This is a genomic window from Streptomyces sp. NPDC057854 (assembly GCF_042797055.1).
Lineage (GTDB): Bacteria > Actinomycetota > Actinomycetes > Streptomycetales > Streptomycetaceae > Streptomyces.
The window spans coordinates 1-56581 of record NZ_JBHVMF010000035.1 but is presented as its reverse complement, the minus strand read 5'-3'; the positions used below and the strand labels follow the sequence as shown (position 1 = coordinate 56581).

Here is a 56581-nt window from a genome sequence, read left to right as displayed (position 1 = left end):
CGCTGCCGCGCAGGGCCAGGTGGAGCGCGGCCGTGCCGGAGGCGACGGCCACGCAGTGCCGGGTGCCGGTGGCCTCCGCCCACGCCCGCTCCAGCCGGCCGACCTCGCGCTCGCCCGGCGAGGCGGCGTTCAGCGGCCCGTCGCGCAGCACCCGGAGCACGGCCGCCTCGTCGTCGGGGGTGACGAGCGGCCAGACGCCGCCGGCGGTGCCCCGGGGGACGGCGCGGTCGCCGCCGAGCATGGCGAGGCCGGTGCCGGAGGCGCTCCGGGTGCGGGTGGTCTCGGACATGGGTGGGCCCCTCCGGTTGTACGGCTACGGGTTCCGCACGGGAAGGGCGCCGTGCCCGGCGCCCGCGCCCCTCGGCGCACCCCGTGATGCAGAGTCTTCGTACTCGCCACGCCTTGTTGCCGGGATGCATTGTTGCCGGATCATGGAGGCGATGTCGACAGTCTGCATGCCCGGGCTTGCCGAAATCCGGCGTGCGACCCCGGGATCCGGTCCGTCAGGACGGCTTCCGCGAGAAGATCGATCTCCGGGGGGTGTGTCCTCAGTGCAGTCTGTGTTAGCTTCTGCAGCGTTCTCGAAGGACAGTAGTCACACAATCTGCAGGAGGCAACACATGGCTACTGCGCTGAGCGTGCAGTGTCCCGAGTGCATGGGCGAGCTCGCGGTGCGTCCCGACGTGCTCCCGGCGGAGATCGTGGTCTGCCAGAGCTGTTCGAGCGAGCTCGAAGTGGTGGCTACCGACCCGGTGGTTCTGGCCCTCGCCCCCGAGGTCGAAGAGGACTGGGGGGAGTAGACCGGCCGGACCGTGCCGCCCTCCCCGGCGGACGGCACGGTCCGGACCCGGACGACGCGCTCCGGACCCGGACGACGCGCTCCGGACCCGTACGACGCGACCCGTACGACGCGCTCGGGACCCCTACGAAGCGGCCTCGGCCCGTACGACGCGTCCGGCCCCGATCCGTACGACGCGGCCCCCGACCGTACGACGCGGGCCCGCGTCCGTCCCCCGGACCCGACGGAGACCACGAACCGAGGAGGAGTGGCCAGTGAAGGTGAGCGTTGTGGGCGCGGCCGGCTACACCGGCGGTGAGCTGCTGCGCCTGGTGCATGCCCATCCCGGGCTGGAGCTGGTGCAGGCGTTCTCGCGGCGGCACGCGGGCCGCCCGGTGGCGGAGGTGCATCCCAACCTCCACCACCTCGCGCTGGCCTTCCGCGCCCCGGAGGAGATGGAGCCGGTCGACGCCGCCTTCCTCGCCCTGCCCTCCGGCGTCTCCGCCGAGGTGGAGGCGGAGATCGGGAAGCAGGCGGCGACCGTCGTGGACCTGAGCCCGGACTTCCGCTTCGGCGGCGTGTCCGCGGACGGGACCCCCTACCGCACCGGCCTGCCCGAGCTGTTCGCGGACGAACTGACCGGCGCCACGCGGATCAGCGTCCCCGGCTGCATGGCCACCGCGGCCGTCCTGGCCCTAACCCCCGTGCAGCGGGCGGGACTGGTGGCCGGCGACGTGGTGGTGGACGCCCGCGCGGGTTCCTCCGGCGCCGGCGCGGAGGCCGGACCGGCCTCGCACCACTCGGAGCGCGGGAACGCCTTCCGGGTGTACAAGCCCGCCGGGCACCGGCACGAGAAGGAGATCGCGGCCCTGGCCGGCGTACGGGCGCGGATGACCGTGACCGCCGTCCCGACGGTGCGCGGGGCGCAGGTGCTCTGCCATGTGACGCCCCCGCGTCCGGTCACCCGGCGGGAGGTGCTGCAGGTGCTGCAACGCGCCTACCGGGACCACCCGTTCGTCCGGATCGTGGCCCGCGGCCGTGGCGTCCACCGGCTGCCCGACCCGCAGTTCCTGGCCGGCACCAACTTCGTGGACCTCGGCTGCGCCGTCGACGAGGACGGCGGCCGGATCGTGCTGGTGGCGGCCCTCGACAACCTGGTGAAGGGCGCGGCCGGCGGCGGGGTGCAGAGCCTGAACGCGGCCCGCGGCCTGCCGCAGACGGCCGGACTGGAGTTCCCGGGGCTGCACCCGGCGTGACCCGGCCCGGACGAGCGGCACACGACAGCGGAGCGGAGACCGAGCGGCATGCGACGACGGGGGGTGAGCGGGACATGGCACAGGAGCTGACCGAGGACCCGGCGGGGGACGCGCCGAACGCGCTGATCGGCGACCTGGCCCCCGGAGAGGTCGTCGTCGTCAAGATCGGCGGCGGCAGCGATCCCGAGCGGGTGCTGGACGAGGTGGCCGAACTGGCCGCCGCCGGCCGGCCGCCGGTGCTGGTGCACGGCGGTGGAGCCGTCGCCGACCGGCTCTCCGCACAGCTCGGCGTGGAGCGCGGGGTGATCAGGTCCCCGGACGGCACGCACAGCCGACGGACGGACGACGCCATGCTCGACGTCATCACCCTCGCCCTGCTCGGGCGGGTGAAACCGCGGCTGGTCGCGGGGCTCCGGGCCCGCGGCACGCGGGCGGTGGGGCTGAGCGGCGCGGACGGCGCCCTGCTCACGGCCACCCGCAAGCCGGCCCTGCGGTCCGTGCAGGACGGCCGGACCGTCCTCATCCGCGACGACCGGTCCGGCCGGATCGAGCACGTCGACCCCGCGCCGGTGCGCGCGGTGCTGGAACGCGGCGACGTCCCCGTCGTCTCCCCGCCGGCCAGCGACACCGCCGGCAACCTCCTCAACGTCGACGCCGACGAGGCCGCCGCCCGGCTCGCCGCCGCCCTCGGCGCGTCGGCGCTCGTCCTGCTCACCGACGTACCCGGCGTCCTCGCCGACCCCGCCGATCCGTCCACCCTGCTCCCGGAGGTGGGCCCGGACCAGCTGACCGGGGACGTCGTCCGCGGACGGATGCGGCACAAGGTGCGGGCCGGGCTGCGCGCCGGCCGGACCGTGGACCGGGTGGCGATCGGCGCCGCGCACGCGTACCGGCCCATCCAGCATGCCCTCTCCGGGGCGGGCACCTGGCTGCGCGACGGGGACCGGGAGGAGCGGCATGGCTGACTTCCGGCGGACCGCCGAGCGGATCCGGCCCCCCGTGCTCCACGCGGACTACCCGGCGTGGCTGCTGCGGACCGCCCTCGGCATCCCCTCCGTCTCCGGCCGGGAACTCCCGGTCGCCCACTTCCTCGCCGACCAGATGACCGCGCTCGGCTTCGACGCGTACGTCGACGAGGTCGGCAACGCGCACGGGATCACCGGCCCGCCCGGCGGCCCCACCGTCATGCTGCTCGGACACATCGACACCGTCCCCGGCCACGTGCCCGTCTGCCAGGTCGGCGACCTGCTGTACGGCCGGGGCGCGGTGGACGCCAAGGGCTCCATCGTCGCCATGATCTGCGCCGCGGCCCGCACCCGGGGGGTGCGCGTCCACGTGGTCGGCGCGGTCGGCGAGGAGGTGGCCGGCTCGGTGGGCGCCCGGCACGTGCTGGAGACCGTGCCGCGCCCGGCCGCGGTGGTGATCGGCGAGCCGAGCGGCTGGGACGGGGTCTGCCTCGGCTACAAGGGCCGTACGGGCATCGGCTACGAGATCAGCCAGCCGCCGCTGCACACCAGCAGCCCCGAACCGACCGCCGTGGAGCGGGCCGCCCGCTTCGCCCACGAGGTGCAGGCGTACCTGCGCGGCCTGACGCCGGACCAGGACGACCCGATCGCGTTCGGCGTCGCCGCCGGGACGCTCGTCCGGCTCCGGGGCGACCTGGCGAGGGCCGAGGCGTTCCTGACCTGCCGGGTGCCGCCCGGCTTCGACTTCGCGGCGCTGGAACGTTTCGCCCGCGCCCTGCCGCACAGCCGGATCTGGGTGGACGAGCGGGTGCCCGGAGTGACCCGGCCGCGCGCCGACCCCGTCGTCAGCCAGCTGCGCGCCGCGATCCTCGCGCACGGCGCCCGCCCCACGCTGAAACGCAAGGCGGGCACCTCGGACATGAACACCCTCGACCCGTGGGGCGTCCCCATGGCCGCCTACGGACCGGGCGACGCCCACCTCGACCACACCACCGACGAACACCTCCCGCTCCCCGACCTGTACCGGGCGATCGACGTCCTGGCCCTCGCCCTGCCCCGGCTCGCGAGCCAGCTCGCGGCGGCTCCGCCGCACGCCCTGGCCTCGCCCGACCTCCTGGAGGCATGATGCAGCTCGACGGGAACGTGGCCCTGATCACCGGCGCCGCCCGCGCCCTGGGCCGCTCGCACGCGCTGGCCTTCGCCCGCGAGGGCGCCGACCTCGTCCTGCTCGACCGCTGCGACCCGGACGGCGGCCCCTACCCGCTGGCCGGCCGGCGCGACCTGGAGGAGACCGCGGACGCCTGCCGCAGGCTCGGCAGCCGGGTGCTCACCGGGGTGGCCGACGTCCGCCACCAGGCGGAGGTGGACAAGGTGGTGGCCGCCGGCCTCGACGAGTTCGGCCGGATCGACGTGCTCCTCAACAACGCGGGCGTGCTCGGGCCGGGCGGCGTACGGACCCACGAACTCACCGAGGAGCAGTGGCAGCTCGCCCTCGACGTCAACCTGGGCGGCACCTGGCGGTGCTGCCGGGCGGTCCTGCCGCACATGGTGGCGCAGGGCGGCGGGACCATCGTCAACACCGCCTCCACCGGCGGGCTCGTCGCCTTCGAGCGGTACGCCAACTACGTCGCCTCCAAGCACGGCGTGATCGGCCTGACCAAGTCCATCGCGCTGGAGTACGGCCGCCACGGCGTGCGGGCCAACGCCGTCTGCCCGACCACCGTCGCCGACGACCCGGCCCTGCGCACCGGCAGCACCCGCGCGGTCGCCGCCTCCCTGGGCGCCGGTCTCGACGACTACGAGACCACCTCGGCGTCCCTGCATCCCCTCGGCCGGCTGGTCACCGCGGCCGAGGTGTCGGCGGCCTGCCTCTGGCTGGCGGGCCCGCACTCCGGCGGCGTCACCGGCACCGAGCTGGTGGTCGACGGCGGCTTCACGGCCCACTGAACCGCCCGTCACCGATCTGCCCGGTACGGAACCGCCCGCCCCCGAACCGCGCACCACTGAACCGCTCATCGCTGTACCGCCCCGCCCCGTCGTACCGCCGCGTGCGCCCCGCGCACGTGCCCCGCCGCGCCCCGAACGGCCCCACCCACCCGACGAGGAGTGCTCTGCCATGGACCTGCCCACCGAGCAGCCGCGGAACCGGCCGGACACGCCGGTGGCCGACGCGGCGGCACCCGACCTCGCCTCCCTGCGCTCCCGGCTCGCCGGACTGAGCCCGGAGCGGCGCCGGCTGGTGGAACGGCTGCTGGCCCGCCAGGGCTCGAACCTCGGCATCACCCGCCGCGCGGGCGGGACGGCGGAAGCCCCCTGCTCCTTCGAGCAGGAGCGCCTGTGGTTCATGTACGAACTGCTGACCCGGCGTGAGATCTTCCACGTCCCCGTCGCCCTCCGGCTCGACGGCGCCCTCGACCCCGACGCGCTGGAGCGGGCCCTCCAGCACCTCGTCCAGCGGCACGAGGCCCTGCGGACCGTCTTCCGGCAGCGCGACGGCCGGCCCCAGCAGGTCGTCCTCGACCGGATGGCGATCACGCTCGACCGGGTCGACTGCCGCGCCGCATCCGACCCGGCCGCCGACGCGAGGCGCCAGGCGTCCGCGCTGGTCACCGAGGACTTCGACCTCGCCGAAGGCCCCCTGCTGCGCTGCACCCTGTACCGGACGGGGGAGCGCGGGCACCTGCTGGCCCTGGTGCAGCACCACATCGTGTCCGACACCTGGTCGCTGGGCATCCTGCTCGACGACCTCGGCAAGCTGTACGCCCGCGAGCTCGGCGAACCGGTGGACCTGCCCCCGCTCGACCTGCACTACCCCGACTTCGCCGCATGGCAGCGCGCCACGGTCGACGGCGAGACCATGCGGCGCACCCTCGACCACTGGCGGGAGCGGCTGGACGGCGCCCCGGACGCCCTCGACCTGCCCACCGACCGGCCACGGCCGGCGATCCGCGGCAGCCAGGGGGAGTTCCACCACGTGCGCTTCGGCGCCGACCTGGTCGCCGGACTGCGCGAGCTGGCCCGGCAGCACGACACGACCCTGCTGGGCGCCTTCCTCGCCGGCTACATCGCCCTGCTGTCCCGGCTGGTGCGCGCGGACTCGGTGGTCGTCGGCGTCCCGGTGGCCGGCCGGCCGCGCCCCGAACTCCAGCGGATGATCGGGTACTTCCTGAACTGGCTGCCGATCCACGTCCAGGTCGGCGACCGGCCCGACCTGCACACCCTGGTGCGCCGCACCGGAGCCGCCCTGGCCGACGCGATGACCCACCAGGACGTGCCGTTCGACATGCTGGTGCGCGAGCTCAGGACCGCGCGCCGGCCGGGCGAGACCCCGGTCTTCCAGACCTCGTTCTCGCTGCGCGACGGCGCCCCCACCCCGCCCGCCATGCCCGGCCTGGACATCTCCCTCGCCGAACTCGACGGCGGCGCCACCCACTACGACCTGATGGCCGAGCTGTGGTGCGAGGGCGACGAGGTCGTCGGCTACCTGCCCTACGACGACGAACTGCTCGACGCCCGGACGGTGGCCCGCTGGGCCCGCTGGCTGGAGACCCTGCTGCGCGCCGGACTCGCCGCCCCCGGCACCCCCGTCGCCGACCTGGAGATCCTCGCGCCCGACGAGCGGACCGTGCTCCCCGCCCGCGGCCTCGCCCGCACCGGGGACCCCCGCCCGGCGGAGCCGACCCTGCACGCCGCGTTCGCCGCCCAGGCCGCGCTGCGCCCGGACGCCCCCGCCGTCAGCGACGAACGGCAGCGGCTCACGTACGCCGAACTGTCCGCCCGCGCCGACCGGATCGCCGCGGCCCTGCAGGCGCGCGGCGCGGGCCCCGGCGGCATCGTCGGCCTGGTCCTCGACCGCACCGCCGACCTCCCCGCCGCCGTCCTCGGCGTGCTCCGGACGGGGGCCGCCTATCTGCCGGTGGACCCGGAGAACCCCGCCGACCGCACCGCCGACCAGTTCGCCGAGTGCGGGGTGCGCACCGTGCTCGTCACCCCGGACACCGCGTCGGCGCCCGCGCTCGGCACCCCCGGCGAGGGCCCGGACACCGTCGTGCTGGACTGGACGGACCCCGCGTGGACGGACGGACCGGCCGTGCCCGCCGCCGTCGACGTCCCCCCGGACGCGCCCGCGTACGTCATCTACACCTCCGGCTCCACCGGTCGCCCCAAGGGCGTGCTGGTCACCCACCGCAACGTGACCCGGCTGCTGGCCGCCTGCGGCGAGCACCTGCGGCTCGGCCCGGACGACGTGTGGACGCTGTTCCACTCGTACGCCTTCGACTTCTCCGTCTGGGAGATCTGGGGCGCGCTGCTGCACGGCGGCCGGCTGGTCGTCGTCCCGCAGTGGGCCACCCGCGCCCCCGACGTGTTCGCCGGCCTGGTGCGCGACGAGGGCGTCACCGTCCTCAGCCAGACCCCCTCCGCGTTCGGCCAGGTCAGCGAGACGCTGCTGAAGGACCCCGCACCGACGGCGCTGCGGTACGTCGTGTTCGGCGGCGAGGCCCTCGACCACACCGCGCTCCGCCCGTGGACGGCGGTCCACGGCGACCGGCGGCCCGAACTGGTCAACATGTACGGGATCACCGAGACCACCGTGCACGTCACCGTGCGGCCGGTGCGCGAGAAGGACCTGGACGAGCCCGCCTCCCTGATCGGCCCGCCGCTCCCCGACCTGTCGCTCTACCTGCTCGACGCGTCGCTGCGCCCGGTCGGCCCCGGCGTGCCCGGCGAGATCTTCGTCGGCGGGGACGGCGTCGCCCTGGGGTACGTCGGCAACCCCGCGCTCACCGCGGACCGCATGCTGCCCGACCCGTTCGCCGGCCGCCCCGGCGCCCGCATGTACCGCAGCGGCGACCTGGCGGTCCTCCGCGACGACGGCGAACTGGTCTACCTGGGACGCGGCGACGACCAGGTGAAGGTCCGCGGCCACCGCGTCGAGCCGGGCGAGGTGCGGGCCGCCCTCGACGCCCTCGACACCGTCGCCCGCGCCGCCGTGGTGCTGGAGCGGGACCGGGTCGGGGCGGCCGTCCTCGCCGGCTACGTCGTGCCCGCCGACGGCGCCCGGACCACCGGCACCGCCATCCGCCGGGCGCTGCTCCGCACACTGCCGGAGTGGATGGTGCCCGCCTCGGTCACCGTCCTCGACGAGCTGCCGCTGACCCGCAACGGCAAGCTGGACCGCCAGGCCCTCGCCGACCATCGGACCCGCGCGGAGTCCGCCGGGCCGCGCGGCGAGGCCCCGCGCGGCGAGACGGCACGGCAGCTGGCCGCCCTCTGGTGCGACCTGCTCGGCGTCCCCGCCGTGGGCGGCGAGGACAGCTTCTTCGAGCTCGGCGGGCACTCCCTGATGGTCATGCACCTGGTCGCCCGGATCCGCACCGCGCTCGGCGTCGAGCTGCCGATGGAGACCCTGTTCCGCTGCCCCCGGCTGCAGATGCTGGCCGACGCCGTGGACGAGGCGCGCGCCGCCGCCGCGCCCGCCCCCGCCCCCGAGCCGACGGCGGACGCCTCGGCCGAACTCGCCGCGGTCCGCGCGGAGCTGGCCGCCCGCTGCGCGGCGATCCCCCGCCCCGGGCCGCGTGCCGAGGCGGACCGGAACACCGTCCTGCTCACCGGCGCCACCGGCTTCGTCGGACGGTTCGTGCTCGCCGCCCTGCTGGCCGACGGCGCCCGGGTGGTCTGCCTGGTCCGCGGCGGCGCCGGCGCCCGCGCCAGGCTGGTGGCGGGCATGACGGACCTCGGCCTGTGGGACGAGGGGCACGCCGGCCGGCTGGAACTCGTGGACGGCGACATCGCCGCACCCGGCCTCGGCCTCTCCCGCGCGGACCGCGACCGGCTGGCCCAGGAGGCCGGCCGTCTCATCCACGCCGCCGCCTGGGTCAACCACGTCTACCCGTACGAGGAGCTGGCCGCCGCCAACACCCACTGCGTGGCCGGCCTGCTGGAACTGGCCGCCCTCGGCCGCCGCGCCACCCTCACCCTGGTGTCCACCAGTTCGGTGGCCGACTCCGCCGCCCACCCGCCCGGCTCCACCGTGCCCCCCGGGCCGCTGCGCGCCCTGCCGTCCGCCGCCAACGGCTACGTACGGTCCAAGGCGATGGCCGAGCAGTACCTCCACCTGGCGGCCGAACTCGACGTGCCCGCCGTGGTGATCCGCATCCCCAGCGTCTTCGGCGACCTGCGGCGCCGCCAGATCAACCCCGCCGACGCGGTGTGGAGCTGGACCCGCGCCATGATCGACACCGGCCGCTTCCCGGAGAGCTTCGCGCAGGACGGCAACGAACTCTTCCAGGCGCTGCCCGCCGACGCCGTCGCCCGCGCCGTGCTGCTGGCCGACCAGGACCACACCGAGGCCGGCACCCGCTACCTGGACGCCGTCCCGTCCGCCGCCGGCACCACCCGCGACCTGGTGGACGCGATCCGCGCCGCCGGCCACGAGCTGACCCCCTGCCCCGACCGGGAGTGGTACGCCGCGGTCAGCGGCCTCGACCCCGACCGGGTCTGGGTGGCCGGCATCGCCGGCCGGGCCGCCGCCGCCCTCGCCGCGGACCCCGCCGCCGCGGCCCCCCGCACGCTGCGCCGCTTCACCGCCCCCCGCGCACCGGGCGGGCTGGCCGAACTGCTGCGCACGCGGGCCCTGAACGCCCCGGCCGACCTGGCCGGGTACGTCCGGACGCTCGAAGCGTCCTCTCCGGCGGCCCGGACCGGCCGGGAGCACGTCCGGCCATCGCACGACTGACCAGCAGAACAGCACATCACCGCGTCATCGATGGGAGTGGGAGTGAGTACGGACGAGCGTACGTACCTCGTGGTGCGCAACCACGAGGACCAGTACTCGATCTGGCCCGCCGGGCAGGACATCCCGGACGGCTGGACCGCGGAGGGCTTCGACGGACCCAAGAGCAACTGCCTGGCGCACATCGCCGAGGTATGGACCGATCTGCGGCCGCTGAGCCTGCGCGGCGCCGGTGTCGACAAGGGAGCGGAACGAGTTGGCTGAGAACGTGCAGAACCTGTCCGTGGCTCCGGACGCGTCCGCGGAGCCCCTCGCCGTGATCGGCATGAGCTGCCGGTTCGCCCCCGACCTCGACACCCCCGGCCGGCTCTGGGACTTCCTGCGGGCCGGACGCAGCGCCGTGGGCGAGATGCCCGACCGCCGCTGGAACCCGTACGAGATCGACAGCCGCACCCGCGACATCCTGCGCAGGACCACCCGCAAGGGGTCGTTCATGCAGGACATCGAAGGCTTCGACGCCGAGTTCTTCCAGATCACCCCCCGCGAGGCCGAGTACATCGACCCGCAGCAGCGGATCATGCTCGAAATGGCCTGGGAGGCGCTCTGCGACGCCGGCATCCCGCCGACGTCGCTGGCGGGCACCGACGCCGGCGTCTACGTGGCGGCGAACTCCAACGACTACGGCCGCCGCCTGCTGGAGGACCTGGACCGCACCGGCGCCTGGGCCGTCAACGGCACCACCTTCTACGGCATCGCCAACCGCATCTCGTACTTCCTCGACACCCACGGCCCCAGCATGGCCGTGGACACCGCCTGCGCCGGCTCGCTCACCGCCCTGCACGTGGCCGGCCAGGCCCTGCACAGCGGCGACACCGACCTGGCCATCGTCGGCGGCATCAACGTCATGGCCTCGCCGGCCCTCGTCGTCGCCCTGGACGCCGCCTCCGCCACGTCCCCCGACGGGCGCAGCAAGTCCTTCGACAAGGCCGCCGACGGCTACGGCCGCGGCGAGGGCGGCGGCGTCGTCGTCCTCAAGCGCCTCTCCGACGCGCTGCGCGACGGCGACCCGGTGCACGGCCTCGTCATCGGCAGCGGCGTCTTCCAGGACGGCCGCTCCGACGGGATGATGGCACCCGACGGCGCCGCCCAGCAGCGCATGCTGGAGGAGATCTACCGGCGGGCCGGCGTCGACCCGGGCACCGTGCAGTACGTCGAGGCGCACGGCACCGGCACCCGGCTCGGCGACGCCGCGGAGGCCCAGGCCATCGGCAACGTCTTCGGCCCCGGCCGCGACGGCGACAACCCGCTGCTGATCGGCACCCTCAAGCCGAACGTCGGCCACGTCGAGGCCGCCTCCGGCATCGCCGGCGTCATCAAGGTCCTGCTCGGCATGCGCCACGGCGAGCTGCCGCCCAGCCCGCACGAGGAGCCCGACCCCGAACTCGGCCTGGAGGCCGCCGGACTGCGCCTGGTCGCCGAACCCACCCCGTGGCCGCGCGGCGAGCACGGCATGCGCGCCGGCGTCTCCAGCTATGGCGTCGGCGGCTCGATCGCCCACGCCATCCTCCAGCAGGCCCCGGAGCGCCCGGCCGCCCCGGAGCGCCCCGCCGCCGCGCGCCCCGCCCGGCCCTGGGTGCTCCCCGTCTCCGCCGCCTCCGAGCAGGGCGTACGCGGCCTGGCGGGCGCGGTCGCCGACTGGGTACGGGCCCACCCGGAGACCCGGCTGGACGACCTCGCCCACACCCTGACCGCCCGCCGCGCCCACCTGGCGCACCGCGCCGCGGTCGTCGCCGACAGCACCGGCGAACTGCTCGCCGGGCTGGACGCGCTGGCCGGCGGCGAGACGACGCCGTCCGCCGCCCTCGGAGCCGCGTCCGCGTTCGGCGACGGCGGCGCGGCCGGACCGGCCTGGGTGTTCTCCGGCCACGGCGCCCAGTGGGCCGGCATGGGGCAGGAACTGCTCACCACCGAGCCGGTGTTCGCCGAGGTCATCGACAGTCTCGCCGCCGTCTTCGCCGAGGAGCTCGGCTGGACCCCGCGCGAGGCGATCGAGGCCGGCGGCCCCTGGACGGTCACCCGCACCCAGGCGATGACCTTCGCCATGCAGGTCGCCCTCGCGGAGGTGTGGACGGACCTCGGGCTGCGCCCCGGCGCGGTCATCGGCCACTCGGTCGGCGAGATCGCCGCCGCCGTGGTCGCGGGCACCCTGGACCGGACCGAGGCGGCGCGCTTCGCCTGCCGCCGCGCGCGGGCCCTGGAACAGGTCGCCGGCCGCGGCGCCATGGCGATGGTGCCGCTGTCCTTCGCCGACGCCGAGCGGCGGGTCGCCGGCCGGGACGGCGTGGTCGCGGCGATCGCCGCCAGCCCGCTGTCCACCGTGGTGTCCGGCGACACCGACGCCGTCGATGCCCTGCTGGCCGAACTGGCCGCCGAGGGCGTCCAGGCCCGCCGGGTGAACACCGACGTCGCCTTCCACAGCCCGCACGTGCACGACGTGCTCGACGAGGTCCGGCGGGCCGCCGGCGAGCTGCGCGCCGCCACCCCCCGGGTGACGCTCTACAGCACCGCCCTCCAGGACCCGCGCTCGGACGCGCGCCGCGAGGGCGAGTACTGGGCCGCCAACCTGGCCGAGCCGGTCCGCTTCCACCAGGCCGTGCGCGCCGCGCTCGACGACGGCACCCGGGTCTTCCTGGAGGTCTCCTCGCACCCGGTGGTGGCCCACTCCATCACCGAGACCGCGCTGGACGCCGGCGTCACCGACGCCCAGGTGGCGATCACCCTGCGCCGGGACCAGCCGGAGCAGCGCACCGTGCTCGCGAACCTGGCCCGGCTGCACAGCCTCGGCAGCCCGGTCGCCTGGTCGTACGACGGCGAGCTGGTCGACGTCCCGGCGGTGCGCTGGCGGCACCGGCCCTACTGGATCTTCCCGGACCACGCGCCGGAGCGGGGCGCCGGCTTCGGCCACGACCCGGAGACCCACACCCTCATCGGTTCGCGCACCACGGTCGCCAGCGCCCCCGTCCAGCGGGTCTGGCAGACCGAGCTGCACATGGAGAACCGCCCCTACGCGCAGTCGCACAAGGTCGTCGGCGTGGAGACCGTGCCCGCGTCGGTGGTGCTCAACTCGTTCATCCGGGCCGCCACCGCCGAGGGCGAACCGCCGTGCGGCCTGCGGGACATCGTCTTCCGCATCCCGCTGGCCGCGCACCCGACCCGGGTGGTGCAGGTGGTGATGGAGCAGGACAAGGTCCGCATCGCCAGCCGCATCAAGCGCGACCAGGACGGCGGCGACGTCCGGGACGACGAGTGGCTGACCCACACCACCGCCACCGTGGTGCACGAGCCGGAGGTCGGCGCCACCCCGATGGAGGACCTGGACGCCATCCGGTCCCGCTGCCCGGTGTCGTGGACCTGGGCGAAGGTCGACGGGATCTTCCGGACCATGGGCGTGGACGGCTACACCTTCCCCTGGGTCGTGGAGGAGCTGCTGCGCGGCGACGGCGAGCAGCTGTCCACCATCACCGTGGACCACACGCCGAAGCTGCACCCGTCCAGCTGGACGGCGGTCATCGACGCCGCGCTGACCGCCAGCGGCGTCCTGGTGATGGACGAGGACTCCAACGTCCTGCGGACCTGCTCGCACCTGGAGTCGCTGGCCTTCGTCGGCCCCCCGCCGCCCCGGATCCACGTGCACACCGTCCGTGACCCGCGCACCCCGGACACCATCAGCATGACGGTGTCCGACGAGAGCGGCACGGTGGTCTGCGAGGCCCGCGGGCTGCGCTACGTCAAGGTCCAGGACATCGGCTCCGGGGCGGTCGGCCCGCGCGACCTGGTGCACGAGCTGGTCTGGGAGCCGGTCGAGGTGCCGGCCGACGCCCGGGTGCCCGGCAGGGCCCTGCTGGTCGGCGCGTCCGCCGGCGGTGCCGAGCTGGCCGAGGCGCTGGTCGCGCGCGGCGTGGAGACCCGGACGGCGGACGACGCGACCTCGCTCGGCGACGGCTCGCTGACCTCCGACGACGTGGTCGTCGTGGCCCCCGAGGCGCTGCTGCCCGGGGAGGCTCCCGAGCAGGCCGCCCGCCGCTGCGCGCAGGCGCTGGTCGACGCGGTGCAGCAGGTGGCGGCGATCCCGGACGAGCGCCGCCGCCCGAAGGTGTGGGCGCTCACCCGCGAGGTCCGCACGGGCCGCACCGAGGCCGCGCTCGCCCACGCCCCGCTGTGGGGCGCCGGGCGCATCGTCGCCGGTGAGCGCCCCGACCTGTGGGGCGGGACGATCGATGTCTCCGAGGGCGTCGAGCCGCAGCAGGTGGCCTGGCTGATCGGCGCCCTGCCGCCCGCCGAGGACGTGCTGTCCCTCGCCCCCTCGGGCGTCTCGGCGGCCCGGCTGCGGCAGGTCGAGCGGCCCGCGGAGCGCGAGCCGGTGGACTGCCGTCCCGACGGCACGTACCTGGTCACCGGCGGTCTGGGCGCGCTCGGCCTGGAGGCCGCGCGGCACCTGGTCGAGCAGGGCGCCAGGCGGCTGGTGCTCATCGGCCGCCGGGGCCTGCCGTCCCGGTCGGAGTGGGACCGGGTGGAGGACCCCGCGGTGGCGGCGCAGATCGCGGAGGTGGTCGCCCTGGAGGCGGCCGGTGCCACCGTGCGCGTGCTGCGGCTGGACATCTCCGACGCCGAGGCGACGGCCCGCGCCCTCGACCCGGGCGCCCTGGACATGCCGCCCGTGCGCGGCATCGTGCACTGCGCCGGCGTGGTGTCCGACGCGCTGGTGGAGAAGACCGGCATGGCGAACCTGGACACCACCATGGGGCCGAAGGCCGACGGCGCGATGGTCCTGCACCGGCTGTTCCCGGCCGGCACGCTGGACTTCTTCACCATGTTCTCCTCGTGCGGCCAGCTGGCCCGGCTCACCGGCCAGGTCAGCTACGCCTCCGCGAACTCCTTCCTGGACGCGCTCGCCGCGCTGCGGCGCTCCCAGGGCGAGCCGGGCACGACCAGCTTCGCCTGGGCGCAGTGGATCGGCCGCGGCATGGGCGAGACGACCGGCAGGGCGACGATCCTGGAGGCCGAGTCCCGCGGCCTCGGCGGCATCACGGTCTCCGAGGCGCTGCGCAGCTGGGCGTACGCGGACCGGTTCGGGCTGCCGTACGTCGCGGTGATGCGGGTCATGCCGGACCACACGCTGCCGGTGTTCTCGCACCTCTCGGTGACCGACGCCGGCGCGGAGAGCACCGGCGGGGGCGGCGTCGACTGGGCCACGGTGCCGGCGGAGGAGCTGCCGGAGCTGGTGCTGAAGGAGACGCACGAGCAGGTGGCGGCCGAGCTGAACCTGGCGGTGGACGACATCGCGATCGACCGGCCGCTGCTGGAACTCGGTGTCGACTCCGTCCTCACGGTGGCGCTCCGGGTGCGGTTGCACCGGTGCTTCGCGGTGGACCTGCCGCCGACGATCCTGTGGAGCAACCCGACGGTCCGCGCGCTGGCCGAGTTCCTCGCCACCGAGGTCGGCGGCGGGGACGGTGGCGGGGACGGCGGTGACGACGCCGGACTCCCGGCTCCCGAGGCCGGGTCGGCGGGCACGGAGCGGCGGGAGGCGGTCGCGGTGAGCGCCGGCTGACCCTCCGGACGACCGGGGTGGCGACGACCTCGCCACCCCGGGCACGGCCGGGCCCCGGGGGCGGCGCACCCCGCCGTCCCCGGGCCCCGGGCCGATGTAGTTTCTTCGAAAAGTCGACAGCCGTGCGATGTAGTGTTCGTAGTATGATGACCCGAACGATCGAGGGTGCTGTGTTCATGTCGAACCGCCAGGGGAGCCGAGCATGCCGGATCAGGACATGGTGCTGATCGATACGTCGACGCCCAGGGGCCTGCGGGCCGATCACTTCGCCCGGCACGGCTGGGAACACGGCCGGCTGCGCGTGCCGGCGGAGGGCACCGACTGGAAGCGGTTCGCCTCCGCGTGGGACGAACTGGTCCCCGACGCGTACCTCGGCGGGGAACGGTGCCGCAGGAACCGCAGGTTCGGGCGGGTGCTCGCCCACCGCGACGGCACGCTGGAGCCGCTGCGCGGCACCGAGTTCTTCCAGAGCAAGGAGATCAACCGCACCTTCGGCGACCAGCTGCGCGTCTTCGAGCCGCTGACCGACACCGTGCTGGCCGACCGGCTCTTCCCCCGGATCCTGCGGGAGACCCTCGGCCTGGTCAACGAGGTGGCCGGCCGGCAGGACTGGGAGCTCGGCATCCACCTCATCCGCGTCCTCGCGGACGCCGGCCAGGGCTCCGAACCCGCCCCGGAGGGACGCCACTCGGACGGCCACTCGTACGTGGCCATCCACCTGATCGACCGCCACCGCTGCGTCGGAGGCCGCAACCAGGTGTTCCGCAACGGCGAACCCGACGCCTGCCACACGGTCACCATGACCGAGCCGCTGGAGACGCTGATCCTGTCCGACACGACGATGCAGCACGACGTCAGCGAGATCCGGCCCGACGGGACCGCCGGATCGGCCTGGCGCGACACCATGATCGTCGACTTCAACACCGTGCCCGATCCGGCCGGAGTCCCGGGCCGCACCCACGGCTCGCTCCGGTGACTGGGGGAGTGATGACGAGCCACCTGGCAACCGCCACCGCACCGGCCGGCCCCGCGCCCGGCCCCCGCGTCCACGTCCTGCCCGCCACGGCGCCGGCCCCGGAGTTCCGGCTGATCGGCCTCGACGACCTGCTCAACAACCGTGCCGTCACCGGCACCCACGACCTCGACTCCGGCCGGCTCAACGCCTGGGGGAACTCCTTCCCGGCCGGCGAGCTCCCGGCCCCCGGCACCGTGACCGAGGTGGCCGGCGTCCCCTTCCTCTGGCCCCGCGCCCACGCCGGCGGGGACAACGTGCGCTGCGAGGGCCAGGTCGTCGACGTCCCGCCGGGCCGGTACGACTGGATCCACCTGCTCGCCGCCTCCGAACGGCGCAGCGAGGACACCCTCTGGGCGCACTACGACGACGGGCACGCCGACCCGCTCCGGGTGGGGATCTCCGACTTCCTCGACGGCACCCCCGCGTTCGGCGAGCTCCCCGCCTTCCGCACCGCGCGGATGCACTACCCGCACCACGTCCAGGAGCGGCTGCCCACCACCATGTGGCTGACCCGGGTGGGGCTGCCGCGCCGTGGCACCCTCCGCTCCCTCCGGCTGCCCCGGTCGGTCGCGATGCACGTCTTCGCGCTCACCCTGCTGACGGCGACCGACGTACGACGCGCGGAGGAGGACCCGGCATGACCACCACCGACACCACCGGTACCCCTGACACCACCGGCACCGCCGGCCCGACCGGAACCACCTGCACCGCCGACCCGACCGGAACCGCCGGCCCCGACGGCGCCGCGGGCCCCGGCGCCCGGCCCGTACGGCTCTGGACGCGCGACCTCGGCAGCTGCCTGCACGGCACCCTGGCGACGGCGCTGATCCACGACGGGCACGACCCGGTCACCGTCCTGGGCGCCCCGTGGGAGTTCCGCCGCCGGCCCGGCGCGTGGAGCTCCGAGGAGTACTTCTTCCTCGCGGAACCCGACTCGCTGGCCCGGCGGCTCGCCCTCCACCACCCCTTCGAGTCGTCCTGGCACCGCGGCGAGGGCCTGGACGACCTGCGCGAGGCACTGGCCGCCGGCGTGCTGCCCATCGCGGCGGTTGACAACTTCCACCTGCCGTTCCGCCCCGCCTTCCACGACGTGCACGCCGCGCACCTGCTGGTCGTCTACCGGATCACCGACACCGAGGTGTACGTCTCCGACGCCCAGCCGCCCGCCTTCCAGGGACCCATCCCCGTCGCCGACTTCCTGGCGAGCTGGGGCTCGCTCAACCCGCCGGACGACGCGGACGTGTTCTTCAGCGCCAGCCCCAGCGGCCGGCGCTGGCTGAGCACCCGCATGGCGGGCCCCGTCCCGAAGCCGGACGCCGCATGGGTCGGCCACGTCATCCGGGAGAACACCGCCCGCTACCGGCAGGGGACCACCGAACCGGTCCAGACGGGCCTTGCGGGCCTGCGGCACTACCTCGACCAGCTGTGCGCCGTCCCGCCGGGCGGCGCCGCCGCGGCCGAGGCCCTGAGCGAGCTGTACGTCATCAGCTGGAACATCCAGGCCCAGAGCGGACTGCACGCGGAGTTCCTGCGCGCCCGCGCGGTGGAGTGGCAGCTCCCCGAACTCGCCGAGGCCGCGGCCGGGGTGGACGCCGTCGCGCACGGCTGGACGGGGGTGCGCATGACCGGAGCGCACGCCCGGGTCTGGGACCGGCAGCGGCCCGGCGAGCTGCGCCGGCACGCCACCGTCCTCGTCCGCCGCCTCGAAGCCGCCCTCGACCTGCTCGACCTCGCGGCCGACGCGCTGTCCCGGCGCGGCTGACCCCCACCGGCCGACGCCCCCCACCGCCGACGGCCCGCACCCCCGAACGCCGACGGCCCGCACCGCCGACGGTCCGCACCCGAGACCGATCCGTACGCCGACGATCCGCACCCGAGACCGATCCGCACGCCGACGATCCGCACGCCGACGATCCGCACGCCGACGATCCGCACCGAGAGCGATCCGCGCCGCCGCGAGCACGGCACGGATCGGAAAGGGCCCCCGTGGACACAACCGCCATGCCGATAGCCGTGGTCGCCTCCCGGATCCGCCGCGAGGAGCGCCTGATCCTGGAGGCGTTCGAGCGGCGCGGCCTGCGCTGCGAGCACGTCGACCCCCGCAGGCTGCGGCTCCACCTCGCCGACGGCCGGCCGCCCTACCGCGCCGCCCTCATGCGCGAGGTCAGCCACAGCCGGTCCGCGTCCGTCGCGGCCACCCTGGAGGCGCTCGGCGTCCCCGTGCACAACCGCCCGGCGGTCCTGGAGACCTGCGGCGACAAGCTCCGCACGGCGCTCGCCTTCCGCACCGCCGGGCTGCGGATGCCGCGGGCCGCCGTCGCCTGGGGCACCGGCTCCGCGCTGGAAGCGCTGCCCGAGCTCGGCTACCCCGTGGTGATCAAGCCCGTCACCGGTTCGTGGGGACACCTGACCGCCCGCGTCCACGACCGGGAGCAGGGCCGGACCGTCCTGGAACACCGCGCCGCGCTGCCCAACCCGCAGCAGCACGTCTACTACCTCCAGGAGCACATCGACAAGCCCGGCCGGGACATCAAGGCGTACGTCGCCGGCGACCGCGTCGTCTGCGCCATCTACAAGAACGCCGTCGACGACTGGCGGACCAACACCGCCATCGGCGGCGCCGCCACCCCCTGCCCGATCACCCCCGAACTGACCAAGCTCGCGGTGGCGGCGGCGCACGCGGTCGGCGGCGGGTTCCTCGGCGTCGACCTGCTCGTCGACCGGCAGGAGGGGCTGTACGCGAACGAGGTCAACCACACCCCCGAGTTCCACGGCGCCGTCGACGCGACCGGCATGGACGTCGCGGGCGAGATCGCCGACTGGTTCGCCGCCGAGGTCGAGGCGGCCGAGGGCGCGGCGGCATGAGCGCCGCCGGCGACCGCCCCCCGCTGCTCGCCCTGTGGAGCGCGCCCCGCTCCCGCTCCACCGCCTTCTTCCGGATGATGGTGGAGCGCCAGGACCTCGTCACGCTGCACGAACCGCACTGCAACATCGCCAACGACGGCGGCACCGAGGTCGACGGCCGCACCGTGCGCTCCACGGACGACCTCACCGACGCGCTGCTCGCGCTCTCCGCCCGGCGGCCGGTGTTCTTCAAGGACACCACCGACTGCGTCTACGACTCGATCCTCGCGCGCCCCGACTTCCTCAAGGGCGCCCGGCACGCCTTCCTGCTCCGCCACCCGCGGGAGATCATCCCGTCGTTCGCGGCGCTCAAGCCGGACATGGCCCGCCACGAGGTGGGCGTCGAGTACCTGGACCGGATCCACCGCGCGGTGCTCGACGCCGGCGGCGACCCGGTGGTCCTGGACTCCGACGACTTCGTCGACCGCCCCGAGGCCACCGTACGGGCGTACTGCGCCGCGGTCGGCCTGCCCTTCCGCGCCGACGCGCTGCGCTGGCAGCCGGGGGAGCGGCCGGAGTGGAGCCAGTCCGCCCGCTGGCACACCGACGTCAGCGCCAGCTCCACGGTGCGGCGCCGGGAGCGGACGTACGCCAGGACGATCGACGACGACCCGCTGCTGCGGAGCTACCACGACCACCACCTGCCGTTCTACACCCGGTTGTGGGAGCGGCGGCTCCGGATCTCCTGACCACCCGCCGACGCGCACCCGACCGCCGCGCGCAGGCCGACCGAAACCGAAAGGCACCGTAGATGATCATCTCGAAGCCGCCGTTCTGTCCGGTGCGGTTCCACGACTCCGACCTGCTCGACTCGGGTTTCCACGCCGCGACGGACATGCACGCCCTCTGGGCCGACCTGCGGGAGAACCAGCCGCTCTACCGGGCGGAACCAGGCGGCGGCCGGGAGCCGTTCTGGGTCGTGACCCGCCACGAGGACGTCAGCCGCGTCCTGCGCAACCACGGGGAGTTCTCCTCCCGGCGCGGCACCATCCTGTGCGTCCTCGACCTCGACACCCCGGACATCGCGACCGACAACATGATGGCCGACACCGACCCGCCGCGGCACCGCGAGTTCCGCGAGCCGCTGAACAAGGCGTTCGCCCCCTCCGTGGTCGCCACCCAGGAGAAGCTGCTCCGGGACCTGTCCCGGGACCTGATCCTGACGACCCTCGACGCCGGCGTGTACGACATCGCGCACAAGACGATGATGTTCCCGATGGCCGTCACCGGCACCCTCATGGGCCTGCCCCCCGAGTCCTGGGAACGGCTCGCCGAACTGGTCATGATGACGATCGCCTACGACGACCCGGACTACTCCGCCGGCGGCGCCCAGGCCACCGTGCGCCAGGCCCGGCACGAACTCTTCGAGTACTTCCAGAAGGAGTACGCCCGCCGAAGCCGCGACGACGTCGACCCCGACGTCATCGGCGCCATGGTGGCGATGGACCTGTCCGAGGGCCCGATGACCCAGGAACAGGTCCTCCTCAACGCCTTCGTGCTGCTCATCGGCGCCAACGTCACCACCCCGCACGCCCTGTGCACCCTGATGACGGTCATGGCCGAGCACCCGGAGCAGTTCGAGGCGGTGCGGCGGGACCCCGGGCTCCGCGCCTCCTGCCTGCAGGAGCTGCTGCGCTGGTCGTCCCCGGTGACCGCCCTCATGCGGTACGCCGTCAAGGATGTGGAGATGCACGGGAGGACCATCCGGGCCGGCGAGCCCGTCAGCGCCTGGATCGGCTCCGCCAACCGCGACGAGCGCGTCTTCCCCGACCCGTACCGCTTCGACGTCGCCCGCCGCCCCAACAAGCACCTCGCGTTCGGCCTCGGCCCGCACTACTGCATCGGCGCCGGCCTCGCCAAGGTCGGACTGGAGATCTTCCTCGACGAACTCCTCGACCTGGTCGACACCGTGGAGATCGCCGGCGAGGTGCGCCACGTCGCCTCCCACTTCGTCCCCGGCTACAAGAGCATGCCGGTCCGCTTCACCCCCCGGACCTCCGCGCGGTGACCGGGCACCCCGTCCAGCACTCCGGCGCACGGCTCTGGTTCGACCGCCGCTTCCGCTCCGCCGCCGCGACGCACAGCCTGTACTGCTTCCCCTTCGCGGGCGGCTCCGCGACCTACTACGCCGACTGGGCGGAGCACTGCGCCGGCCCCGTCCAGCTGGTCCCGGTCCTCCTGCCCGGCCGCGGCGCCAGGATGACCGAGCCGTCCGCGAAGGACATGATCGAGCTCGCCGACGAGATCGCCGGGACCATCGCCGGCGAACCCGGCCGGGTGCTGCTCTACGGCCACAGCATGGGCGCCATCCTCGCCTTCGAGGTCGCCAGGCGACTGCGCGACCTCGGCCGGGAGGTCGAGCACCTGTTCGTGAGCGGCCGGCCCGCGCCGACGATCGTCCGGCCGAAGGAACCCGTCAGCGACCTGCCCCGGGCCGCCTTCGTCCAGATGCTGCGCGACTACGGCGCCGCGGACCCGACGATCCTCGAACACGACGAACTCCTCGACCTGCTCATGCCCATGATCAGAGCCGACTTCGCGATGATCGAGGGCTACCGCTGCCGGCCGCTGCCGCTGCTGACCTGCCCGGTCTCCGCCTGGTGCGGGGACGCCGACGCCGAGGTCCCGCCGGACACGATGCGCGGCTGGGGCGACCGGACCACCGGGGAGTTCACCCTCTCCGTGCTGCGGGGCGGCCACTTCTTCCTCACCGAGCACCGCGCGGAGATCATGCGCGCCGTGCACGCCGCCGTCCGCCGAGAGCGATGACCACCGACAAGGAGTGAGAGCGTGGACTTCGAAGTGCCACAGGAGAGCGCCGACTTCGCCAGAGAGGTCGAGGAGGTGCTGGCGGCGCCGGAGACGGAGCGGCTGCTGCAGGAGATCGGCGCCCGGCGGGACGGCATGGACGGCAACCCCCGCGCGCTGTACCGGCACCTGGGCGACGCGGGCATCCTCGCGCCCTCCTGGCCGGTCGAGTACGGCGGCCGGGGAGCCGACTTCACCGCGACGGTGGCGCTCCTGGAGCAGCTCGTCGCGCACCGGATCCCGCAGAACCTGTACTGCATCTCCGTGCAGAACGTCGGCTCGCTGATCCTGGCCGCCGGATCCGAGCACCAGCGCAGGACGCTCCTGCCGGCGATGGCCAGCACCGAGATCACGTCCTGCATCCTCTTCACGGAACCGGGCAACGGGTCCGACCTGGCCGGCATCACCACCGGCGCGGTGCGCGACGGCACGGACTGGGTCATCAACGGCCGCAAGACCTACAACCTCAAGAGCGTCTACGCCGACATCGCGCTGATCGCCGTCCGCACCGACCCGCAGGCCAGCCAGTACGAGGGCCTCACCCTCTTCCTCGTCCCGCTGGACACGCCCGGCGTCGTGGTGCGGCCCCTGCCCAGCCTGGCCGACGAGCAGTTCCACGACATCTGGTTCACCGACGTCCGCGTCCCCGAGGACGCGCTCTTCGGCCGGGTCGGCGAGGGCTGGTCGCTGATCACCCAGATGTTCGCCGCCGAACGCACCGGACTCGACTACTACGCGCGCGGGCGCCACTGGCTGGACCTGGTCGGGGCGCGCCTCGACGAGAGCGGCCGGCGCCCCTCCGAGACCGCCCGGGTCCAACGGGCCCGGCACGAGGCGCGGATCACCGCCAGCAAGCTGCTCAGCTGCCAGGTCATGCAGAACCTCCAGGACGGCACGCCCGACATCGCCGAGTCCTCGTTCGCCAAGTGGCACTGCAGCGAGGCGGCCCAGCGCATCGCCTGGTGGGCCCTGGACACCCTCGGCCCCGACCTGCTGGAACCCGGCCCGGACGCCCGGGAGCGCACGCTGGAGGCGGCCTTCCGCGAAGCACCGGGCATGACCATCTCCGGCGGCGCCTCGGAGGTCATGCTGGACATCCTGAGCAGCGCCCGGGTATTCGACCACGCCCCGAGGGGGGACTGAGCCATGGACCTGCGACCCGACCCGCTGCAGCTGCGCCTGCGGGACGCCGTGGACACGGTGCTCACCCGCACCGGCGAACCCTCCGCGCACCTGGCCGCCGTCGGCGTGCCCGCCCTGAACGCCCCCGAACGCCTGGGCGGCCTCGCGCTGGGCCTCGGCGCCGACATCGTCGTGAACGAACGCCTGGGGTACGGGCTGGAGCCGTTCGGCGGCCACCGGCAGACCGCGTTCGCGCTCGACCTGCTCGACGGCGACGACACGCCCGCCGACGACCTGGAGGCGGTCCTCGCCGACCTGTACGCCGGCACCCGGCACGCGGCCGTGGTGGGTGCGCGCGGCCCCGCCGACGTACGGCCCAAGCCGGGGGGCCGGCTGTGGGGCGAGTCGGAGACGCTGCCCCGAGGCGACATCGGACTCTGCGTGGTGCGGACCGCCGACGGAGAGTGGCGCCTGGTGGTCCCGGAAGACGACACCTGCGTCCGCGAGGACGTCGACCACTTCGGCACGCCCGCCACGCGGCTGCGGTTCGACGGCGCCGCCTCGCGGCCGCTCGCGTGCGGCCCCGACCGCTGGGAGCGCGCCCTCGCGGCGGCGAGGATCCGCCAGGCCGCCCTGCTCCTGGGCATCGCAAACCGGATCACCGGCGCGGCCCGCGCCCACGTCAACTCCCGTACGCAGTCCGGGAAGGCGCTCGTCGAGCGGCAGACGGTCGCGCACCGGCTGGCGCTGCTGGTCGGCGAGGGGGAGGGCTGGCGGCTGCTGCTGCACAAGGCCGCCTGGGAGTACGACCGCGGCGAACTGCCCGACGCCGCCGCCGTCCTGGCGGTCGCCGCCGAGCACGCCCAGCTCGCCTCCCGGACGGCGCTCCAACTCCACGGCGTGCGCGGCATGCTGGCGCACTCGACGGCGGCGCGGGTCTACCGGCTGGTCGCCGTGGAGTCGGTACGCATGGGCACACCCACCGACCTGTGGCGGGAGGCGGCGTCCGACACCTGACCCCCGGCACCCGGGATTCCGCCGGCATGCGGCCCCCGCCGGTGTAGGTTGACGTACAGATTCCGGTGCAGTGTGTGGAACGTTGACTGAGGGGAACGGCGTGAAGGTCAGCTGGAGGCAGGTTTTTGCGTGGCGGATGCGGCGGCAGTTCCTGGAGCCGCTGGGGGAGCCGGGTGCGAGCGAGGTCGTCAGCAGACTGTGCGGAGTGCAGGCGCAGGTCTGGAGCGTCGCCGAGCTGAACGTCGCGATCCGGCAGGCGAAGCCCGACCCGGACAGCGTCGACCGGGCGGTCGCCGACCTCTCGCTGATGAAGACCTGGGCGGTGCGCGGCACCCTCCACCTGCTGCCGCCCGGCGAGGCGGGTGCCTACCTGTCGCTCATGGCGAACACGAAGACCTGGCAGAAGCCGTCCTGGACGCGGGCCTCCGGCGTCACGCCCGAGCAGATCGACGCGCTGACCGACGAGGTCGCGAGCGTCCTCGACGGGGCGGTGCTCACCCGGGACGAACTGGTGACCCGGCTCGTGGCGCAGAAGCGGTTCGCGCACATGGAGGAGCGCCTGCGGTCGGGGTGGGGCTCCGTGCTCAAGCCGCTGGCCTGGCGCGGCGTCCTGTGCCACGGGCCGAACCAGGGCAACAAGATCACCTTCACCGGTCCGGCCGGCCGGTTCGGCGCGGCCTGGGGGACGATGCCGGAGCCCGACGAGGCCGCGCCCACGGTGATCGCGGCGTACCTGGGCGCGTACGGCCCCGCCACGCCGGAGTCCTTCGACCGCTGGCTGTCGCTCAACAGCACCAGCAAGCCGCAGCTGCGCCGCTGGTTCGCGGACATGGGCGACCGTCTGACCGAGGTCGACGTCGAGGGCCGCAAGGCGCTGATCCTGACGGAGCACGCGGACGAACTCGCCGGCACGGCCCCGTGCGAGGGGATCAAACTGCTCGGCGGCTTCGACCAGTACGTCCTCGGTCCCGGCACCAAGGACGACGCGATGCTGGCGCCGGAGCACCGCTCCGCGGTGAGCCGCGCCGCCGGCTGGATCTCCCCGGTCGTCGTGCGCGAGGGCCGGGTCGTCGGCGTGTGGGAGATCGTCGACCAGGAGCTGGTGGTGACGCCGTTCGCGGACACCGGCCGGCTCCCGGTGAAGGCGCTGGAGAAGGAGGCGGCGCACGTGGCGGCGGCGAGCGGGACCGGCCGGCTGCCGGTCCGCGTCGCCTGACGCCGCTCCTCCGCCGCGCTCACCCGAAGTGGGCGCGGTGGAGGTCGCGCAGCAGCGCGATCTCCGCACCGTGATGCATGACCTCGCGGTTGACGTGCAGCACCAGGGTGGCCATGGGGCGCTCGCTCCACTGGCCCTCGGCGTCTCCTATCGGGCGTGCCAGTGCTTCGTCGTCGAGCGACAGCACCCCCTTCCGCCAGGTGTGGTACTGCTCCTCCAGGACCGCGACGCCCTCCTCCGCGGTGACCGGTGGCTCCATGGTGTCCAGAGTCAGCGACCCGTCGCCGAAGTGTGTGCTGGCCCGGATGCCCAGCACGTGGAAGGCGACATGGCACAGGCGCCAGGCGATCGTCGTCACCGGCGGCGGGTCCGGTGTCGGATCCGCCAGGTCGAGCCGGGTCCTGCCGTCCTCGCCGGTGCGGACCGACCAGCAGTCCGGCACCGGTTCCCACAGGTATTCGTCGTCTCCGAGACCTTGCAGACGGGGCGCCAAGTGGTAGTCCCAGTACAGGTCGAGCTGGTCGAGCACTTCGGTACGCCAGATCATCCGGCACTCCTGTCGAGCGGTTGCACAGCGTCCGACGATAGTCGAAGCGCACCGAGCGTGCCCGTCCGGCGACACGCCGTGAGCGGGATTCCGGCCGGAGCGGGCGCCGCCCGCGGGTTGTCATCTGTAGACTGTGTCGATAATGTTGCCTTGATGAGAAAAGGCAACAAAGGCAACACGACGAGCGAGGGGGACGACGCGTGACCGCCGAGAGCGCCACCCACCCCGACCTCCACGACGCCGGCACCGCCGTCTGCGTCCCGGAGGACGGACTGCGGGGTCTGATCAGCCCGCTCGACGAGAAGCGGTTCCTCGCCTCGCACCTCGGCGTGCGGCCCCTGCTCTGCCGCGGCACCCCGGACCGGTTCGCGGACGTCTTCGGCTGGGACGCCCTGAACGCCCTCCTCGCGTCCACCCGCGTCGACCCGTCCCGCATGCACCTCGTCCGCGCCGCGCGAGGCATCGGCCTCGCCTCCTGCGCCGAACCCGTCCCCCAGCTCGCCCCCCGGGGACGCCCCACGCGATTACGCCCCGACGCGCTCACCGCCGCCCTCGCCGACGGCGCCACGCTCGCCGTCGACGGCGCCGAGGAACTGCACCCCCCGCTGCGCACCCTCGTCCGCGGCGTCGAGGACAGCCTGCGCAACCTCGTCCAGGCCAACCTGTACGCCAACCTCGGCGGCGCCCCCCAGGGCTTCGACACCCACTGGGACGACCACGACGTGATCATCCTGCAGGTGGCCGGCAGCAAGAACTGGGACCTGCGCCCCCCGACCCTGTCCCACCCCGTCGGCGAGCTCACCCGCCCGCCGAAGCCGCTGCCCTCGGACCCCGGCTGGTCCGGCACCCTCACCGCCGGCGACGTCCTCTACCTCCCGCGCGGCTGGTGGCACACCGTCCGGGCGGCGGACGGCCCGTCCCTCCACCTGACCCTCAGCAGCCGGCTGCCCTCCGCCGCCGACCTGCTGCGGCGCCTGCTGCGCCGGCTGGCCACCGAACAACCGGTGGTCCGGCAGGACCTGCCCCGCTTCGCGGACCCGGAGACCGCCGACCGGTGGTACGCGGACCTGCGGACGGCGCTCGTCGACGCCGTCCGGGAACCCGGCCTGCTGGAGCGGCTCGCCGAGGAGGCCGGCGAACGAGCCCCGGCCCGCCCGGAGTTCACCCTGCCCGAGTGTCCCCGGTGACCGGGGCGGGGACCCGCCGGCTGCTGCCGGCGTCGGCGCGGGACCTGCCCGCCACGTTCTGGTGGATCTGGTTCAGCATCCTGGTCAACTGGACGGGAGGCTTCGTCGGCCCCCTGCTCACCCTCTACATGACCGGGCAGCGCGGCTACTCGGCGGCGCAGGCCGGCGCCGTCATCTCGCTCATCGGACTCGGCGGCGTCCTCGGCACGATCGGCGGCGGCGCGGCGGCCGACCGCTTCGGCCGCAGGACCACTCTGTTCGCCGCGCACGGCTGGACGGCGCTGTGCATGGCCGCCCTCGGCCTTGTCCAGACCGGAGCGGCCACCGCCGTCGCCGCCTTCGCCATGGGCGCCGGCGCCGCCGCCGCCCGTCCGGCCATGCAGGCGGCGCTCGCCGACGTCGTCGCCCCCGAGGACCGGCAGCGCGCCTTCGCCCTCAACTACTGGGCGCTGAACCTCGGCGTCGCGGTGTCGTCCGTGCTCGCCGGAGTCCTGGTCACCCAGGGCTACACCCTGGTCTTCCTCGCGGACGCCGCCGCCACCGCGCTGTGCGCCGTCCTGGTCCTGGCGAAGGTGCCCGAGACCCGGCCGGCCGCCGCCCGCCGGCCCGGCCCGGACACCCGCGCCCCCGGGAAGGGCGAGCCCGGCGCCTCGGTGTGGCGGGACCGCCGGTTCCTGGCGTTCTGCCTCGCCGCCCTGCTCTTCGCCTCCGTCTTCCAGCAGGGCAGCACGATGCTGCCGATCGCGGTGGCGCGCGACGGCCACGACCCGACGGTCTTCACCTGGCTGCACGCCCTGAACGGCGCGCTCATCGTCACCCTGCAGGTCGTCCTCACCCGGCTCGTCCGCGACCGCTCCCGGTCCGCCACCCTCGTCGTCGCCGCGCTCCTGCTCGCCGCCGGCTTCGGCCTGACGGCCTTCGCGGACGGCGTGGCCGCGTACGCCCTCTGCGTGGTGGTCTGGACGTTCGGCGAGATGCTGCAGGCCCCCGCCGGCAGCTCGGAGGCCGCCGACCGCGCGCCGGAACACCTGCGCGGCCGCTACCAGGGGACGTACGGGACCGCTTGGACCGCCGCCGCCTTCCTGGCGCCGGCGGGCGGCGGACTGCTGCTCGACGCCGGCGGCCCGGCGGTCCTGTGGGGCGTGTGCGCCGCCCTGGCCGTCGCCGCCGGCCTCATCTGGGCCCTGATCACGGGCCCGGCCCACGAACGCGCGCCCGCCGGGCCCCGCCCGGGGGCGCGTACCGGGGACGGTCCCCCGTCCCCGGCCGGCCCTCCCGCCCGGGAGAGCCGTACCGATGTCGATCTGAGAGGACAGCCGTCATGAACGCTTTCGAGCTGGATGAGCAGGACGAGCAGTTCGTGCTGAACAACTGCGTCTCCGCGTACCTCACCGACGAGGCCGAGGAGTTCGTCGTCGACAACTGTGTCGCGGCGTACCTGTCCTGATGACCCGAGCACCCCTCCGGGACACCGGCCGGGACGCCCTCGCGGCGCCCCGGCCGGGCCCGGCCCCCGAGCCCGGCACCGGCGGCGCCGTCACCCGGCTGCGCGTCCTGCGCGGCCCGGGCGCGACACCGCCCACCCTCCGGCTGGCCGTCGCCGACCTCGCGGACCGCACCCGGACCCTGCCCTGGCAGGCGGACCGGCAGGCGTTCGGCACGTCGTGGACCAGCGACGATCACGCCACCCGCGCCGCCCTCGGCGAAGCCGTCGAACGCCTCTGCGGCACCTGCCCGCCCGACCCCGCCGCGCTGGTCCACGGCAGCCACCGGGACCTGCTCCGCCGCGGCCTCGACGCCCTCGACCCGGCGCGCCTCACGCTCTACTCCGCGGCCCAGTACGCCCGCCCGGACTTCCCCTTCGCGCCGTTCCTGCCGGACACCCCCGTCCACTGGGTCCCCGCCCGGTCGCTGACCCGGGACACCGACGTGTACGTCCCCGCCTTCGCCGCGTACACCCTGTGGCGCCGCATGCCCCGCCCGCACGAGGAGGCCCGGCACGCCTTCCCGGTGATCGGCGGCACGGCCGCCGGCCCGGACCTGGACGGCGCCGTCGCCTCCGGTCTTGAGGAGGTCGTCGAGCGGGACACGGCCGCCGTGTGGTGGGCGAACGCGGTGCCGCGGCCCCTGCTCCCCGTCACGGACGCCCTGCGCGCCCTCGTGGGTCCCGCCCTGGACGACGTCGACGTACGGCTGACCGCCCTCGACAACCGCTTCGGGCTGCCCACGATCGGCGCGTTCGTCCGCGACCGGACCGAGGGATGGCTCACCCTGGGCCTCGCCACCCGGGCGGACGGCGCGCACGACGCGGCGGCCAAGGCCCTGGCGGAGGCGTTCGCCCTCCGGCTCACCTGCCGCACCCTCGCCGACCCCGCGGCCCTGGCCCGCCTCCGCGCCGGCTGCCGCGGCCGGGAGAGCCCGCTGAAGCCGTGGCGCCCCGACGCCTCCTACCTGGACGCCTACCGCGAGGATGGCCGGGACGCCGTCGAACTCCTCTGCCACCAGCAGCTCCACCTGGACCCGCGCGCCGCGCGGCGCTCCCTCGCCTGGGCCGCCGCCGGCCCGCCCGGCCGCTGGGACGACCTCCCCGCCGCGCCGGGCGGCCCCCGGGAGCGGATCGAGGCGGCCGGCCACGAGGTGCTGTACGTCGACCTGACGACCCCCGAGGCGGAGGCCCTGGGCATGAAGGTCGTACGGGTGATCGTCCCCGGCACGGTCGGCAACGCGCCCGCCGCCTACCTCGCCCTCGGCGGCCGGCGCGTGCAGGACGCCGCCGTGGAACGGGGCTGGCGCCGCACCGCCCTTCCCGAGGACCGCCTGAACACCTTCCCGATGCCGCACTCCTGACGCCGGCGCCCGGCCTGCCCACGAGGGGGACCGCCGGGCGCCGCGCGCCGTCACGCCTCCGGGGCCCCCGTGGTCCGCAGCGTGCCGTCCTCCAGCCGCAGCCAGCGGTCCACGCCGATCGCGGCGAGGAAGCGCTCGTCGTGGCTGACCACCAGGAAGGCGCCCCGGTACGAGTCGAGGGCGCTCTCCAGCTGCGCGACGCTGACCAGGTCGAGGTTGTTGGTCGGCTCGTCGAGGAGCAGCAGCTGCGGCGCCGGCTCCGCGCACAGCACGCAGGCGAGGGTGGCCCGGAGGCGTTCGCCGCCGGACAGGACGCCGACCGGCAGGTGGGCGCGGGCGCCCCGGAACAGGAAGCGCGCCAGCAGGTTCATCCGCTCCGCGTCCGTCCGACCGGGCGCGAACGCGGCGAAGTTCTCCGCCACCGTCCGGTCCGGGTCCAGCAGGTCGAGCCGCTGCGACAGATAGGCGACGCGGCCGTCGAACCGCTTGATCCGCCCCTCGTCCGGGGCGAGTTCGCCGGTGACGAGCCGCATCAGGGTCGTCTTGCCCGAGCCGTTGGGCCCGGTCAGCGCGATCCGCTCGGGGCCGCGCACGGACAGGTCGACGCCGTCCCCGGCGAAGACGTCCCGGCCGTCGTGCCGGACCCGCAGGCCCTCGCCGAGGAAGAGGTCGCGCCCGGCCGGGACCTGCGTGTCGGGCAGGTCGAGGACGAGCCGCTGCTCGTCCCGGAGGGCCCGCTCGGCCTGGTCGAGCCGGGCCTGCGCCTCGCCGACCCGGGACGCGTGGGTCTGCCCGGCCCGGCCCGCGGACTCCTGCGCGCCCCGCTTCATGTTCCCGGCGAAGATGCGCGGCAGACCGGCGCTCTTCAGGTTGCGGGCGGCGTTGCTCGCCCGGCGGTCGGCGCGCTCGCGGGCCTGCTGGAGCTCGCGCTTCTCGCGCTTCAGCTCCTGCTCGGCGTTGCGCACGTTCTTCTCGGCGACCTCCTGCTCGGCCCGTACCGCCTCCTCGTACGCGGTGAAGTTCCCGCCGTGGAACCGCAGCCGGGAGGCGCCGAGTTCGGCGATCCCGTCCATCCGGTCGAGCAGCGCCCGGTCGTGCGCGACGACCAGCAGCAGGCCGTCGAAGTCGGACAGCGCGTCGTACAGGGTGTGCCGGGCGTCCCCGTCGAGGTTGTTGGTCGGCTCGTCGAGCAGCAGCACGTCGGGCCGCTTCAGCAGCTGCGTGGCGAGCCCCAGGGAGACGACCTGGCCGCCGCTGAGGGTGCCGAGGGTGCGGTCGAGGGCGAGCCCGCCGAGACCGAGCCGGTCGAGCTGGGCGCGGGTGCGCTCCTCGATGTCCCAGTCGTCGCCGATGACGGCGAAGTGCTCCTCGGCGACGTCGCCGGACTCGACGGCGTCGAGCGCGCGGATCACGTCGGCGACCCCGAGCACGTCGGCGACGCTGAGGCCGGCCGTGAGGGGCAGGTCCTGCGGCAGGTACCCGAGGGTGCCGCCGACGGTCACCGAGCCGCCGGTGGGCCGCAGTTCGCCGGCGATCAGCTTGAGCAGGGTGCTCTTGCCGGCGCCGTTGGGCGCGACCAGGCCCGTGCGGCCGGCGGTCAGGCTGAAGGACAGGTCGTGGAAGACGGGGGTGTCGTCCGGCCAGGAGAAGGACAGCTCGGAGCAGACGACGGTGGCGTGAGACATGGGAGAGACCTCGGAGGGAGGGGAGCGGACAGAGCTCCGCCACGGGCAGACGAAGGGCACAGAGGTACGACGAGACGGGCCACTCCGGTGGTGCGCTCTACCGCGCGCCCGGTGGCCGTCAGCTCCGGATCTCACCCGGAGATGTCGTCGTCACCCGCCATGTCTGCTGCGCTCCTCGTAGGGGTCAAGGTCTCTGCCAGGGTAACAGCCGCCCCCGGAGCCCCGCAGGGAATAAAGCCTCCCTGGATCCGGGGAGAGGGGGCGGCCGTCGGAACCGGCTAGGCGCTCCGGGCCGGAAGCCAGGCGTCGATGACCTCGGCGACGAGGCCGGCGCCGCGGCTGTTCTGGTGGATGTGGTCGGTCGTGAGCACGAGCCCCCGGCGCCGCGCGACCGTGTCGAGGCTGCCGCGCAGCAGGGCGCGCCGGGCGAGGACGCCGATGCTCGCCGCGGGCGTCGGGTGCCGGAAGGGGATCGGCGGCGGGGCGGCCCGGCGCAGTTCCTCGGTCTGGCGTTCGTGGAGCGGGAGGCAGCTCACCCGGTGGGCGGCGGCGACCTCGGCGATCACGCGGCTGTACGCCTCCGACGCCCGCGCCGCGGCTCCGTCGAGCTGCTGGCCGAGGACCGGGAGCGTCAGCAGGGCGATCGTCGCGTCCGTCCGCGTCCGCAGCCGCTCGACGACGTCACCCAGGCACTGCCGGAACCAGTCGGCCGACGGCCGCTCGGGGAGTCGTTTGCGCTGCATGGCCCGCTCGACGGCATAGCCGGCGAGGCTCGCCCGGGCGTCGTTGGTCCCGATCAGCACGGTGATCACGTCCGGTGCCTCCGCGACGACGGCGTCGAGGCGCCCCAGGAGGTTGTGGGCGAAGTCGCCGTTGACCCCGTGGCGGGTGAGCCGCACGTCGCCCGGAGGCCGGCGCCGTGCGAGGAGGTCCAGGTAGTCGACGCTGAGTTGGGCCCGGGTGAGGCTGTCGCCCAGGCACGCGACCCGGGTCGTCACGACGGTCGCGGACCGGACGCGCCGGCGTGGTCGGCCGGGAGGGCGTCGGTCCGGGGACGGTGGTCGGTGCCGAGGCCGGCGGTGACGGTGAGGATGGACGCCGGTCCCTCCATGTCGACCGCGTGCCACGTCCCGGCCGGGTTGACGGTGGCCTCGCCCGGCCCGAGCACGACCCGGTCGGGCCCTCCGTCCCCCGCGCGCGTGACCGTCACCGACCCGCTGAGGCAGACGACCAGTTCGTCTCCGGCGGGGTGGCGCTCCCAGTGGTCGCCCGGGCCGTCGCCGTCGATGATCGTCACCATCCGGCCCTCGGCGCCGTCCGCCGCGACCGCGGCGCTGTAGGCGTGGAGCACCGCCGGGTCCCAGGCGAAGCCCTCGACGGTTTTCGCCGTCGACCCCAGCCCCAGGTGCACGGGGGTGGTCCGGAGGTCGATGGCGTGGGGTGTGTGCGCGATGAGTTCCATGCGGACGATCGTCACAGGACGGCACGGGCGCGGTCTTGAAGGAAAGGGAACGACAGCAGACCCCGCCGGCTACCCGGCGCCGAGCAGGACTTCGCCGCGCCGCCACGCCGTCGGCGACCGGCCGGTGAACGCGCTCCACTCCCGGACGAGATGGGCCTGGTCGGCGTAGCCGGAGACGGTCGCCACCTCGGACCACGGCAGCGGGTCGCGCGCGGTGGCCAGGTCGTGCGCGTGCTCGAAGCGCAGCACCCGGGCGAAGGTCTTCGGCGACAGGCCCAGCTCGCCGCGGAACCGCTCGGTGAGGTACCGGCGGCTCCAGCCCAGTTCCCCGGCGACCGCGCCGACCTGGACACGGCCCCGTGCCGCGACGAGGCGGCGCCACGCCTCGGCCACCTCGGGGCGCACCCGGTCGGCGGGATCGCCGCCCGCGCCGCGCCCGACGGCCCGCAGCAGCAGCTCGTCCAGTACGGCGAACCGCGCCGCCCAGGTCGGGGCCGCGCGGAGCCGGTCGGCCAACTCGCCGCCGAGCGACCCGAGAAGCTCGTCGAGCGGGACCAGCCGGTCGGCGAGCGCGGCGGCGGGCACGCCGTACACCGCCCGGGCCCCGAGCGGTGTCAGCGACACCTGCACGCCTTCCTGGCGCCCGTCGTGGTGGATCGCGACGGACCGGCTCATCAGACCGCCGGCCACGCCGCCGAACCGGGCGACCGGTGACCCGTCGCCGACGCCCGCCGCCACCTCCAGCGGGCCGGACAGGCTGATCACCGCGGTGAGCGCGCGGCCCGGCGGACCGCAGTGCACTCCGGGCGGGAACCCGCGGAGATCGAAACCGGTGTACGAGCGGACGTACCGCCGCAGCGCGGGAGCCGGACGCACAGGGGCGGGGGTGGCCGCATGGTCTTCCACCCTCGCAGTGTACGAACCGGCCCGCTCAGCCGAGTTCGGCCGGGCCCGCCGCGATCACCGCGTCGAGCATGCCCCGCGACGCCTGGAGCTCGTCGATCGCCTCGGTGATGCGTGCGCGCTCGCGGCGCAGCCGGGCCACCAGGTCGGGGCACACGGGCGCGAGGGTCGTCCCGTCGTCACGGACGCACGGCAGGACCTGGGCGATGGTGGCGGTCGACAGGCCGGCGGCCAGCAGGGTGCGGACGCGGCGGACGGTGTCCACGTCCGCGTCGGCGTAGACGCGGTAGCCGCTGGGCAGCCTCGACGGCGTCAGCAGGCCCTGCTCCTCGTAGTAGCGCAGCAGCCGCTCGCTGACCCCGGTGCGGCGGACCATCTCCCCGATGCGCACGTGATCTGCACCTCACCCCGTTGACTCTCCCACCGGTGTGAGACTTTAGCGTCCCGGTCATGAGCACCGGCACCGCACGTCCGGTGAGCGGGACCGCCGGCCCCACCCGCCGCGACCGCGCCGGCCGGCGGTGCCCCTCCACTGCCGGAAACCCGAAGGAGAAGGACGACCATGTCCCCTGCCCTGCCGACCTCCCGCCTCGGCCGCATCGTGCGCGGCACCGGCCCCGGCCTGCTCCTGGCCCACGGGGCCGGCGGCGGCATCGACGCCAACTACGGCCCGATCATGGACACTCTGGCCGACGGGCACACCGTGATCGGCCCCGACTACCCCGGCACCGGCCGCACCGAACGCGCCACGGCCCCGCTCACCCTCGACGGCCTCGCCGACGAACTGGTCGCCACCGCCGTCGAGGAGGGCCAGGACACCTTCGCCCTCGCCGGCTACTCGCTCGGCAGCGCGGTCGCCGTCCGCGCCGCCACCCGCCACCCCGACCGCGTCACCGCCCTCGTCCTGACCGCCGGCTTCGCCCACCCCAACCCGCGCCTCCTCCTCGCCGTCAGGCTCTGGCGCGACCTGCTGCGCGCGGGGGACTTCGAACAGCTCGCCGCCTTCGTCTCGTTGATCGGGATGGGCGCGCCGGTCCTGGACGCCGTCGGCCAGGACGACCTGGACGCCGCCCTGAAGGCCACCGCGGCCGGCATCCCGCCCGGCACGCCCGAGCACCTCGACCTGATCACCGACCACGTCGACGTCCGGGCCGATCTCGCCCAGCTGACCGTGCCGACCCTCGTCGTCTCCACCACCCTCGATCAGCTCGTGACCCCGCACCACCACCGGCAGCTCGCGGAAGGCATTCCGCACAGCCGCTACGCCGAGATCGCCACCGGGCACCTCCCGTTCGTGGAGCGTCCCGCCGAATGGGCCGCCCTCATCCGCGACTTCCTCCGGGACGTCGACGCCTGACGGGCGCCGTGGTGAGGGTGCAGACGCCGTCGGCGCACCGGCGTTCCAGCCGGCCCCGGGAGATGGTCTGCGCCAGGCCGACGGCCCAGCAGGTGGGGCAGCCGCGGAAGGCGACCAGGGCCGGCAGGGCGGCCAGCAGGCCGACCGGTCCGGTCACCGGCACCAGCGCGACCGCGCCGGCGATCAGCCCGAAGCCGACCGCCCCGCGCGCCAGATGGCGCGGGACGGACCGGCTCGCGTAGTCGGGCCTGGAGGCGGCAGGCCGCGTCAGGGGGACGGGGTCGGGGTCGAGGACAGGCGGAGTGGTCATGTGCGCGGCTCTCCTTCGGCAGGGTGTACGGGGCCGGGCGCGGTGTCCGGCGCCGGTGCGGGCGCCGTCAGCGCCAGGCGCAGGGCGGCGCGCGCCCGGTGGAGGCGCGACTTCATCGCCGCGTCGCTCAGGCCGAGCGCGTGCGCGACGGCCCGTCCGGGCAGGCCCTGGACGTCCCGCATGACCAGGACCTGCCGCTGGTCGCGCGGCAGGGCGGCGACGGCGGCGGCGATCCGCCGGGCCTCCAGGCGGCGCAGCACCGCCTCCTCGGCCGACGGTTCGGCGACGGTGCCGGGACCGGGCTCCGGTTCCGGCGCCGGGGCCGGCAGGACGAGCCGGCGGACCTGCCGCAGGCACTCGTGCCGCACGATGCGGAACATCCACGAGGCGAGCGCCCCGGTCGCCCGCAGGGTGCCGATCTTCCGGTACAGGATGATCAGCGCCTCCTGTGCCGCGTCCTCCGCGTCCTGCGGCGAGGCGCACAGGGACCGGGCGAACTTCCGTACGTGCGGCTGGGATTCCGCGACGACGGTGGTCAGCGAGGCGAGGTCGCCGTCCTGCGCCGCACGGACCAGACGCTCGTCGGGCCAGGAGAGGGGTCGGTTCATGGTGCGCATCCTCACGGGTGGTTCCCGGTTCCGGCCCGGTCAGGCCCGGCTCCGGTACCGCCGCAGCAGGTGCAGCGCGCACGCTCCGACGAGGACCGCTCCGACGACGACGAGGGTGGTGACCAGCATGGTGTCTCCTTCCGTGGTCCGGCCCGCGCGGCCGGTACGGGGAAAGGAGGCGGCGGACCCCGGAAAGGATTCACCCCGCCGCGGACGACTTCGCGGCGGGGCGCCGTCCTGGGCCGGGTCCGCCCGTCAGACCGGGAGCCGCGCCAGCAGGCCGGCGAAGTCTGTCGCCGGCGGGAGGGTGCCGAAGGCGAGGCCCTGGTCGCCGGAGAGGCGGGACGCGCAGAAGGCGTCGGCGACCGGCGCCGGCGCGTGCCGGACCAGGAGCGAGCCCTGGAGGACGAGGGCGGCCCGCTCGGCGACCCGGCGGGCCCGCAGCGGCGCGTCCTCGGTGAGCCGCAGCTCGTCCCGGAGGTCCGCCCAGGCCGCGTCGAGCCGCCGGTCGGCGCCGGACGCCGCCTCGATCTCCGTACGGAACGCCTCCAGGGCCTCCGGCTCGCGGGCGAGGGCGCGCAGCAGGTCGAGGGCGGTGACGTTGCCGGAGCCCTCCCAGATGCTGTTGAGGGGGGCCTCGCGGTAGAGGCGGGGCATGCCGGACGCCTCGTCGTAGCCGTTGCCGCCGAGGCATTCCAGGGCCTCGGCGACGGCCGAGGGCTGCCGCTTGCAGACCCAGTACTTGCCGACGGCAGTGGCGAGCCGCAGGAAGGCGCGCTCCCGGTCGTCGCCGAGCCGGGCCCGGTCGGCGGCGCCGGCGAGGCGCAGGGCGAGGGTGGTGGCGGCCTCCGATTCGAGCGCGAGGTCGGCGAGGACGTTCCGCATGAGCGGCTGGTCGACGAGGGCGGCGCCGAACGCGAAGCGGTGCCGGGCGTGGTGGGCGGCCTGGGCGAGCGCGCCCCGGATGCCGGCGGCGGAACCGAGGACGCAGTCGAGGCGGGTCATCGTCACCATCTCGATGATGGTCCGCACGCCCTTGCCCTCGGTGCCGACCAGCCAGGCGACCGTGTCGTCGAACTCCGGCTCGCTGGAGGCGTTGGAGCGGTTGCCGAGCTTGTCCTTGAGCCGCTGGATGCGGAACGCGTTGCGGCCGCCGTCGGGCAGGACGCGCGGGACGAGGAAGCAGGACAGGCCGCCCGGCGCCTGGGCGAGGACGAGGAAGAGGTCGTTCATCGGCGCGCTGGTGAACCACTTGTGACCGCGCAACCGCCAGGTACCGTCCGGGAGTTCGGTGGCGGTAGTGGTGTTCGCGCGGACGTCGCTGCCGCCCTGCTTCTCGGTCATGCCCATCCCGGCGAGCAGCCCGCGCTTGCCGGCCGGGGCGCGCAGCCCGGGGTCGTACGAGCGGCTGGTGAGCAGCGGCAGGTACGTCTTGGCGAGGTCGGGGGAGTGGCGCAGCGCCGGGACCACCGCGTACGTCATCGAGACCGGGCACAGGTGGCCGGGTTCCAGCATGGTCGCGAGCATGAAGCCGCCCGCCCGGGCCACGTGGGCGCCGGGCCGTTCGTCGGCCCAGGCGGCGCCCGCGAGGCCCTCGCCCACGGACAGGTCCATCAGCCGGTGGTAGGCGGGGTGGAACTCGACCTCGTCGATCCGGTTGCCGTACCGGTCGTGGGTGCGCAGCTCCGGCTCGTACCGGTTGGCCTGGTCGGCCCAGCGCTGCGCCTCCTCGCCGGCGGTGATCCGGCCGAGGCGGTGCAGGTCCTCCAGGTGCCAGGCGGCGCCCTCGCGCGCGACGCCTTCGAGCAGCACGGGATCGTCGGCGGCGTCGTGGCCGGTGAGCGGCGGGGCCTGGTTGGTGACGGCGTGGGTCACGGCCGCGGGGCGGCTGCGGGGACCTTCGGTCCGGGCGTCGGGGCCGGTGCCGGGGTCGGGGTCGGTGCCGGTGGTGGTCACGGTGGCTGCTCCCTCGGGCGGGTCGGGTGGCGGTACGGGTCGCGGGGCGCCGGCCGCGGGGGCCGGCGTGCGGGCGGTGCGCTACGGCGCGGGGGCGCCCGCGCAGCGCAGGGCCAGCGCGGTGAGCTCGGCGAGCAGGGCCTCGGTGGTGGTGGCGCCGGGGGTGCCGAGCGGGTCGACCAGGACCTCGCCGACCGCGCCGGTCAGCGCGGCGGCGGTGATCTCGCCGTCCTGCCGGGGCAGCACCCCCTGCGCGACGCCCTCGCGGACCACCGCCGCGAACAGGGCGCGGTAGCGGCGCCGGAAGTCGAGCCGCTCGGCGCCGACGGCGGGCTCCGCCGGGGCGGCGAGCAGGGCGTAGGCGAGGCCGCGGTTCTCCAGGGCCCGGCGTGCGAAGACCTGGACGCCGCGGCTCAGCCGTTCGACCGGGTCGCCGGGCGCGGCCAGCACCGCGCCCAGCACCTCCACCTCGCGCCCGGCGGCCCGCCGGAACACCTCGACGGCCAGCGCCGCCTTGGACGGGAAGTGCTGGTAGACGGAGCCGGCCGCGATGCCGGCCGCGTCGGCGACGGCCGTCACGGACGCCTGCGACCAGCCCACCTCGGCCACGACCGAGGTCGCGCAGGCGACCAGGTGCTCGCGGGCGGCTTCGAGGCGGCGGATCTCCGCGGGGGTCTTGCGGTAGGCCATGAAAGAAGTGAAGCACCATTCAGAGCTTCCCGCCAGAGCCGGCGCGCCCCGACCGGCGGCGTGCTGTCGGCCGACGGCCGCGCGCGGCCGTCCTCGCCCCCGCCGGAGCCCCGTTGCCCCCGGTCACGGCAGCCAACCGGCCCCGCTGAAGGCTCTGTTACGTTGGCCGGACCCCAGGAGAGGAAGCGAACCGCCCATGGCCACCATCCACCGCACCACGATGCGGCCGACCAAACTGGAACTCCTCGCCGCGTGGCTGCCCACCCGGACCTGGTACGCCGCCGGGTCCGAGGCGCCGCGGCCCGCCAAGGCCGGCGGGTTCCGGCTCGACGACCCCGAGGGCGAGGTGGGCATCGAGTTCATGGCCGTCACCGACGGCGAGGGCCCCGGCGCGGTCACGTACCACGTGCCGATGACGTACCGCGGCAAGCCCCTCGACGGCGCCGAGCACGCCCTCATCGGCACCTCCGAGCACGGCGTCCTCGGCACCCGCTGGATCTACGACGGCGCCCACGACCCCGTCCTCGTCGCCGCGCTCCACGCGCTGCTCGCCGGACGGGCCGTACCGCAGCAGCAGTCCGTCAGCGACGCCGCCGACCCGACCGTCACCGCCGCACTCGACGCCCCCGCCGTCGCCGCCGCGCCCGTCGAGCCCGCCGGCGCCACCGACGGCGCCGATCACACCGACGTACGCCTCCGGGTGCCCGGCGCCGACGCGCCGCTCACCCTCCGCCTCCACCGCGTCCTGCGCCCCGCGCCCGCCGCGGACACCGGCGACGGGGCCGTCGTCGGCCGGGTCACCGCCGAGTGGACCCCCGCCGGAGCGGACGGACAGCCCGAGCGCGGCGACTATGTGACGGTACGTCAGGACTGACCGGGCGGGCGGCGGCGCTCCGGTCTCACGGGCGGAGCGCCGTCGCCAGCTGGGCGCGCGACCGCACGTCCAGCTTCTGGTAGATGCGGGTCAGCCGCGCCTCCACCGTCTTCACGCTCAGGAACAGCTTCGCCGCCGCCTCCTGGTTCGAGGCGCCCTGCCCCACCAGCCGCGCCAGCCGCAGCTCCGCCTCCGTCAGCGACGCCAGCGCCGTCGGCGCCTCGTCCCCGCCCGGCGCGGCTCCCGGCAGCTCGCCCGCCGGCGCCTCCGTCGCCAGCGCCAGCCACGGCGCCGCACCCGCCCGCTCGAAGACGGTCGCCGCCCCGTGCAGCGCCGCCTGCGCCGCCGACCGCCGCCGCCGCTTCCGCTCCACCCGCGCCAGCGCCATCAGCGCCCGGCCCTGCTCCAGCGGCAGCCCCGCCTCCGCGAACCGGCCCGCCGTCCGGGTCAGCAGCTCCGCCGCCTCGTCCGTCCGCCCCTCCGCCGCGAGGCACAGCCCCTGTGCCCGGTCGCAGCCCAGCAACACCGTGGACCGGCCCAGCCGTTCGGCCACCGGCCGCACCTCCGCGAGCAGCGCCGCGGCCTCGTCCACGGCGTCGTGCGCGAGCAGCGCCTCCGCCAGCTCCTCGTGCCAGCGCAGCATCGACGGGTCGACCGTCGACTGCGCCCGCTCGTCGGCCTGCACCCGGCGCAGCGTCTCCAGGGCCGCCGCCACGTCGCCGTTGACCAGCTGCACCCGGCCGAGCGCGTACCGGCTCCGCGACAGGAAGACCCGGTCGCCCTCCTCCTCGGACGCCTGGACGCTCCGCCGCGCGTAGCTCGCCGCCCGGCCCAGGCTGCCGCCCGCCGTCTCGGCGAGCGCCAGCGCGTACCAGGCGGGCCCGGGCGACAGGCCGGCCTCCAGGGTCAGCGCCAGCGACTGGCCCGCGTGCGCCAGCGCCGCCGCGCACGCGCCGATCCGCGACTCGATCTCCGCGAGCGTCCGGAACAGCTCGATGGCGTCCTCGACCGAACCGCGCCGCTGCACCAGCGGCAGCAGCGCGTTCAACTCGTCCCGCGCGTCCGTCAGCCGGTCGTCGAACAGCGCGTGACGGATCGTCAGGATCTGGGCGGCGTTGCGGATGCCCAGCGGCCGTTCCGCCAGCTCCAGTTCCCGCGCCCGGGCCAGGACCCGTTCGGCGTCGGCGGATCCCAGGGCCCGCTCCATCCGGGCCTGCACGGTCAGCGCCTGCGCGGCGGTCCGCGCGTCGCCCACCGACGAGGCCAGCGCCGCCGACTCCATCGCCGCCGTCCGGGACCGCTCCGGATCGCCTTCCGCCAGCACGTACTTGACGGCCAGCCGGAGCTGCACGGCGGCCCGCAGCGCGGTCTCGCCCTCCGAGTCCTCCATGGCGTGCACGTACATGTCGTCGAGGTCGGTCAGACCCTGTCCTGCGGTGTCGAGGACGGCGAGCCGGGCCCGGACCCGGTCGGCGGGGGAGGCGTCCCGGGCGAGCAGGTCGGTGGCGGCCCGCATCGCCAGGTCGGCGCGGGCGGCGCGGGCGGCCTCCTCGGCCGCGTCCACCAGCCGGGCGATCCGCCGCACGCCGTCCCGTCCGGGCGTCGACTCGGCCGCCAGCAGCGCCAGTTCGGCGGCGAGCGCGTTGTTCCCGCGCCGCCGGGCGGCCTCCGCCGCGGCGGCGACCTCGGCGGCCAGCTCCTCGTCCGGCCGGTCGGTGGCGAGCGCCCGGTGGCGCACCGCCTCGACGGGGTCGTCCACGACCTCCGCGAGCGCCGCGTGGCCGGTGCTGCGCTCCGTCCAGCTGGCGTCGTGCACGAGGGTGGAGGGGAGCAGGCCGGCGGTGAAGGCGAGCGAGCCGTCCTCGGCGAGCGACACCAGGCCGGCCCGTTCGGCGGCGGCGAGGTCGGCCTCGGCGTCGGGCCGGCCGGCGCGGCGGACCAGCGTCGCCGAGGGGCGCAGCGCGAGCGCCGCGAGCAGCAGGGTGGCCCGGACCCGCGGCGGGGCGGTGCCGAGGAGCTGGCGGGCGAGGTCCCGGGCCCGGCCGGAGAGGGTCAGCGCCTCGGCGTGGTGCACGGGGGTGCGGGCGTCGGCGAGGGAGCGGCCGACGGCGAGCGCGAGCCGCGGGTTGCCGCCGCTGGCGCGGTGGATGCGTCCGGCCATCCGGGACGGCAGCCGGTGGTGGATGAGGAGTTCGGCGATCTCGTCGGCCTGGAGCGGCGGGACGAGCAGCAGATCGGCCTCGGACGGCACCCACAGGTGCGCGGAGTGGCCCCCGTGGGGGCGGCCGGCGGCGCCGGTGCCGGGTTCCGGGCCGTCGGCGCGGTGGGTGTCCCCGTACGGCTCCGGGGTCTCGACCGCGATGACGCGCAGCGACGGCGGGGCGAGGTGCAGCGCGAAGCGGAGCAGGTCGGTGCTGTCGGGGTCGAGGAACTCGGCGCCGTCGACGACGAGCAGCACCGGGCCCCGGGTGGTGAGCGCGCGCAGGATGCGGGCGATGCCCAGCCGCAGGGCGATCGGGTCCCAGCCGCCTTCCTGGAGGGGGGCCTCGCGGCAGAGCATGGCGACGGCGGTGCGCTGCGGTCCGGGCAGGTCGTCGAAGGCGGCGGAGGCGGAGACCCCGGCCGGGAGGGCGCCGGGGGCGCCGAGGACGTGCCCGGCGAGCCGGGGCGGCGCGTCCTCGCAGGAGAGCACGGCGGTGGGTTCGTGGCGCGGTCCGGGCCAGGCCGCGGTCGCGGCCACCGAGGCCACGAGCGCCGCGGCGGCGGCGCCGGGGATCGCCCGGTCCGAGGGGAGGGTGGCGAGCCAGAGCACGGTCTCGCCGCGGGCCTCGGCCCGGGCGGCGGCGGCCAGCGCGACCTCGGTCTTGCCGACGCCGGCGGGCCCCGTGAGCAGGGCGCGGCCGCGGGCGTGCAGCACGGATTCGAGGCGGGTGAGCAGCTCCTCGCGGCCCACCGGGGCCGGCGGCCCCGGGATGCCGGGGGAGCGTGCGGGCAGGGGGCCGTGCGGAACCGTCGTCACCTGGTCGTCACCTCCGCCCGTGGGCCCCGCCCATGAGCCCTGCGCAGAGGATACGGAGCCCACCGTCCCCGTCCAGGTCCCGTGTCCGGCATACGGACACCGGTGTGCGCCGCGGATCGTTCCCGGACGTCGGCGACGCCCCCGTGGTGTAGACCACGAGGGCGCCGCTGACCAGCGGTGATGCTGGTGTGGGGGGTGGAGTTGGTGCGGTGGGGCGGAGGATCAGAAGGTGAGCGACCAGGAGTCGATGTAGCCGGTGTCACCCGTGGCCACATCGCGGACGCGGAGCTGCCAGGTGCCGTTGGCGACCTCGCTGGAGGCGTCGACCGTGTACGTCGTGATGACGTTGTCGGCGCTGTCCGAGGAGGAGGACGTCTTCAGGTTGCGCACCGTGCCGTCGGGGGCGACCAGGTCGACGACCAGGTCCCCGCGCCAGGTGTGCTTGATGTCGACGCCGACCTTGAGGGCGGCCGGGGCGTTGCCGGTGCGGCCGGTGACGGCGATCGAGGACGACACGGTGGTGTTGTCGGAGATCGTGACGTCGGCGGCGTTGGTGAAGACGGTGCCGGGCTGGGTGGTGCCGGTGACCGCGTTCACGGTCTTGGCCGCGTCGGCGATGCCGGTGCCGCAGCCGCCGGTGCAGGTGCCGGGCAGCGGACGCGCGTTGGTCTTGATCGCGGACTCGATGTCGGCCGGGGTGAGGGTGCTCTTGGCCGACTTCAGCAGGGCGGCGAGGCCGGCGATGTGCGGCGCGGCCATCGAGGTGCCCTGGTAGGGCTTGTAGTTCTCGGTCGACTGGACCGTGGTGCCCGAGTTCAGCGTGGAGTGGATGCCGTTCTCGGGGGTGGTGACGGTGCCGGGGGTGTCGGTGGCGCGGCGGGTCTCGCCGCCGGGCGCGGACACGTCGACGGCGGTGCCGTAGTTGGAGTAGTACGACCGGTTGCCCTCGCGGCTGGTCGACGCCACGGTGATGACGTTCGAGCAGTTGGCGGGCGTGAAGCCGGAGGTGTTGGCGTTGCTGTTGCCCGCGGCGACGACGACGGTGGTGCCGCGCGAGACGGCGCCGTTGATCGCGGTCTGGTAGACGCTCGGGCAGGTGGAGCTGGCGCCGCCGAGGCTCAGGTTGATGACCTTGGCCGGGGTGGCGTTGGCCGGGACGCCCGGCACGGAGCCGCCGGAGGCCCAGGTGATGGCGTCGGCGATGTCCGAGGACGAGCCGCCGCACTTGCCGAGCACGCGGACGTGCTGGACCTTCGAGCCGTACGCGATGCCCGCGATGCCCTTGGCGTTGTTCGTGACGGCGCCGATGGTGCCGGCCACGTGGGTGCCGTGCCAGGAGGAGTTGGAGGCGCGCGAACCGGTGCCGCACTCGCCGTCCGTGGCGTTCCAGTCGCCCTCGTCCTTCGCGTCCGCGTCCCGGCCGTTGCCGTCGCGGGCGTCGGAGGAGGTGGAGATGAAGTCGTAGCCGGCGACGGTGTTGGCCGCCAGGTCCGAGTGGGCGGCGTAGCCGGTGTCGATGACGGCGACGGTGACGCCCGAACCGGTCGTCTTGTCCCAGGCCGCGGGCACGTTCATGCCGCCGGTGGCCTCGAAGAGGTCCCACTGCTTGGCGTAGTCGGTGTCGTTCGGCGTGACGGCCATCGCGTAGGCGCGGATGTCCGCCTCGACGCGGGCGACGGACGGGTCGGCGCGGAACGCGTCCATGACCTCGTTCACGTCCTGCGAGGTCGCGGCGTCGCCCAGGTCGACCAGGGCGGCACCCCCCGCGAGGCGGCGCTCGAAGGCGAGCTTCTCGCCCGTCTCGGCGGCCTTCTCGGCGGCGTCGGTCTTCGCGGCCGCGTTGGAACCGGCCTCGGCGGCCTGGCTCTTGTAGGTGACGATGACCTTCTCGACCGGGGCGCTCGGGAGCGCCCGCATCGCCTGCGAGGCCGGGGCCGGCTTCGGGGTGGGTGCGGCCGGGGCGGCGGCGAACGCCCCGGTGGTGGTGGCAGCGGCACCGATGATCGCGGCGGTGGCGACCACGGATATGACTCTCCGCCTGGAACCGTTCAAGGTGGTGGGCCCTTTCGAGTACGACGTAGGTGCGGAGCAGTGGCGGCGGCGCGGGAGTCGCGGGGCGAAGTGGGGTCGCGTCCGAGGTCCCTGGGCTGGGGGGCCCGTGCGCCGCCACCGGCGCCGACGGCCCGGGTCAAGGCCGTCACCGGCGGCGGTCTCCCCGCATGCACCTGTCAGATGCGATGTGGGGGATGTTATCCGCCGGTGCGGAGGACAGTAGGGAACGGGGAGGTGAACGCGATACGGGGAAAACCCTTGTCACCCCTCAGGGGCGGGGAGGGGGTCCCCCTCGGCGCGGGGACGGCGCGCGGCGCGGGGCGGGCGCGCCGCCCCGCGCCGCGCCGCACCGGACCCCTTCCGGCGGCCGAACCGGCCCGATCCGACCCGCTCACGGGCAGGCCGGCGCCCGTCGGGACCGCCCGGGGGGCCGCGCGGGGTCGACCGCGCGGCGGGACGGGGGCGGGGCGGCCCGGGTGCGTTGAGGGGGCACGGGACGGCCGCCCGGCCTCCGGTCGCGGAAGAAAGGCCAGAAAAAGGGGCGTACCGGAGGGAAAGCGTCAAGCGGTGCGGAAATCAGCCCAGTTCGAGGGTCGTGACGCCGAAGACGCGCTCCGCCGCCACCGGGCGCACCGGGCCGGTGTACATGCGGGCCGTCTCGAACGTCGGCGTCAGGCCGCGCTCCTCCGCGAGCCGCGCCGCCGCCGGGTTGGTCTCCGGCATGTCGACGGCGATCGCCCGCGCCCCGAACTCCCGGGCCGCCCCGGCGAGCGCGTCGAGCAGCGCCGCCGCGTCCTCCGGCCCGTCCGCGAACAGCGGCCCCACCCGGGCCTCGTCCTGCGAGGGCCGGACGACGCCGTAGCCGGTCACCCGGCCGTCCGTCACCCGGGCCAGCGCGCGGTGCCCCGGGGTGGTCAGCCAGGCGGAGAGGAAACGGGGCCGCTCGGCGTGGTGGCAGGCCGAGTCGTACGCGGCGAGCTGCGCCGGATCGACCTGCGTGGCCGGGACGACCCCGGTCACCGGGCGGTCGGGGGACGGGACCTCTCCGACGTAGCGGGCGCTGCGGTAGGCGGTGGTGAACCCGGAGCGCCGGTAGTTGTCCTGCTGGGCCGGCACCCCGTCGAGCCCCACCGTCCGTCCGCCCGCGTGCGCGAGCCCGGCCCGCCAGGTGGCCAGCCCGAGGCCCCGGCCGCGCAGTTCGGGCCGGACCAGGTAGAAGCCGAGGAAGGCGTAGGCGTCCCCGTACGTCACCACGGAGACGGCGGAGACCGGCTCGCCGTCGAGCCGGCCCAGGAAGAATCCGTCCGGATCCTGCGCGAAGAAGGCGTCGCCGTCCGCCCGTCCGGGGTTCCACCCCTCTTCGACGGCCCAGGCCCGGACGAGTTCCCACTCGTCACGGGTGGCACGGGTGACGGCGAGCGAACCGGGGGAGAGCGGGGTCACGGGCGGTCCCTTCGGGGAGGCGTGAACGGCGTGGGGAGCGTGCGGCGGCCGGTCGTCGGACCGGACGCGTGCGGACCGCGGGCCCGCCTCCGTACGCGCCGGCGGCCCCGGACGAAAGCGGCCCCATCGCCCATCAGATCGGACAAAGCGCCCCACCGTAGCGCCTCCCGGCCCGCTGCTCCGCGCGCGCCGAACGATTCCGGCCGCCGTGCCCGGAGAAGGCCCCGGGCGCCTCAGGCCACCAGCCGGAGGCGGCTGTCCGCGATCCCGAGGCGGACCGTCTGGCCCCAGGTCAGGTCGAGCGCGTCGGACTCGACGCCGTCGCCGAAGGCGACCAGCCGGTCGGACTCCACGGTCAGGCGCAGGCCCTGCGCCGGGCCGAGCAGGCCCTCGACCCGGCGCGTCCCGGTCGTCGGCGACGGCCACGCCTCGCGGACGAACCAGGCGAGCCGCGGTTCCGCCGGTCCCGGCAGGGCGAGCGCGCTGGAACGCTGCTGCCAGAGCGACCGGAGCCAGCCGGTCGCTCCGGTGCCGGTGCCGGCCAGCACCCCGGACGACGCCTGGGCCTCCGGTTCCGTGCCGTCGGCGGTGTCGGTGTCGGTGTCGGTGTCGAGTGTGTAGCGGGCGGTCTGGTGGCCCGGCGGGCCGACGTAGATCTCGTTGAGCGCGAGCAGCCGCTGGCCGTCGTCGGTGGCCGCCGCGACCATGGTGAGCTCGTCGGCCGCGGCGCCCGCCCCCGCCGCGTACGGCAGCAGCCGCCGCGCGTCGGAGGGCCGGTGCCGCACGAGGACGCCCGCGTTGCGCCCCGGGTCGGCGTCGATGCCGACGACGGGCTGGCCGGCGAGGTACTTGGCGGTGTTGGCGACCAGCCCGTCCTGGCCGACGACCACGACGACGTCCTCGGGGCCGAACAGGAACCGGTCCAGGTCGGCGCGTTCCACCCGGGTCTGCCGCCAGGTCAGCGGCACCGCGGCGGCGACGTCCGCGAGCGCCCGCCGGGCGCGTTCGTGCCGCTCCCGCACCTCGTCGGCGGAGCGCCCGCGGGCCGCCAGGAAGAACGCGGCCTGGCCGTGCGTCCCGTGCCGGGCGAGCAGTTCCTCGTACTCCGTCCTGCGGTGCACGAGGACCGCCCGCGGGGCGAGGCTCACGCGCCCGTCCCGCCGCTGCCGCCGTCGCCGAGCTTCGCGAGGAGGCCGGTGAGGACGTCGGGGGAGAGGGTGAGGTGCTGGATCCTCGGCAGCTGCTCGGCGGCGCGGGTGAGGGCGAGGGCGCGCAGCACGGCCGGGTCGGCGGCGGCGTGCGCCTGGAGCCAGGCGGTCTGCGCGGCGGCGCGGGCGTCGCCGACCTCGCGCGCGGCCTCGGCCTCGGCGCGCGCGAGCCGCACCTTCCGCACCGCCTCGGCCTCGGCGCGTACCGCGTCGGCGGCGGCGGCCTCCTCCGCCTCCCGGCGGGCGTTGGTGCCGCGCTGCTCGACGAGCCGTTCCTCCTGCCGGGCCAGCTCGATCTTGCTGGCCAGCTCGTTCTCGGCGATCGCCCGCTCGCGCTCGACGGCGACCGCGCGCCGCTCGTAGGTGGCCCGGTCAGCCTCCTGCTGGACCTGCTCGCGGGCGGGGGTGCGCAGCGCGCGCTCGACCTCGGGTTCGGGCCGGATCGCGACGACGCGGACGGCGACCACCTCGATGCCGGTCGCCGGGAGCCGCGGTTCGGCGGCGAGCCCGTCCGTGATCCGGTCCCGTACCGCCGCCACGCCGTCCACCAGGGCCCGCGCGAGCGGGGTCCGGGCGAGCACGTCGAGGGCGTGCTGCTGGGCGGTCTCGGTGAGCAGGGTCGCGATCTGCTCCAGCGGGGTGCCGCGCCAGACGCCGGTGTCGGGGTCGATGGAGAAGTCGAGGCGGGCGGCGGCGGTCGCCGGGTCACCGATCCGGTACGTGACGGTGGACTGCACGCTCACGTCCTGGAAGTCCGCGGTGCGGGCGTGGAAGGCCATCGCGAGCTCGCGGTCGTCCACCGGCACCTCGGAGAGCGCCGCGCTGAGCGGCCGGAACCAGAAGCTGAGCCCGGTGCCGTCGTGCGCGAGCCGCCCGCGCTTCTGGTGGCGGATGTGGGCGGTGGGAGCGGAGCGGAGGTGGCGCCAGCCGGCCCGCCGGGTGATGTCGGCCATGTGAGAGAACCCCCTTGTCGTCATGATGACGATAGCGGGGTGCTCTACTTATCGTCAAGGTGACGTAAATCAGGGGGTGTCTCTCTCAGCGGGCGGGCTCCGCCTCCGGTACGGGCCCGAGCGCCCCGCCCAGCGACTCGGCCAGGCTTGCCACCGCGGGCTCAGCCGGTTCCGCTGGGGGTGGGATCGAGGGTGCCGCCGCTGCCGCCGGGGCGCCCGTGGTGAGCAGGACGACACCCCGGGCCGCGACCAGCGCCGCCGCGCCGGCCGCCAGCCAGCCCCAGACGCCCGCCCGGAAGGTCTCGCCCAGCAGCGCCACGCCGATGACGGCGGCGGCGGCCGGGTTCGACAGGTTCACCACCGCCAGCGGAGCGGCGAGCCCGCCCCGGTACGCGGTCTGCGACAGGAGCAGCCCGCCCATGGCGAACGCCGAGATCAGCACGGCCAGCAGCGCGGTCTGCCACCAGGACGGCTGCGCGCCGGGCAGCCCCACCGCCAGTGCGGCCGTGAGCGTCTGGGTCAGCGCCGACGCGACACCGGAGGCGACCCCGGAGGCGGTGGCGTGCCCGAGCCCGTGAGCCCGTACGCCCCCGTCCCGGCGACCGCCGCCCGCGAGCACCGCGATCAGCAGCGCCGTCGCCGCCGCGACGACCAGCGACTCGCGCAGGCTCAGCGCCTCGCCGGGCTCGGCCGGCCCGGTGACCGCGACCAGCCCGACCAGACCGGCCAGCGTCCACAGCGCGCCCCGCCACTCGGTGCGGGTCACCCGCCGCCGGGCCGTGTACGCGCCCAGCGGCAGCGCCGCCACGAGGGTCAGCGCGCCGAGCGGCTGGACCAGGGTCAGCGGCCCGTAGTGCAGGGCGGCCACGTGGGCGAGGGCACCGGCGGCGTTCAGGCCGACGGCCCACCACCACTGGCCCCGCGCCAGCAGCGCCCGCAGCGCCCCGCGCCCCGAGGGGGCGGAAGGAGCGGCGGCGAGCCGGGCCTGGGCGACGGCGGCGAGCGCGTAACCGGCGGCGGAGACGAGGGAGAGCAGCACCGCGAGCACGGTGCCGGTGACGGTGCTCATCGCGGCACCCCGACCGGTACGGGCTCCGCGCCGGCGCGCGGGCGGGGCACGGCGGGCGGTGCCTCGGTGTCCGCCGGTTCTCCGGGCGGGGACGAGGGACGGACCGGCTTCGGTACGGCGAGCAGCGCGAGGCCCAGCAGCACCGCGGCGACGACGGCGTCCAGCCAGTAGTGGTTGGCGGTGCCGACGATCACGAGCAGCGTCAGCGCCGGGTGCAGCAGCCACCACCAGCGCAGCCGGGTACGGGTCGCGGCGATCAGCCCGACGGCCACCATCAGCGCCCACCCGAAGTGCAGCGACGGCATCGCGGCGAACTGGTTCGCCATCGAGTCGGCCTCGGGGGCGGCGCCGTACACGGACGGGCCGTAGACCCGCGCGGTGTCGACCAGTCCGGCGGCGGCGAGCATCCGCGGCGGCGCGAGCGGCAGCGCGATGTGCAGCACCAGGGCGGCGCCGGTGACCAGGGCCAGGACGCGCCGCGCCCACAGGTAGTGGGCGGGCCGGCGCCAGAACAGCCAGACGAGGAAGAGGACCGTGGCCGGGAAGTGCACGGCCGCGTAGTAGGTGTTCGCGGCCCGGATCAGCGGCTCGCCGTGCAGCAGGAGCTGCTGGACGGCGCCCTCGCCGGGGAGGTGGAGGACGCGCTCGGCGTCCCAGACCCGGTCGGCGTTGTGGAAGGCGCGGGTCTCGTGCCCGTTCGCGACGAGCCGGCCGAGCTTGTAGACGAGGAAGAGCCCGGTGACGAGCAGCAGCTCGCGCAGGAGCGGCGGTCGTCCGCCCCGCTCCCGGGAGCCGGGACGGAGCCCGAGCGTCCCGCGTATCCGGGTTGCCATGGCGCGGCACTTCCCTCCGGCGGCCGGTCGACCGGCCGAGCGGCCGGCGGTCGACCGCTCTCGTCGATCAATCGGTCAAAAACGCAACAAACGGAGGAACTGTAGATCCGAATTCATCGAGACGCAAGCGTCTCGATACGTTTGCGTCTCGATTGTGCGCCCCCTACTCTCGTATGTGCAGAGGAAGGGTGCTCTCGCCCCGCGCGCAGAGCCCCGGAGGGATCCGGGAGGGACCGATGTCCACGCAGGCCGCCACCGCCGCCGCCCGCCGCAGCAAGATCACGCCCGAGCGCGAGACGGAGCTGTACGAGGCCGTCCTCCGCCTCCTGCGCGAAGGCGGCTACGACGCGGTCACCATGGAGGGCGTCGCCGCCCGCACCAAGTGCGGCAAGGCCACCCTCTACCGCCAGTGGGGCACCAAACCGCGGCTCGTCACCGCGGCCCTCGCCGCCCGCCGCTGCGCGCTCTTCGCCGGCATCGACACTGGCAGCCTCGCCGGCGACCTCCACGAGGCGGCCCGCGTCGCCTCCGCCCGCCACGAGCGCGACACCGAACTCATGGAGGCCGTCGCCCAGGCGTACCTCCAGCACCCCGACCTGCGCGGCGCCCTGCGCGAGACCGTCATCGCGCCCGAGGTCGCCGCCATCGACGCCGTCGTCCAGCGCGCCGTCGACCGCGGCGAGGTCGCCGCCGACAACCCGGCCATCGCCTTCGTCGCCCCCAGCTTCATGGGCCTGCTCCGCATCGAACGGCTCCTGGAGGACCGCTTCCCCGACGACTCCGCCGCCCGCGCGTTCGTCGACGCCGTCCTGCTGCCCGTCCTGCGCGTCGACGGGTGACCGGCGCGCGGTTCCCCCACCCTGGAACCATGCCCGCCACCACCCCCGACGTCCGCGTCCGCCGCGTCTACGACCCGCCGTCCCCCGACGACGGCGTCAGGGTCCTCGTCGACCGCCTCTGGCCCCGCGGCCTCGCCAAGGCCGACGCCCGCATCGACGAATGGCCCAAGGCCCTCACCCCGTCCACCGAGCTCCGCCGCTGGTACCACGGCCCCGGAGCGGGCGACTACGACGAGTTCAGCCGCCGCTACCGCGCCGAACTGGCGGCCCCGGAGGCGGCCGCCTCCCTGGACCGCCTCCGCACCCTCGCCCGGAACGGGACGGTCACCCTCCTCACCGCCACGGCCCACCCCGACACCAGCCACACCACGGTCCTCACGGCGGAACTGACCGCGTAGCGACGCCTCAGCCCCTTGTCAGCCGAGGCGCGTCGACGGCGGCGTCCACGGCAGCCGGACCGCCGCCGTCTCCCGCGGAGCCCGGGGCGGGACCACCCGCGTTGTGCACGGGACCCGAGGCAGGACTACCGCCCGCCCCGGCGGAGCCCGAGACGGGGCCACCGCCCGCCGCGGTCGCCTCCACCCGCCCGGCCAGCTCCCCGGCCCAGGCGACGAGCCCGGCGACGTCCACCCCGTACGTCTCGCCGCCCCCGTCCGCGTACCCGGCGATCCGCCCGGCCCCGCGCCGCAGCAGCCGCGCCCCGCCCGCCGCGTTCCCCCGGGCGGCGTGCGTCAGCCCCACGGCCAGCTGCGCGAGCCCCTGCCACAGCTCCCGCTCGCCCTCGGGCCCGGACTTCCACGCGTCCTCGAAGACCTCGTGCGCGTGGAACGGCATCCCCGCGTCCAGCAGCCGCTGCGCCTCCCGCACGCTCTCCGCCGGCGCCCGCACCACCCCCTCGGGCTGCCGCGCGACCCCCTCGGCCCCGTACGGCAACGGCCGCCCGAGCCCGTCCCGGGGCCGCGCGTTCCGCGCCCGCCCCTCCGCGTCCCGGTCCCGCTCGGCCCGCCCGGCCGCCCCGCCCCTGCCGCTCATCCCGCTCCGCCCGCTCATCCCGCCATTCTCCGCCCCGGCCCACCCCGCTGTGCGATCTCCACCCGCGGAGTGAGGTAATGTTCTCCTGCACGCCGACGCGGGAATACCCGCCGCCGACGAGCACCGGGACGTGGCGCAGCTTGGTAGCGCACTTGACTGGGGGTCAAGGGGTCGCAGGTTCAAATCCTGTCGTCCCGACTCGAAAGAGTCGCAGGTCAGGGGCCGTTTCAGAGCAATCTGAAACGGCCCCTCGACCGTTTTCGGGGACCAGTGTCGGGGCGCCCGTGGGGGACCAGCCCGCCCTGACTGCCGGCGAGTGACCACGAGGGGGCTCGGCAGGGAGCGGCAACCGTGCCCGGCGATCGTTCGCAGGACGTGCACCTGGACGCCGGCGCGTGGGTGTGCTCGACCGTGGACGTGAAGCCGGGCCGGACGGTGCCGTGGCCGCGACCACCGTCCGGCCCGGAGCGTGCGGGCCCGTGTGTCAGGCCGCCTGCTCGTGCTCGCAGGCGTCCTCGATGCCGTACGTCTCCCACGCGGGGAACTCGTCCTCGGCGGGGACGGCTTCGCCCGGTGCCAGCAGGCAGGCGTCCAGGGCCGCGCGCAGGGCGTCGGCACGCAGTCCGGTGCCGATGAAGACGAGTTCCTGGCCCTGCGTGGTCTCCGGGCCGCGGGCGCCGGACGGCTCGAAGCGGGCGACGGCGCCGGCCTGGGACCACAGTCCGGTGACCCGGGGCCGGCTGGCGAGCCAGAAGAACCCCTTGGAGCGCAGGACGCGCCCGAACCTCCCGCTGTCGAGGCCCCCGGTGACGAAGGCCCAGAGGCGCCCGGGGTGGAAGGGGCGGTCGGAGCGGAAGACGAGCGAGGAGATGCCGTACTCCTCGGTCTCCGGTACGTGGTCGCCGTTGAGTTCCTTCACCCAGCCGGGGGCCTGCTGCGCCTTCTCGACGTCGAACAGGCCGGTCCCCAGGACGTGTTCCAGGGCGATCCGGCCGCGCACGGCCGGGACGATCCGCGCCTCCGGGTTGAGCCGGGAGAGCGTGGCCCGGAGCCGACGGGCCTCGTCCGGTCCGACCAGGTCGAGCTTGTTGAGCACGATCACGTCGGCGAACTCGACCTGGTCCATGAGCAGGTCGCTGACGGTGCGCTCGTCGTCCTCGTACTGGTCGAGGCCGCGGGCGGCGAGTTCGTCGCCGTCGGCGAGTTCCGGCAGGAAGTTCGCGGCGTCCACGACGGTCACCATCGTGTCCAGGCGGGCGAGGTCCCCGAGGGTGGCGCCGTCGTCCCGGGGGAAGGAGAACGTGGCGGCGACCGGCATGGGTTCGGAGATGCCGCTGGACTCGATGAGCAGGTAGTCGAAGCGGCCCTCGCGGGCGAGCCGGTCGACCTCCTCCAGGAGGTCGTCGCGCAGGGTGCAGCAGATGCACCCGTTGGTCATCTCGACCAGGCGCTCCTCGGTGCGGGACAGGGCCGCCTCGCCGCCGCGCACGAGCGCCGCGTCGATGTTGACCTCGCTCATGTCGTTGACGATGACCGCGACCCGCAGCCCTTCGCGGTTGCCGAGCACGTGGTTGAGCAGAGTGGTCTTGCCGGCGCCGAGGAACCCCGAGAGGACGGTGACGGGCAGCTGGTCGGTGGACACCATGAGCCGCTCAGCCCTCCGGCTTGATGAGGCCGCGCCGGTACGCCTTCACCAGGCGCTGCGGCACGAGGTACACCGAGCCGTCCACGGTCAGGGGGACGAGCTGCGTGGTGGTCGCCTTCCACTGGGCGCGGCGGTGACGGGTGTTGCTGCGGGACATCTTCCGCTTGGGGACGGCCATCGTGAGACTCCTCGGTCCGGTGGTGACCCGGAGAAGCTACATGAAAATGGATTCCGTTATCAATCAGGGGACGTGTGGGTCGGGCGGGGACGGCCGGGAACGGGTGGCCGTTCCCGGCCCGCCGGTCGACGCGGCGCCGGCGCGGCGGCCGCGACTGCTTCCTGACATAGCAGGGGTGAACGGAGGAAACATGGGCAAGCGCGAGCGGGAGGGAACATAACGCTTCGATCGACCAGGAGGAGCCTTGAGTGACTTCCAGGAATCGAGCCGCCGGCAGGACAGTGGTACGGCGGCGGTAGCGCACACGGCCCAGGACAAGGCGGGCGAGGGTGCCGCGCTGGTCGGCGGCAAGGCCGCCGAGGTGGGCGGGACGGCCAAGGAGCAGGCGGCCAACGTCGTCGGCGAGGCCACCGCCCAGGCGCGAAGTCTCGTCGACGACCTGAAAGGCCAGCTCCAGGAACAGGCGCAGTCCCAGACCGGGCGTCTCGTGGAGAACGTGCGGCGGCTCTCCCAGGAGCTGCGGGAGATGAGCGAGGGCGGCAAGCCCGACTCCACCATGGCGGGTGTGGCCCGTCAGCTGGCCGACGGAGGCGAACAGGCCGCCGCGCGCATCGAGCAGCGCGGCCCCGACGGACTGGTCGGCGAGCTGCAGGACTTCGCCCGCCGCCGCCCGGCGGCCTTCCTGGCGGGCGCCGCGGTGGCCGGGTTCCTCGTGGGCCGCGCCGGCAAGGGAGTGGGGGCGGCCTCGTCCCACGGCGACGGCGGCTCCGACGTCCGGGACGTCCGGGAGCGGACCTCGGGCGGTGTCGCTCCGGCGGCCCGTTCCGGTGTGCCCGCCGGTTACGAGGACCTGACCGACACCTACGGGCAGTCGCAGCCCCCGCACGTGGTGCCGACGCCGCCGTCCTACCCGCCGACGGGCACGTACGGTGGCTCGCCCCGCCCGGGCGAGGGGAGGTGACCCGTGGCGACGTCATACCAGGAACGGCCGACGCGACCCGCGCCGCCGCCGCCCCCGCCGGCGGCCGCGGAGCCGTCGATCGGCGATCTGGTCGGTGAGATCGGCCAGGACCTCTCAGGACTGGTCCGTACCGAGATCGAACTGGCGAAGGCCGAGCTGAAGCAGGAGTCGGCGAAGGCCGGCAAGGCGGCCGGAATGCTGGGCGGCGCCGGCTACGCGGGCCACATGGTGCTGCTGTTCGGCAGCCTCACGGCCGTGTTCGCCCTGTCGCACGTCGTCGACATCGCGTGGGCCGCACTGATCGTCACCGCCCTGTGGGCCGCCGTCGGCGCGGCGCTCTACGTCAGCGGACGCGCCGGCTGGCGCAACGTCCATCTCAAGCCCGAACAGGCCGTGGAATCGCTGAAGGAGGATGCACGATGGGCCCGACACCCGACGAGCTGAGGACCGACGCGGAGCACCGGCGCGCGCACCTCGCGCACAACGTCGACGCTCTGGCGGACAGGATGGCCCCGCGCAGGGTGGCACGGCGCAAGGCGGACTCGGTGCGCCACCGGGTCAGCGGAGTGAAGGAGCGTGTGATGGGTACGGCACGGGGCGCGGCGGACGGAGCGTCCGGGAGCCTGAGTCAGGCCACGGACAGCGTGACGGCGACCGCCAGGGACGTCGGCGGAACGGTGAGCGAGACCGTCCAGCAGGCGCCCGAGCGGCTGAAGCGGCAGACCCAGGGCAGTCCGCTGGGCGCCGGGCTGATCGCCTTCGGCGCCGGCATGCTGACCGCCGCCCTCCTTCCGGCCACGGAGGCGGAGGAACGCGCGGGACAGAAGCTGCGCGAGCACTCCGGTGAACTGCTGGAACCCGTCAAGCAGACGGTGGTCGAAGCGGCGCAGGAGGTCAAGGAGGAGATGCGGGAGCCGGCCGCCCAGGCCGTGGAATCGGTGAAGGGCACGGCGCAGGACGCGGCGGACACCACGAAGGATCACGCCCGGAGCGCCGGCCAGGAGACGGCGCAGGGCCTGCGGCAGGTGGGCCAGGACGCCGCCGACGAGGTGCGCCGCAACCCCGGCACCCCCGGCGGCCCCGGCACGGGGACTCCCTGACCGCTCTGGTCCGGAGACTCCTCCGCCACGGGAACGGGCGGGCCCCTCGCGGGCCCGCCCGTTCCCGTGGGCGCACACCCCGACAGGCCAGGCGCGGCGGGCGACCGGCCCCTCACGACAGGACCGTCCTTGCCGCAGGCTGCTGACCTGCGAGAATAAGTGCACGGTGAACGGATACGCCTGTTCGGATAACGGTCACGTCACGGCTGCAGGCGTTTCGGAAGATCACCTTCCGTTATGTGATCCGCGTCACGCGGAAGGTGCCGGGTTCCGTGGTAGGAATGCGCAACTCCGCAGGTGGCACCACCCCTCGCCGCCTTCCGGAAGGGCCGGCACGTACCGGCCCCGTACCCCCAGGCGATCACGCTCCGAGTCCGCGGACGTCGATCCCCGGGTCG

General features: G+C 75.1%; 50 protein-coding genes and 1 tRNA gene (1 of these 51 cut by a window edge). 30 read left to right on the top strand and 21 right to left on the bottom strand.

Going from position 1 to position 56581, the window contains the following annotated elements; all coding sequences use genetic code 11:
- Positions 1-289 carry the 5' end (the start) of a DegT/DnrJ/EryC1/StrS family aminotransferase gene (locus tag ACFVQZ_RS34250; RefSeq protein ID WP_383628713.1) on the bottom strand. The gene continues 1046 nt to the left of window position 1, outside the view, so the window shows 289 of its 1335 coding nt (coding positions 1-289); it begins with the start codon at positions 287-289; the stop codon falls past the left edge of the window.
- 331 nt (positions 290-620) lie between these two features.
- Here ACFVQZ_RS34250 and ACFVQZ_RS34245 point away from each other — a divergent pair, with 331 nt between their 5' ends.
- The 18 genes from ACFVQZ_RS34245 (at position 621) to ACFVQZ_RS34160 (ending at position 25425) form a co-directional block, all read left to right on the top strand.
- Complete coding sequence (locus ACFVQZ_RS34245) at positions 621-800, top strand: hypothetical protein (RefSeq protein ID WP_030497122.1); 180 nt, start codon at positions 621-623, stop codon at positions 798-800.
- Positions 801-1053: 253 nt separating this feature from the next.
- Positions 1054-2034, top strand: coding sequence for an N-acetyl-gamma-glutamyl-phosphate reductase (gene argC / locus ACFVQZ_RS34240; RefSeq protein WP_383628711.1), 981 nt, complete (start codon positions 1054-1056; stop codon positions 2032-2034).
- Between the two features lie 74 nt (positions 2035-2108).
- Positions 2109-2999: an acetylglutamate kinase gene (gene argB / locus ACFVQZ_RS34235; RefSeq protein ID WP_383628709.1), complete on the top strand. Its 891-nt coding sequence runs from the start codon at positions 2109-2111 to the stop codon at positions 2997-2999.
- The gene (locus tag ACFVQZ_RS34230) at positions 2992-4125 is read left to right on the top strand and encodes a M20/M25/M40 family metallo-hydrolase (protein ID WP_051788230.1); all 1134 of its coding nucleotides are present in this window, start codon (positions 2992-2994) and stop codon (positions 4123-4125) included. Before argB ends, ACFVQZ_RS34230 begins: the two co-directional genes overlap by 8 nt.
- The gene (locus ACFVQZ_RS34225; RefSeq protein ID WP_383628707.1) at positions 4122-4946 is read left to right on the top strand and encodes an SDR family oxidoreductase; all 825 of its coding nucleotides are present in this window, start codon (positions 4122-4124) and stop codon (positions 4944-4946) included. The genes ACFVQZ_RS34230 and ACFVQZ_RS34225 overlap by 4 nt, the downstream gene beginning before the upstream one ends.
- A 169-nt stretch (positions 4947-5115) precedes the next feature.
- The gene (locus ACFVQZ_RS34220; protein WP_383628705.1) at positions 5116-9735 is read left to right on the top strand and encodes an amino acid adenylation domain-containing protein; all 4620 of its coding nucleotides are present in this window, start codon (positions 5116-5118) and stop codon (positions 9733-9735) included.
- A gap of 30 nt (positions 9736-9765) precedes the next feature.
- Positions 9766-9996: an MbtH family NRPS accessory protein gene (locus tag ACFVQZ_RS34215; RefSeq protein WP_030497128.1), complete on the top strand. Its 231-nt coding sequence runs from the start codon at positions 9766-9768 to the stop codon at positions 9994-9996.
- Positions 9989-15343 carry a type I polyketide synthase gene (locus ACFVQZ_RS34210; RefSeq protein ID WP_383628703.1) on the top strand — a complete coding sequence of 1785 codons (5355 nt, stop codon included), beginning with the start codon at positions 9989-9991 and terminating at the stop codon, positions 15341-15343. Before ACFVQZ_RS34215 ends, ACFVQZ_RS34210 begins: the two co-directional genes overlap by 8 nt.
- A gap of 202 nt (positions 15344-15545) precedes the next feature.
- The gene (locus ACFVQZ_RS34205; RefSeq protein WP_383628700.1) at positions 15546-16319 is read left to right on the top strand and encodes a 2OG-Fe dioxygenase family protein; all 774 of its coding nucleotides are present in this window, start codon (positions 15546-15548) and stop codon (positions 16317-16319) included.
- 11 nt (positions 16320-16330) lie between these two features.
- Positions 16331-16999: a hypothetical protein gene (locus ACFVQZ_RS34200; RefSeq protein WP_383628698.1), complete on the top strand. Its 669-nt coding sequence runs from the start codon at positions 16331-16333 to the stop codon at positions 16997-16999.
- Positions 16996-18120: a BtrH N-terminal domain-containing protein gene (locus ACFVQZ_RS34195; protein ID WP_383628696.1), complete on the top strand. Its 1125-nt coding sequence runs from the start codon at positions 16996-16998 to the stop codon at positions 18118-18120. The genes ACFVQZ_RS34200 and ACFVQZ_RS34195 overlap by 4 nt, the downstream gene beginning before the upstream one ends.
- Positions 18121-18344: 224 nt before the next feature.
- Positions 18345-19223: a lysine biosynthesis protein LysX gene (gene lysX, locus ACFVQZ_RS34190; protein WP_321193325.1), complete on the top strand. Its 879-nt coding sequence runs from the start codon at positions 18345-18347 to the stop codon at positions 19221-19223.
- Entirely contained in the window at positions 19220-19951 is a 732-nt protein-coding gene (locus ACFVQZ_RS34185) for a hypothetical protein (protein WP_030497134.1), read from the top strand. The genes lysX and ACFVQZ_RS34185 overlap by 4 nt, the downstream gene beginning before the upstream one ends.
- 62 nt (positions 19952-20013) lie before the next feature.
- Complete coding sequence (locus ACFVQZ_RS34180; protein WP_030497135.1) at positions 20014-21270, top strand: cytochrome P450; 1257 nt, start codon at positions 20014-20016, stop codon at positions 21268-21270.
- Positions 21267-22031, top strand: a complete 765-nt coding sequence (locus tag ACFVQZ_RS34175) for a thioesterase II family protein (RefSeq protein WP_383628693.1) — start codon at positions 21267-21269, stop codon at positions 22029-22031. Before ACFVQZ_RS34180 ends, ACFVQZ_RS34175 begins: the two co-directional genes overlap by 4 nt.
- A gap of 21 nt (positions 22032-22052) precedes the next feature.
- The gene (locus ACFVQZ_RS34170; protein WP_030497137.1) at positions 22053-23213 is read left to right on the top strand and encodes an acyl-CoA dehydrogenase family protein; all 1161 of its coding nucleotides are present in this window, start codon (positions 22053-22055) and stop codon (positions 23211-23213) included.
- A 3-nt stretch (positions 23214-23216) separates the two neighbouring features.
- Positions 23217-24209 (top strand): acyl-CoA dehydrogenase family protein, encoded by a 993-nt coding sequence (locus tag ACFVQZ_RS34165; protein ID WP_030497138.1) that lies wholly within the window; start codon positions 23217-23219, stop codon positions 24207-24209.
- Between the two features lie 136 nt (positions 24210-24345).
- Entirely contained in the window at positions 24346-25425 is a 1080-nt protein-coding gene (locus ACFVQZ_RS34160; RefSeq protein ID WP_383628691.1) for a DNA glycosylase AlkZ-like family protein, read from the top strand.
- A gap of 19 nt (positions 25426-25444) precedes the next feature.
- On the opposite strand, the gene ACFVQZ_RS34155 is transcribed toward ACFVQZ_RS34160, so the two are convergent.
- On the bottom strand, positions 25445-25972 hold the full coding sequence (locus tag ACFVQZ_RS34155; RefSeq protein ID WP_383628689.1) for a DinB family protein: 528 nt from the start codon (positions 25970-25972) through the stop codon (positions 25445-25447).
- 200 nt (positions 25973-26172) lie between these two features.
- On the opposite strand from ACFVQZ_RS34155, the gene ACFVQZ_RS34150 reads away from it, so the two are divergent.
- From ACFVQZ_RS34150 to ACFVQZ_RS34135, 4 genes are read left to right on the top strand one after another with little or no spacing between them, the layout of a single operon-like run.
- The gene (locus ACFVQZ_RS34150; RefSeq protein WP_051788239.1) at positions 26173-27159 is read left to right on the top strand and encodes a JmjC domain-containing protein; all 987 of its coding nucleotides are present in this window, start codon (positions 26173-26175) and stop codon (positions 27157-27159) included.
- Complete coding sequence (locus ACFVQZ_RS34145; protein ID WP_051788241.1) at positions 27147-28484, top strand: MFS transporter; 1338 nt, start codon at positions 27147-27149, stop codon at positions 28482-28484. The genes ACFVQZ_RS34150 and ACFVQZ_RS34145 overlap by 13 nt, the downstream gene beginning before the upstream one ends.
- The gene (locus ACFVQZ_RS34140) at positions 28481-28606 is read left to right on the top strand and encodes a hypothetical protein (protein WP_321193327.1); all 126 of its coding nucleotides are present in this window, start codon (positions 28481-28483) and stop codon (positions 28604-28606) included. Before ACFVQZ_RS34145 ends, ACFVQZ_RS34140 begins: the two co-directional genes overlap by 4 nt.
- Positions 28606-30006, top strand: a complete 1401-nt coding sequence (locus tag ACFVQZ_RS34135; RefSeq protein ID WP_383628686.1) for a YcaO-like family protein — start codon at positions 28606-28608, stop codon at positions 30004-30006. Before ACFVQZ_RS34140 ends, ACFVQZ_RS34135 begins: the two co-directional genes overlap by 1 nt.
- A gap of 50 nt (positions 30007-30056) precedes the next feature.
- On the opposite strand, the gene ACFVQZ_RS34130 is transcribed toward ACFVQZ_RS34135, so the two are convergent.
- The 5 genes from ACFVQZ_RS34130 to ACFVQZ_RS34110 form a co-directional block, all read right to left on the bottom strand.
- A complete protein-coding gene (locus tag ACFVQZ_RS34130) occupies positions 30057-31691 on the bottom strand; it encodes an ABC-F family ATP-binding cassette domain-containing protein (RefSeq protein ID WP_383628684.1) in 1635 nt (544 codons plus the stop codon).
- A 278-nt stretch (positions 31692-31969) separates the two neighbouring features.
- On the bottom strand, positions 31970-32689 hold the full coding sequence (locus ACFVQZ_RS34125; RefSeq protein ID WP_383628682.1) for an SGNH/GDSL hydrolase family protein: 720 nt from the start codon (positions 32687-32689) through the stop codon (positions 31970-31972).
- Entirely contained in the window at positions 32686-33153 is a 468-nt protein-coding gene (locus ACFVQZ_RS34120; protein ID WP_383628680.1) for a cupin domain-containing protein, read from the bottom strand. The genes ACFVQZ_RS34125 and ACFVQZ_RS34120 overlap by 4 nt, the downstream gene beginning before the upstream one ends.
- Positions 33154-33222: 69 nt before the next feature.
- Positions 33223-34059 (bottom strand): helix-turn-helix domain-containing protein, encoded by an 837-nt coding sequence (locus ACFVQZ_RS34115; protein ID WP_383628678.1) that lies wholly within the window; start codon positions 34057-34059, stop codon positions 33223-33225.
- A 25-nt stretch (positions 34060-34084) separates the two neighbouring features.
- Complete coding sequence (locus tag ACFVQZ_RS34110) at positions 34085-34447, bottom strand: MerR family transcriptional regulator (RefSeq protein WP_383628676.1); 363 nt, start codon at positions 34445-34447, stop codon at positions 34085-34087.
- Positions 34448-34618: 171 nt separating this feature from the next.
- Here ACFVQZ_RS34110 and ACFVQZ_RS34105 point away from each other — a divergent pair, with 171 nt between their 5' ends.
- Positions 34619-35413 carry an alpha/beta fold hydrolase gene (locus ACFVQZ_RS34105; RefSeq protein ID WP_030497149.1) on the top strand — a complete coding sequence of 265 codons (795 nt, stop codon included), beginning with the start codon at positions 34619-34621 and terminating at the stop codon, positions 35411-35413.
- Here ACFVQZ_RS34105 and ACFVQZ_RS34100 read toward each other — a convergent pair.
- From ACFVQZ_RS34100 to ACFVQZ_RS34085, 4 genes are all read right to left on the bottom strand, one after another.
- Positions 35379-35723 carry a hypothetical protein gene (locus tag ACFVQZ_RS34100; protein WP_383628674.1) on the bottom strand — a complete coding sequence of 115 codons (345 nt, stop codon included), beginning with the start codon at positions 35721-35723 and terminating at the stop codon, positions 35379-35381. The genes ACFVQZ_RS34105 and ACFVQZ_RS34100 overlap by 35 nt on opposite strands.
- Positions 35720-36331, bottom strand: coding sequence for an RNA polymerase sigma factor (locus ACFVQZ_RS34095; RefSeq protein ID WP_383628672.1), 612 nt, complete (start codon positions 36329-36331; stop codon positions 35720-35722). Before ACFVQZ_RS34095 ends, ACFVQZ_RS34100 begins: the two co-directional genes overlap by 4 nt.
- 255 nt (positions 36332-36586) lie before the next feature.
- Positions 36587-38206: an acyl-CoA dehydrogenase family protein gene (locus tag ACFVQZ_RS34090; RefSeq protein WP_383628727.1), complete on the bottom strand. Its 1620-nt coding sequence runs from the start codon at positions 38204-38206 to the stop codon at positions 36587-36589.
- 162 nt (positions 38207-38368) lie between these two features.
- Entirely contained in the window at positions 38369-38977 is a 609-nt protein-coding gene (locus ACFVQZ_RS34085) for a TetR/AcrR family transcriptional regulator (protein WP_030497153.1), read from the bottom strand.
- Positions 38978-39173: 196 nt separating this feature from the next.
- On the opposite strand from ACFVQZ_RS34085, the gene ACFVQZ_RS34080 reads away from it, so the two are divergent.
- Positions 39174-39851: a 1,4-alpha-glucan branching protein gene (locus tag ACFVQZ_RS34080; RefSeq protein ID WP_383628670.1), complete on the top strand. Its 678-nt coding sequence runs from the start codon at positions 39174-39176 to the stop codon at positions 39849-39851.
- 25 nt (positions 39852-39876) lie between these two features.
- On the opposite strand, the gene ACFVQZ_RS34075 is transcribed toward ACFVQZ_RS34080, so the two are convergent.
- From ACFVQZ_RS34075 to ACFVQZ_RS34045, 7 genes are all read right to left on the bottom strand, one after another.
- A complete protein-coding gene (locus ACFVQZ_RS34075; RefSeq protein ID WP_081959502.1) occupies positions 39877-42870 on the bottom strand; it encodes a helix-turn-helix transcriptional regulator in 2994 nt (997 codons plus the stop codon).
- 222 nt (positions 42871-43092) lie between these two features.
- Positions 43093-44787, bottom strand: coding sequence for a S8 family serine peptidase (locus ACFVQZ_RS34070; RefSeq protein WP_036416146.1), 1695 nt, complete (start codon positions 44785-44787; stop codon positions 43093-43095).
- 711 nt (positions 44788-45498) lie between these two features.
- Positions 45499-46365 carry a GNAT family N-acetyltransferase gene (locus ACFVQZ_RS34065; protein WP_383628667.1) on the bottom strand — a complete coding sequence of 289 codons (867 nt, stop codon included), beginning with the start codon at positions 46363-46365 and terminating at the stop codon, positions 45499-45501.
- 233 nt (positions 46366-46598) lie between these two features.
- Entirely contained in the window at positions 46599-47513 is a 915-nt protein-coding gene (locus ACFVQZ_RS34060; protein WP_383628665.1) for a hypothetical protein, read from the bottom strand.
- Positions 47510-48526, bottom strand: a complete 1017-nt coding sequence (locus tag ACFVQZ_RS34055) for an SPFH domain-containing protein (protein ID WP_030497159.1) — start codon at positions 48524-48526, stop codon at positions 47510-47512. The genes ACFVQZ_RS34060 and ACFVQZ_RS34055 overlap by 4 nt, the downstream gene beginning before the upstream one ends.
- Before the next feature lie 85 nt (positions 48527-48611).
- Positions 48612-49595 (bottom strand): DMT family transporter, encoded by a 984-nt coding sequence (locus ACFVQZ_RS34050; protein WP_383628663.1) that lies wholly within the window; start codon positions 49593-49595, stop codon positions 48612-48614.
- Complete coding sequence (locus ACFVQZ_RS34045) at positions 49592-50428, bottom strand: phosphatase PAP2 family protein (RefSeq protein ID WP_383628661.1); 837 nt, start codon at positions 50426-50428, stop codon at positions 49592-49594. Before ACFVQZ_RS34045 ends, ACFVQZ_RS34050 begins: the two co-directional genes overlap by 4 nt.
- 236 nt (positions 50429-50664) lie before the next feature.
- Here ACFVQZ_RS34045 and ACFVQZ_RS34040 point away from each other — a divergent pair, with 236 nt between their 5' ends.
- Together ACFVQZ_RS34040 and ACFVQZ_RS34035 are read left to right on the top strand one after the other, a co-directional pair.
- The gene (locus tag ACFVQZ_RS34040; protein WP_030497162.1) at positions 50665-51267 is read left to right on the top strand and encodes a TetR/AcrR family transcriptional regulator; all 603 of its coding nucleotides are present in this window, start codon (positions 50665-50667) and stop codon (positions 51265-51267) included.
- 29 nt (positions 51268-51296) lie between these two features.
- Complete coding sequence (locus tag ACFVQZ_RS34035; protein ID WP_383628659.1) at positions 51297-51665, top strand: DUF488 domain-containing protein; 369 nt, start codon at positions 51297-51299, stop codon at positions 51663-51665.
- A gap of 7 nt (positions 51666-51672) precedes the next feature.
- On the opposite strand, the gene ACFVQZ_RS34030 is transcribed toward ACFVQZ_RS34035, so the two are convergent.
- Positions 51673-52317: a DUF309 domain-containing protein gene (locus ACFVQZ_RS34030; RefSeq protein WP_383628657.1), complete on the bottom strand. Its 645-nt coding sequence runs from the start codon at positions 52315-52317 to the stop codon at positions 51673-51675.
- Positions 52318-52423: 106 nt separating this feature from the next.
- On the opposite strand from ACFVQZ_RS34030, the gene ACFVQZ_RS34025 reads away from it, so the two are divergent.
- Positions 52424-52497: transfer RNA gene (locus ACFVQZ_RS34025), tRNA-Pro, on the top strand.
- A gap of 286 nt (positions 52498-52783) precedes the next feature.
- Here the strand turns inward: ACFVQZ_RS34025 and ACFVQZ_RS34020 are convergent.
- Positions 52784-53944: a GTP-binding protein gene (locus tag ACFVQZ_RS34020; protein ID WP_383628655.1), complete on the bottom strand. Its 1161-nt coding sequence runs from the start codon at positions 53942-53944 to the stop codon at positions 52784-52786.
- A 7-nt stretch (positions 53945-53951) separates the two neighbouring features.
- Complete coding sequence (rpmF, locus tag ACFVQZ_RS34015; RefSeq protein WP_383628653.1) at positions 53952-54122, bottom strand: 50S ribosomal protein L32; 171 nt, start codon at positions 54120-54122, stop codon at positions 53952-53954.
- Between the two features lie 244 nt (positions 54123-54366).
- On the opposite strand from rpmF, the gene ACFVQZ_RS34010 reads away from it, so the two are divergent.
- Genes ACFVQZ_RS34010 through ACFVQZ_RS34000 form a run of 3 tightly spaced genes read left to right on the top strand, consistent with a single transcriptional unit; the run spans position 54367 to position 56183 of the window.
- Entirely contained in the window at positions 54367-55083 is a 717-nt protein-coding gene (locus tag ACFVQZ_RS34010; protein ID WP_383628651.1) for a hypothetical protein, read from the top strand.
- 3 nt (positions 55084-55086) lie between these two features.
- Positions 55087-55527, top strand: a complete 441-nt coding sequence (locus tag ACFVQZ_RS34005) for a phage holin family protein (protein ID WP_081959509.1) — start codon at positions 55087-55089, stop codon at positions 55525-55527.
- Positions 55503-56183, top strand: coding sequence for a DUF3618 domain-containing protein (locus ACFVQZ_RS34000; protein WP_383628649.1), 681 nt, complete (start codon positions 55503-55505; stop codon positions 56181-56183). The genes ACFVQZ_RS34005 and ACFVQZ_RS34000 overlap by 25 nt, the downstream gene beginning before the upstream one ends.
- Positions 56184-56581: the final 398 nt, after the last annotated feature.

Excerpts from the sequence above, each read along its gene's own strand:
- ACFVQZ_RS34085 (WP_030497153.1), bottom strand. The coding sequence starts at position 38,977 with ATGGCCTACCGCAAGACCCCCGCGGAGATCCGCCGCCTCGAAGCCGCC.
- ACFVQZ_RS34035 (WP_383628659.1), top strand. The coding sequence starts at position 51,297 with ATGCCCGCCACCACCCCCGACGTCCGCGTCCGCCGCGTCTACGACCCG.
- ACFVQZ_RS34120 (WP_383628680.1), bottom strand. The coding sequence starts at position 33,153 with ATGGAACTCATCGCGCACACACCCCACGCCATCGACCTCCGGACCACC.
- ACFVQZ_RS34225 (WP_383628707.1), top strand. The coding sequence starts at position 4,122 with ATGATGCAGCTCGACGGGAACGTGGCCCTGATCACCGGCGCCGCCCGC.
- ACFVQZ_RS34080 (WP_383628670.1), top strand. The coding sequence starts at position 39,174 with ATGGCCACCATCCACCGCACCACGATGCGGCCGACCAAACTGGAACTC.
- ACFVQZ_RS34105 (WP_030497149.1), top strand. The coding sequence starts at position 34,619 with ATGTCCCCTGCCCTGCCGACCTCCCGCCTCGGCCGCATCGTGCGCGGC.
- ACFVQZ_RS34070 (WP_036416146.1), bottom strand. The coding sequence starts at position 44,787 with ATGCGGGCGCTCCCGAGCGCCCCGGTCGAGAAGGTCATCGTCACCTAC.
- argB (WP_383628709.1), top strand. The coding sequence starts at position 2,109 with ATGGCACAGGAGCTGACCGAGGACCCGGCGGGGGACGCGCCGAACGCG.
- ACFVQZ_RS34100 (WP_383628674.1), bottom strand. The coding sequence starts at position 35,723 with ATGACCACTCCGCCTGTCCTCGACCCCGACCCCGTCCCCCTGACGCGG.
- ACFVQZ_RS34020 (WP_383628655.1), bottom strand. The coding sequence starts at position 53,944 with ATGGTGTCCACCGACCAGCTGCCCGTCACCGTCCTCTCGGGGTTCCTC.
- ACFVQZ_RS34095 (WP_383628672.1), bottom strand. The coding sequence starts at position 36,331 with ATGAACCGACCCCTCTCCTGGCCCGACGAGCGTCTGGTCCGTGCGGCG.
- ACFVQZ_RS34220 (WP_383628705.1), top strand. The coding sequence starts at position 5,116 with ATGGACCTGCCCACCGAGCAGCCGCGGAACCGGCCGGACACGCCGGTG.
- ACFVQZ_RS34045 (WP_383628661.1), bottom strand. The coding sequence starts at position 50,428 with ATGGCAACCCGGATACGCGGGACGCTCGGGCTCCGTCCCGGCTCCCGG.
- ACFVQZ_RS34180 (WP_030497135.1), top strand. The coding sequence starts at position 20,014 with ATGATCATCTCGAAGCCGCCGTTCTGTCCGGTGCGGTTCCACGACTCC.
- ACFVQZ_RS34205 (WP_383628700.1), top strand. The coding sequence starts at position 15,546 with ATGCCGGATCAGGACATGGTGCTGATCGATACGTCGACGCCCAGGGGC.
- ACFVQZ_RS34050 (WP_383628663.1), bottom strand. The coding sequence starts at position 49,595 with ATGAGCACCGTCACCGGCACCGTGCTCGCGGTGCTGCTCTCCCTCGTC.
- ACFVQZ_RS34130 (WP_383628684.1), bottom strand. The coding sequence starts at position 31,691 with ATGTCTCACGCCACCGTCGTCTGCTCCGAGCTGTCCTTCTCCTGGCCG.
- ACFVQZ_RS34155 (WP_383628689.1), bottom strand. The coding sequence starts at position 25,972 with ATGATCTGGCGTACCGAAGTGCTCGACCAGCTCGACCTGTACTGGGAC.
- ACFVQZ_RS34185 (WP_030497134.1), top strand. The coding sequence starts at position 19,220 with ATGAGCGCCGCCGGCGACCGCCCCCCGCTGCTCGCCCTGTGGAGCGCG.
- ACFVQZ_RS34000 (WP_383628649.1), top strand. The coding sequence starts at position 55,503 with ATGGGCCCGACACCCGACGAGCTGAGGACCGACGCGGAGCACCGGCGC.
- ACFVQZ_RS34200 (WP_383628698.1), top strand. The coding sequence starts at position 16,331 with ATGACGAGCCACCTGGCAACCGCCACCGCACCGGCCGGCCCCGCGCCC.
- ACFVQZ_RS34165 (WP_030497138.1), top strand. The coding sequence starts at position 23,217 with ATGGACCTGCGACCCGACCCGCTGCAGCTGCGCCTGCGGGACGCCGTG.
- ACFVQZ_RS34245 (WP_030497122.1), top strand. The coding sequence starts at position 621 with ATGGCTACTGCGCTGAGCGTGCAGTGTCCCGAGTGCATGGGCGAGCTC.
- ACFVQZ_RS34215 (WP_030497128.1), top strand. The coding sequence starts at position 9,766 with ATGGGAGTGGGAGTGAGTACGGACGAGCGTACGTACCTCGTGGTGCGC.
- ACFVQZ_RS34140 (WP_321193327.1), top strand. The coding sequence starts at position 28,481 with ATGAACGCTTTCGAGCTGGATGAGCAGGACGAGCAGTTCGTGCTGAAC.
- ACFVQZ_RS34135 (WP_383628686.1), top strand. The coding sequence starts at position 28,606 with ATGACCCGAGCACCCCTCCGGGACACCGGCCGGGACGCCCTCGCGGCG.
- ACFVQZ_RS34230 (WP_051788230.1), top strand. The coding sequence starts at position 2,992 with ATGGCTGACTTCCGGCGGACCGCCGAGCGGATCCGGCCCCCCGTGCTC.
- ACFVQZ_RS34055 (WP_030497159.1), bottom strand. The coding sequence starts at position 48,526 with ATGGCCGACATCACCCGGCGGGCCGGCTGGCGCCACCTCCGCTCCGCT.
- ACFVQZ_RS34040 (WP_030497162.1), top strand. The coding sequence starts at position 50,665 with ATGTCCACGCAGGCCGCCACCGCCGCCGCCCGCCGCAGCAAGATCACG.
- ACFVQZ_RS34195 (WP_383628696.1), top strand. The coding sequence starts at position 16,996 with ATGACCACCACCGACACCACCGGTACCCCTGACACCACCGGCACCGCC.
- ACFVQZ_RS34030 (WP_383628657.1), bottom strand. The coding sequence starts at position 52,317 with ATGAGCGGGCGGAGCGGGATGAGCGGCAGGGGCGGGGCGGCCGGGCGG.
- rpmF (WP_383628653.1), bottom strand. The coding sequence starts at position 54,122 with ATGGCCGTCCCCAAGCGGAAGATGTCCCGCAGCAACACCCGTCACCGC.
- ACFVQZ_RS34160 (WP_383628691.1), top strand. The coding sequence starts at position 24,346 with ATGCGGCGGCAGTTCCTGGAGCCGCTGGGGGAGCCGGGTGCGAGCGAG.